The sequence below is a fragment of the Pseudaquidulcibacter saccharophilus genome, assembly GCF_019455445.1.
In the GTDB taxonomy this organism is placed as follows: domain Bacteria; phylum Pseudomonadota; class Alphaproteobacteria; order Caulobacterales; family Aquidulcibacteraceae; genus Pseudaquidulcibacter; species Pseudaquidulcibacter saccharophilus.
In genome coordinates, this window is sequence record NZ_JAHWUS010000001.1 from 690879 (window position 1) to 748549 (window position 57671).

The 57671-nt window shown below is 41.9% G+C and carries 45 protein-coding genes (2 of these 45 cut by a window edge); 15 read left to right on the forward strand and 30 right to left on the reverse strand.

Features of this window, described 5'->3' with window-relative positions:
• From KXV15_RS03270 to atpH, 7 genes are all read right to left on the reverse strand, one after another.
• Nucleotides 1–488 carry the 5' portion of an NAD(P)H-dependent flavin oxidoreductase gene (locus tag KXV15_RS03270; RefSeq protein ID WP_240006724.1) on the reverse strand. Its footprint begins 475 nt before the window's first position, so 488 of the gene's 963 nt are visible here — the first part of the coding sequence; it begins with the start codon at nt 486–488; its stop codon lies off the left edge, out of view.
• Between the two features lie 89 nt (nt 489–577).
• The gene (locus tag KXV15_RS03275; RefSeq protein WP_240006725.1) at nt 578–1039 is read right to left on the reverse strand and encodes a hypothetical protein; all 462 of its coding nucleotides are present in this window, start codon (nt 1037–1039) and stop codon (nt 578–580) included.
• 100 nt (nt 1040–1139) lie between these two features.
• The gene (locus tag KXV15_RS03280) at nt 1140–1574 is read right to left on the reverse strand and encodes a tetratricopeptide repeat protein (protein ID WP_240006726.1); all 435 of its coding nucleotides are present in this window, start codon (nt 1572–1574) and stop codon (nt 1140–1142) included.
• Nucleotides 1575–1783: 209 nt separating this feature from the next.
• On the reverse strand, nt 1784–3226 hold the full coding sequence (gene atpD / locus KXV15_RS03285; RefSeq protein WP_240006727.1) for a F0F1 ATP synthase subunit beta: 1443 nt from the start codon (nt 3224–3226) through the stop codon (nt 1784–1786).
• A gap of 48 nt (nt 3227–3274) precedes the next feature.
• Complete coding sequence (locus KXV15_RS03290; protein ID WP_240006728.1) at nt 3275–4162, reverse strand: F0F1 ATP synthase subunit gamma; 888 nt, start codon at nt 4160–4162, stop codon at nt 3275–3277.
• 11 nt (nt 4163–4173) lie between these two features.
• Nucleotides 4174–5715 carry a F0F1 ATP synthase subunit alpha gene (gene atpA, locus KXV15_RS03295; protein ID WP_240006729.1) on the reverse strand — a complete coding sequence of 514 codons (1542 nt, stop codon included), beginning with the start codon at nt 5713–5715 and terminating at the stop codon, nt 4174–4176.
• A 4-nt stretch (nt 5716–5719) separates the two neighbouring features.
• A complete protein-coding gene (gene atpH, locus KXV15_RS03300) occupies nt 5720–6256 on the reverse strand; it encodes an ATP synthase F1 subunit delta (protein WP_240006730.1) in 537 nt (178 codons plus the stop codon).
• Nucleotides 6257–6779: 523 nt separating this feature from the next.
• Between atpH and KXV15_RS03305 the strand changes: the two genes are divergently transcribed.
• Both KXV15_RS03305 and KXV15_RS03310 read left to right on the forward strand, forming a co-directional pair.
• Nucleotides 6780–6968 (forward strand): hypothetical protein, encoded by a 189-nt coding sequence (locus tag KXV15_RS03305; RefSeq protein WP_240006731.1) that lies wholly within the window; start codon nt 6780–6782, stop codon nt 6966–6968.
• Between the two features lie 137 nt (nt 6969–7105).
• A complete protein-coding gene (locus KXV15_RS03310) occupies nt 7106–9160 on the forward strand; it encodes a M13 family metallopeptidase (protein WP_240006732.1) in 2055 nt (684 codons plus the stop codon).
• A gap of 100 nt (nt 9161–9260) precedes the next feature.
• Here the strand turns inward: KXV15_RS03310 and KXV15_RS03315 are convergent, their stop codons facing one another.
• The 4 genes from KXV15_RS03315 to KXV15_RS03330 all read right to left on the reverse strand — a co-directional run bounded on the left by KXV15_RS03315 (nt 9261) and on the right by KXV15_RS03330 (nt 15044).
• A complete protein-coding gene (locus KXV15_RS03315; protein ID WP_240006733.1) occupies nt 9261–10448 on the reverse strand; it encodes a multidrug effflux MFS transporter in 1188 nt (395 codons plus the stop codon).
• Between the two features lie 11 nt (nt 10449–10459).
• Nucleotides 10460–11884: an AarF/UbiB family protein gene (locus tag KXV15_RS03320; protein ID WP_240006734.1), complete on the reverse strand. Its 1425-nt coding sequence runs from the start codon at nt 11882–11884 to the stop codon at nt 10460–10462.
• A gap of 12 nt (nt 11885–11896) precedes the next feature.
• On the reverse strand, nt 11897–12679 hold the full coding sequence (locus KXV15_RS03325; protein WP_240006735.1) for a class I SAM-dependent methyltransferase: 783 nt from the start codon (nt 12677–12679) through the stop codon (nt 11897–11899).
• 109 nt (nt 12680–12788) lie between these two features.
• On the reverse strand, nt 12789–15044 hold the full coding sequence (locus tag KXV15_RS03330) for a TonB-dependent receptor (RefSeq protein ID WP_240006736.1): 2256 nt from the start codon (nt 15042–15044) through the stop codon (nt 12789–12791).
• A gap of 336 nt (nt 15045–15380) precedes the next feature.
• Here KXV15_RS03330 and KXV15_RS03335 point away from each other — a divergent pair, with 336 nt between their 5' ends.
• On the forward strand, nt 15381–16109 hold the full coding sequence (locus KXV15_RS03335) for a GntR family transcriptional regulator (protein ID WP_240006737.1): 729 nt from the start codon (nt 15381–15383) through the stop codon (nt 16107–16109).
• Here KXV15_RS03335 and KXV15_RS03340 read toward each other — a convergent pair.
• The 18 genes from KXV15_RS03340 to KXV15_RS03425 form a co-directional block, all read right to left on the reverse strand.
• Entirely contained in the window at nt 16106–17617 is a 1512-nt protein-coding gene (locus tag KXV15_RS03340) for a carboxylesterase/lipase family protein (RefSeq protein ID WP_240006738.1), read from the reverse strand. The genes KXV15_RS03335 and KXV15_RS03340 overlap by 4 nt on opposite strands.
• 13 nt (nt 17618–17630) lie before the next feature.
• Nucleotides 17631–18914: a zinc-binding metallopeptidase family protein gene (locus KXV15_RS03345; RefSeq protein WP_240006739.1), complete on the reverse strand. Its 1284-nt coding sequence runs from the start codon at nt 18912–18914 to the stop codon at nt 17631–17633.
• 8 nt (nt 18915–18922) lie between these two features.
• Nucleotides 18923–20011: an acyl-CoA dehydrogenase family protein gene (locus KXV15_RS03350; protein ID WP_240006740.1), complete on the reverse strand. Its 1089-nt coding sequence runs from the start codon at nt 20009–20011 to the stop codon at nt 18923–18925.
• A gap of 2 nt (nt 20012–20013) precedes the next feature.
• The gene (locus KXV15_RS03355) at nt 20014–21207 is read right to left on the reverse strand and encodes an acyl-CoA dehydrogenase family protein (protein WP_240006741.1); all 1194 of its coding nucleotides are present in this window, start codon (nt 21205–21207) and stop codon (nt 20014–20016) included.
• 9 nt (nt 21208–21216) lie between these two features.
• The gene (locus KXV15_RS03360) at nt 21217–22887 is read right to left on the reverse strand and encodes an AMP-binding protein (protein ID WP_240006742.1); all 1671 of its coding nucleotides are present in this window, start codon (nt 22885–22887) and stop codon (nt 21217–21219) included.
• A gap of 41 nt (nt 22888–22928) precedes the next feature.
• Nucleotides 22929–24998, reverse strand: coding sequence for a 3-hydroxyacyl-CoA dehydrogenase NAD-binding domain-containing protein (locus KXV15_RS03365; RefSeq protein ID WP_240006743.1), 2070 nt, complete (start codon nt 24996–24998; stop codon nt 22929–22931).
• Between the two features lie 32 nt (nt 24999–25030).
• Nucleotides 25031–26206, reverse strand: coding sequence for an acetyl-CoA C-acyltransferase (locus KXV15_RS03370; protein WP_240006744.1), 1176 nt, complete (start codon nt 26204–26206; stop codon nt 25031–25033).
• Nucleotides 26207–26585: 379 nt separating this feature from the next.
• The gene (locus KXV15_RS03375; protein ID WP_240006745.1) at nt 26586–27932 is read right to left on the reverse strand and encodes a DUF1254 domain-containing protein; all 1347 of its coding nucleotides are present in this window, start codon (nt 27930–27932) and stop codon (nt 26586–26588) included.
• 207 nt (nt 27933–28139) lie between these two features.
• Nucleotides 28140–30188 (reverse strand): TonB-dependent receptor, encoded by a 2049-nt coding sequence (locus KXV15_RS03380; RefSeq protein ID WP_240006746.1) that lies wholly within the window; start codon nt 30186–30188, stop codon nt 28140–28142.
• Between the two features lie 20 nt (nt 30189–30208).
• Nucleotides 30209–30817 carry a peptidoglycan L,D-endopeptidase MepK gene (gene mepK / locus KXV15_RS03385; RefSeq protein WP_240006747.1) on the reverse strand — a complete coding sequence of 203 codons (609 nt, stop codon included), beginning with the start codon at nt 30815–30817 and terminating at the stop codon, nt 30209–30211.
• 67 nt (nt 30818–30884) lie between these two features.
• Nucleotides 30885–32486, reverse strand: a complete 1602-nt coding sequence (locus KXV15_RS03390; protein ID WP_240006748.1) for a L,D-transpeptidase family protein — start codon at nt 32484–32486, stop codon at nt 30885–30887.
• Between the two features lie 98 nt (nt 32487–32584).
• On the reverse strand, nt 32585–33688 hold the full coding sequence (locus KXV15_RS03395) for an ABC transporter ATP-binding protein (RefSeq protein ID WP_240006749.1): 1104 nt from the start codon (nt 33686–33688) through the stop codon (nt 32585–32587).
• Entirely contained in the window at nt 33688–36684 is a 2997-nt protein-coding gene (locus tag KXV15_RS03400; protein ID WP_240006750.1) for a carbohydrate binding domain-containing protein, read from the reverse strand. The genes KXV15_RS03395 and KXV15_RS03400 overlap by 1 nt, the downstream gene beginning before the upstream one ends.
• Nucleotides 36681–37499, reverse strand: coding sequence for a carbohydrate ABC transporter permease (locus tag KXV15_RS03405; protein ID WP_240006751.1), 819 nt, complete (start codon nt 37497–37499; stop codon nt 36681–36683). Before KXV15_RS03405 ends, KXV15_RS03400 begins: the two co-directional genes overlap by 4 nt.
• Nucleotides 37499–38392, reverse strand: coding sequence for a carbohydrate ABC transporter permease (locus KXV15_RS03410; protein WP_240006752.1), 894 nt, complete (start codon nt 38390–38392; stop codon nt 37499–37501). The genes KXV15_RS03405 and KXV15_RS03410 overlap by 1 nt, the downstream gene beginning before the upstream one ends.
• The gene (locus KXV15_RS03415) at nt 38385–39677 is read right to left on the reverse strand and encodes a sugar ABC transporter substrate-binding protein (protein WP_240006753.1); all 1293 of its coding nucleotides are present in this window, start codon (nt 39675–39677) and stop codon (nt 38385–38387) included. The genes KXV15_RS03410 and KXV15_RS03415 overlap by 8 nt, the downstream gene beginning before the upstream one ends.
• The gene (locus KXV15_RS03420; RefSeq protein ID WP_240006754.1) at nt 39674–41098 is read right to left on the reverse strand and encodes a glucoamylase family protein; all 1425 of its coding nucleotides are present in this window, start codon (nt 41096–41098) and stop codon (nt 39674–39676) included. The genes KXV15_RS03415 and KXV15_RS03420 overlap by 4 nt, the downstream gene beginning before the upstream one ends.
• Before the next feature lie 139 nt (nt 41099–41237).
• The gene (locus KXV15_RS03425; protein ID WP_240006755.1) at nt 41238–42242 is read right to left on the reverse strand and encodes a LacI family DNA-binding transcriptional regulator; all 1005 of its coding nucleotides are present in this window, start codon (nt 42240–42242) and stop codon (nt 41238–41240) included.
• A 232-nt stretch (nt 42243–42474) separates the two neighbouring features.
• Between KXV15_RS03425 and KXV15_RS03430 the strand changes: the two genes are divergently transcribed.
• The 12 genes from KXV15_RS03430 (at nt 42475) to pnp (ending at nt 56436) form a co-directional block, all read left to right on the forward strand.
• The gene (locus KXV15_RS03430) at nt 42475–43872 is read left to right on the forward strand and encodes a GH1 family beta-glucosidase (RefSeq protein WP_240006756.1); all 1398 of its coding nucleotides are present in this window, start codon (nt 42475–42477) and stop codon (nt 43870–43872) included.
• Between the two features lie 73 nt (nt 43873–43945).
• Nucleotides 43946–45616 (forward strand): hypothetical protein, encoded by a 1671-nt coding sequence (locus tag KXV15_RS03435; protein WP_240006757.1) that lies wholly within the window; start codon nt 43946–43948, stop codon nt 45614–45616.
• 73 nt (nt 45617–45689) lie between these two features.
• The gene (locus KXV15_RS03440) at nt 45690–46109 is read left to right on the forward strand and encodes a VOC family protein (protein ID WP_240006758.1); all 420 of its coding nucleotides are present in this window, start codon (nt 45690–45692) and stop codon (nt 46107–46109) included.
• Nucleotides 46110–46116: 7 nt separating this feature from the next.
• A complete protein-coding gene (locus KXV15_RS03445; protein ID WP_240006759.1) occupies nt 46117–46563 on the forward strand; it encodes a VOC family protein in 447 nt (148 codons plus the stop codon).
• Nucleotides 46564–46695: 132 nt separating this feature from the next.
• Nucleotides 46696–47280 (forward strand): ribosome maturation factor RimP, encoded by a 585-nt coding sequence (gene rimP, locus KXV15_RS03450; protein WP_240006760.1) that lies wholly within the window; start codon nt 46696–46698, stop codon nt 47278–47280.
• On the forward strand, nt 47276–48883 hold the full coding sequence (nusA, locus tag KXV15_RS03455) for a transcription termination factor NusA (RefSeq protein ID WP_240007200.1): 1608 nt from the start codon (nt 47276–47278) through the stop codon (nt 48881–48883). Before rimP ends, nusA begins: the two co-directional genes overlap by 5 nt.
• Entirely contained in the window at nt 48870–49532 is a 663-nt protein-coding gene (locus KXV15_RS03460; protein WP_240006761.1) for a DUF448 domain-containing protein, read from the forward strand. The genes nusA and KXV15_RS03460 overlap by 14 nt, the downstream gene beginning before the upstream one ends.
• Before the next feature lie 100 nt (nt 49533–49632).
• A complete protein-coding gene (gene infB / locus KXV15_RS03465; RefSeq protein WP_240006762.1) occupies nt 49633–52245 on the forward strand; it encodes a translation initiation factor IF-2 in 2613 nt (870 codons plus the stop codon).
• 138 nt (nt 52246–52383) lie between these two features.
• Nucleotides 52384–52818 (forward strand): 30S ribosome-binding factor RbfA, encoded by a 435-nt coding sequence (rbfA, locus tag KXV15_RS03470; protein WP_240006763.1) that lies wholly within the window; start codon nt 52384–52386, stop codon nt 52816–52818.
• A gap of 2 nt (nt 52819–52820) precedes the next feature.
• Complete coding sequence (gene truB, locus KXV15_RS03475; RefSeq protein ID WP_240006764.1) at nt 52821–53771, forward strand: tRNA pseudouridine(55) synthase TruB; 951 nt, start codon at nt 52821–52823, stop codon at nt 53769–53771.
• A 14-nt stretch (nt 53772–53785) separates the two neighbouring features.
• Nucleotides 53786–54055, forward strand: a complete 270-nt coding sequence (rpsO, locus tag KXV15_RS03480) for a 30S ribosomal protein S15 (RefSeq protein WP_240006765.1) — start codon at nt 53786–53788, stop codon at nt 54053–54055.
• Between the two features lie 218 nt (nt 54056–54273).
• Nucleotides 54274–56436 (forward strand): polyribonucleotide nucleotidyltransferase, encoded by a 2163-nt coding sequence (pnp, locus tag KXV15_RS03485; RefSeq protein WP_240006766.1) that lies wholly within the window; start codon nt 54274–54276, stop codon nt 56434–56436.
• Between the two features lie 129 nt (nt 56437–56565).
• On the opposite strand, the gene KXV15_RS03490 is transcribed toward pnp, so the two are convergent.
• Nucleotides 56566–57671: the 3' portion of a hypothetical protein gene (locus KXV15_RS03490; RefSeq protein WP_240006767.1), read on the reverse strand. 61 nt of this gene lie beyond the right edge of the window; the window shows 1106 of its 1167 coding nt (coding positions 62–1167); its start codon lies off the right edge, out of view; the stop codon is at nt 56566–56568.

The window sequence follows — 57671 nt, forward strand, 5'->3', positions numbered from 1 at the left end:
GCAAAGGGGGATAATGTTCCCGCATGGCCGCCCGCACCGGCAGCAACAGCAATCAGACCATCCGCACCTTTTGAGATTGCCGATTTGGCGTGGCGGTTGTTTATAATATCGTGCATAACCACGCCGCCGTATGAATGAATGGCATCATTAACCATTGGCACAGCACCAAGCGAAGTAATCACAAGCGGAACTTTGTATTTAACGCATGCCTCAACATCATGTTGCAAGCGGGCATTTGAATTATGGACGATTTGATTAACGCCAAATGGTGCGGCGGGTTTATCAGGATTTTGGGCATTATAATTACCCAATGTGTCGGTAATTTCATCCAGCCACTCATGAAGCTGTGCTTCGGGGCGTGCATTAAGCGCAGGGAAGGTGCCAATTATGCCCGATTTACATTGCTCAATCACCATTTTTGGATTGGAAATAATAAACATCGGTGAGCCAATGAGCGGCAAACGAAGATTTTTGAATAATTGGTGCATGTTTTCCATCCCTTATGCTTTTATAGGATAATAGAGGAGGGGGAGTGGAAATGTCAAACGATTGTTTGAATTTGGCGGCAATTTTAAAACTAAGATATAGAAGGAAAATAATTGCCCGCGATTAATTTGCTACGTAATGCTTGGCATAGACTATCAAATCGCGCGTTTGGAATATCTTGCATGAGATATTCATTATTTGACCATCGTTCGGAACGGTGGGTGAAAAATAGGGCAATCCATAATTCGATTGCCGAATAATCCCATGTTAATGAGTTGTCGTAATTTGCATAAATATCGCGTGTAATTTTGCCGGCAGCCTTTGTCCATTCGCCCGTATCTTGGGGTGGAATTGCCAACCCTAGTAAATATGGGGCGTCATAACCTTTTATAAAAAGTGCAAAATCTCGTGAAGTAAAGAAACGAAAATCACACGGTATTGCCGCCCAATCCGGATTTTCTATATCTTTGAAAACATATTTTGTGATGTCGTCATCAATTGTATTAATTTCAACAAAAAAATCTTGGATTTTGGGTTGTTTCAATTGTTGCAATAAATCTCTCCGAGAAGGGAATATAAAATAATATCCCATCTATTTGGGGCATAACTTGAAAACCAATTTTTTATATTAGTATAAATGGTTTTGAATTCTTTTACTTCCTGCCTATTGCGTCACAACCTTCATGGTCACCAAGGGTGCAGCCTTTGGTGTAAAGTTCTTTGGCCTTTGCAGGGTTCATATCCACGCCATATCCCTTGTCATACATATTGGCAAGATGGGTACAGCCAGGGCCATTATTCATGCCACAAGCCATTTTGAAAAACTTTATGGCGTTTTCATCTGATGGGTCCATGCCGCTTCCCATATAATACATATGCCCAAGTAAAAAGCAGGCATCGCCCTCATTGGCTTCACATGCCTTTTGAAATTTACCTTTTGCAGATGAATAGTCTTTTTCTTCTAGCGCGGCTTGTCCGGCTTTTACATTGGCGCTTTGCGCACAAGCATTTGTTGCAATGCCAATAGCAGCCATTACAGCGATTGAGGCATAAATCAATTTTAATGCACTTTTCAATGAGCGTTTCATCTTACCCTCCGAAAACCTGCACTGTGCCTTGGCTCTACATTTGTTTTTAAAACACAGTGCCTCAAGGTGGGGGTATAATAGGCCTAGATTCAGGCCCCCGCTATATGCGAATTGTCGCAACTAATTCTATTAATCTATAACTGAAAACAAACAAAAGCCCCGAAATTTTTCGGGGCTTTTCTGAATTTATATGTCGAAGATTTAAGCTATTACGCTTCTTTCGCCATTTTAGCGGCTTTTTCGATTGCTTCGTCGATGTTGCCAACCATGTAGAACGCTTGCTCTGGAAGATGGTCATAAGTACCTTCTACAAGACCTTTAAAGCCTTTGATGGTGTCTTCAAGAGCAACCAATTTACCAGGTGAACCAGTGAACACTTCCGCAACGTGGAACGGTTGAGACAAGAAACGTTCAACTTTACGCGCACGAGAAACCACCAATTTGTCATCTTCTGACAATTCGTCCATACCAAGGATCGCGATGATATCTTGAAGTGCTTTATATTGTTGCAAGATTTCTTGAACTTTACGAGCAGTTTCATAGTGATCTTTACCAACAACGCGTGGCTCAAGGATACGAGATGTTGAGTCAAGTGGGTCAACCGCAGGGTAAATACCTTTTTCCGCGATTGAACGGTTAAGAACTGTGGTTGCGTCCAAGTGGGCGAATGATGCCGCAGGAGCAGGGTCGGTCAAGTCATCCGCAGGAACGTAAATCGCCTGAACCGAAGTAATTGAACCTTTTGTAGTTGAAGTAATACGCTCTTGAAGGCCGCCCATGTCGGTTGCAAGTGTTGGCTGATAGCCCACCGCAGAAGGAATACGACCAAGAAGTGCAGACACTTCTGAACCCGCTTGAGTGAAACGGAAGATGTTATCAACGAAGAACAACACGTCTTTGCCTTCTTCATCGCGGAAATATTCGCAGATTGATAGACCTGTCAAAGCCACACGAGCACGTGCGCCAGGAGGTTCGTTCATCTGACCATAAACAAGTGTACAACGAGAGCCTTCAGTAGAACCATTGTTTTCTTTAGGGTCAACGTTCACTTTAGATTCAATCATCTCGTGATAAAGGTCGTTACCTTCACGGGTACGTTCACCAACACCTGCAAGCACAGAATAACCACCGTATGCTTTCGCGATGTTGTTGATAAGTTCTTGAATAAGAACTGTTTTACCAACGCCCGCACCGCCGAACAGACCAATTTTACCACCTTTTGCATATGGGCAAAGAAGGTCAACAACTTTGATACCTGTTACCAAGATTTCTGGGTTAGGTTTTTGGTCTTTAAAGTCAGGAGCTGGCTTATGGATTGAACGAACGCCTTCAGGTGCGTTGATTGGGCCAGCTTCGTCGATTGGCTCACCAACAACGTTCATGATACGACCCAAAGTGCCAGGACCAACTGGAATAGAAATCGGTGCACCAGTATCAGAAACCGCTTGACCGCGAACAAGACCTTCAGTTGCGTCCATAGCGATGGTACGAACAGAGTTTTCGCCCAAATGCTGTGCAACTTCAAGAACAAGGCGTTTACCTTGGTTCGTAGTTTCCAATGCGTTCAAAATATCCGGTAGTGCGCCTTCAAATACAACGTCCACAACCGCACCAATTACCTGTGAAACTTTGCCTTTCGCTTCGATAGACATATCTTTTCTCACTCTCTAAAAATCATTTCGCCCATTCGGGGCAACAAATTAAACGGCTTGCGCCCCTGCGATAATCTCTGTCAATTCGGTGGTAATCATTGCTTGACGTTTGCGGTTCATTTGCAGCGTCAGTTTCTTGATTAAATCACCGGCATTGCGCGTTGCGTTGTCCATAGCACCCATTTGCGCGCCATAGAAACCAGCGTTGTTTTCCAACAGACCACGAAGAATTTGGCTATTCAAATAACGTGGCAATAATGCCTCAAGAATAGTTTCTTCTGATGGTTCATATTCATAGACACCAGAATTGGCGTCATTCTTTGCCTCGGCTTCGGTAAGGTCAACCTTAACCGGAATAAGCTGCTGCACAGTTGGAATTTGCGAAATTACAGAGCGGAATTTTGAATAAACAAAATGCGCAACATCAATTTCACCTGCTTCAAAAACTGAAGTCATTTTGTCGGCAACTTCTTTTGATTGCGCCGCACCGATTGTACGAACGCTTGAGAAGTCGATGTGACCAATTGATAATTCGCCATAGAAACGTTTTAACTGGTCACGGCCTTTTTTACCGACAGTAAGGATTTTTACTTGTTTGCCTTGCGCCAAAAGATCCGCCACCAATTCACGAGATTTTTTCACGATATTGGTGTTGAAGCCGCCACAAAGACCGCGTTCAGATGTGGCAACCACCACCAAATGAACTTCGTCTTTGCCAGAGCCACGCAAAAGCTTTGGTGCAGATGCCGAACCCTGTACCGAAGCCGCAAGATTGGCAACCGTTCCTGCGATTTTTTCGGAATAAGGGCGCGCAGCCTCGGCGGCTTGTTGTGCGCGTCTTAATTTAGATGCCGCCACCATCTGCAATGCCTTGGTAATCTTTTGTGTAGATTTCACCGAGGCGATGCGGGTGCGAAAATCCTTTAAGGAAGCCATGTTTTAAATCCTTAAGCAGCAAAACCTTTGGTGAATTCATCAAGTGCAGCGATGATTTTATCTTCGATGCCATCTTTCTTGATGTCTTTTTTGTCTTTAACTTCTTGTGCCAATGCTTTGTATTTACCAGCCAAAGCCTGACGCAATTCTTGCTCATAACGCTTAACTTGAGAAGTTTCGATACCGTCCAAGTAACCTTTTGTACCAGCGTAAATCAAGATAACTTGCTCTTCAACCGGAACCGGCGCGAACTGATCTTGTTTAAGAAGTTCGGTCAAACGTGCACCACGGTTAAGAGTTTTTTGGGTTGCCGCATCAAGGTCAGAACCGAATTTCGCAAACGCCGCCAATTCGCGGTATTGCGCCAATTCACCTTTTACAGGACCCGCAACTTGTTTCATTGCTTTAACCTGTGCAGATGAACCCACACGAGAAACTGATAGACCAACGTTAACCGCAGGACGGATACCTTGATAGAATAAGTCAGTTTCCAAGAAGATTTGGCCGTCGGTGATTGAAATCACGTTGGTTGGAATGTACGCAGAAACGTCGTTTGCTTGGGTTTCGATAACTGGAAGTGCAGTCATAGAACCTGCGCCATTGTCATCGTTCAATTTCGCCGCACGTTCAAGAAGGCGAGAGTGAAGGTAGAATACGTCACCAGGATAAGCTTCACGACCAGGAGGACGGCGAAGAAGAAGTGACATCTGACGATAAGCAACCGCTTGTTTGGTCAAATCGTCATAAATGATTAGTGAGTGCATGCCGTTGTCACGGAAATATTCACCCATAGTAGCGCCAGTAAATGGTGCAATGTATTGAAGAGGTGCAGGGTCAGATGCAGTCGCCGCAACGATGATTGAATATTTCAATGCGCCGCGCTCTTCAAGAGTGTTTACAAGCTGTGCAACGGTTGAACGTTTTTGGCCGATAACCACGTAAACGCAATATAGTTTTTCTGATTCAGCAGCATCACGGTCATGTGCATCTTTTTGATAAATGATTGCGTCAATCGCGATTGCAGTTTTACCAGTTTGACGGTCACCGATGATCAACTCACGTTGGCCACGACCGATTGGGATAAGAGCGTCGATTGATTTGATGCCGGTTTGCATTGGCTCATGCACAGATTTACGTGGAATAATGCCAGGTGCTTTTACGTCAACTTTTTTACGGTCATCGATATCAACCAATGGGCCTTTGCCATCGATTGGTTCGCCCAACGCGTCAACAACGCGGCCAAGAAGACCTTTACCAACAGGAACAGACACGATTTCGCCAAGGCGTTTAACAGTGTCACCTTCTTTAATACCACGGTCATCACCGAAGATAACCACACCAACGTTGTCACGCTCTAGGTTAAGAGCCATGCCTTTAACGCCGGTTCCAAATTGAACCATCTCACCGGCTTGAACGCTGTCAAGGCCGTAAACACGGGCGATACCGTCACCAACGGAAAGAACGGTACCAACATCAGCAACAGTAGCATCTGCACCGTAATTTTTGATTTGATCTTTTAGAATTTTAGAAATTTCTGCGGCACGAATATCCATTGCCCTATGCACCTTTCAGACTGTTTTTTAGACCATCAAGCTTGGTTTTGATTGAATCATCAAATAATTGCGAACCAACTTTTACAACCAATCCGCCAATTAATTCTGGGTTTACTGAAGTCTCAACCTCTACTTCAGCTTTGAAAGCAGAAGAAAGATTAGACTTTAATTCTTCGAGTTGTTCCTTGGTCAATTCAGCAGCAGTAGTAATTTCTGCCTTTACTGCGCCGCGCGCTTCGGCAGCTTTATCAAGGAAACCTTTTAGTATCGCAGGTAGTTCCGCAGCGCGTGAATTATCAAGAACCACAGAAACGAAATTTTGAACCAAAGGCGATACTTTTAATTTTTTGCCAATCGCCGCCAATGCAGCAGCTTTTTCAGCCGCAGGGTAAAGCGGGCTTTTCATAGCGCCTGCCAATTCGTCTGATTCACTAAACGCCGCAAAAAGTGCGCCTGCTTCTTTTTCAACTGCCGCAACTTTTTTGTCCGCAGTCGCCAGCTCAAACAAAGTTGAAGCATAGCGTTCAATTACTTGTGACATATTTGCCCCATAAATTTATTATGCCCGTCTGTATGAATGGTCGTGGACCATATATACAGGAAACGCCAACCCTTTAATATGAAAAAATTATATTTCAAGCCCGCGTTTACCTTCCACGACCAAAGTTTTAGATTGACCGTGAATTTTCGGTGGCTGTTAACATGGCAATCTAATACTCGCAACATCATAAATGTATTTGTATGCAGAAACTTGCAATATTTTTCGCATGTTTTGTGATTTTTTTTCCGCTTTTCTATGCTTGTGGCGCAATAATTGGTTTTGACCCAAAGAATCACCAAGATGAAGATACATATTTGCAGATAATAGATTCGCTAATCCATATTGGTGTACTTGGATATTTGGTTAAAAAATCCGCTTATTGACGTTTTATGGGGCAATCTTTGGCGAGTTTAAAATAGATATATAAAATGTATTATTTTTAAGTCATAAAATATAGAAGTTTGTGATATCTTCTTTAATAGCAAAACCAAATTCAACAGTTACTTTAATAGAGGAGGTGGCAATGTTTAAATGGATTTTGTTGTTCCTTGCCCTTGCGGTATTTGTTGTTCTAACCTTTGCTGGTGCAATGCTTGATACTTATTTTATATTGTCTGCAAAAGTTGTGCTTTTGGGCATTGTTGTTGCATCCTTGCTTTATTATGCCAAAGAAGCGCACCAGGCCGCACACAGCGATACAGAAACACAATAGAAGCCAATTTTGCATATTAATTACAAGAATGTAATGTTACTCGCAAAATAATTGCATTTCATGCTGTAAAGTGGTTTGCATAAAACATTAAAAGCGTTATTGTCGCAATTTTTAACCGTATTGTAATCGGAGTTAAAATGGATAGACGTGCGTTTTTAATGGGAAGTGTTCAAGGTGCTGCCGCGAGTGTTGCCCTAAATCTCGGTGTTGGTTCTTTTGCTTTTGCGGCATCTAAGCCACAAATTGGCACTTTTGGTTTTGACATGAATGGCATGGATAAAGCCGTAAAACCAGGTGACGATTTCTTTCAATATGCCGGTGGCAATTGGATGAAAAACAATGCAATTCCAAATGACCGTGTTCGTTGGGGGGTTTTCGATGAGCTTCGTGCAAAATCTGAAAAAGACGTAAAAGCCATTATTGACGATTTATCATCCAAAAAAGCCGCTAAAGGCACAATTGAACAAAAAATTGGTGACTTTTGGCGCGCCTATATGAATACCGATTTGATTAATTCAAAAGGCGTTGCACCGCTTAGGCCAGAATTGGCAAGTATTGACGCCGCCCAAAGCCATGAAGATATTGCCAAACTTATTGCCCGCCCTGATTTACCGGTAGCTGGACCAATTGGTTGGGGTGTGAGTATCGATGATGGCAACCCTGACCGTTATATTGTTTCAATTGGTCATGGCGGTCTTGGCCTGCCAGAGCGTGATTATTATCTAAAAGATGATGACCGCATGAAAGATTTGCGCGCAAAATATCCGGTGTTTATTGCGAAAATGTTCACTTTGGCAAATATCTCTGATGCAGATGCCAAAGCTGCACAGATTGTTGCTTTTGAAACTGAAATTGCCAAACTTCATTGGCCAATTACTGACCGCCGTGATAGCACAAAAATGTATAATTTGCGCAAACGTTCAGAGCTTGAAACTATTGCACCTGATTATCCTTGGGCTGATGCGCTTACAGTTTCAGGCATGAATAATGTCGATGAACTTGTTATTGGCGAAGTTACGGCAATGGAACCTTTGGCAAAATTATTCAAAGCAACACCAGTTGATACTTTGAAAACCTATTTGACGTTCCATTTGCTTAAAAATACATCGTCATTACTTCCAAAAGAATTTGATGATGCGAATTTTGATTTTTATGGCAAAACCCTTAATGGTCAAAAAGAACAACGTGCCCGTTGGAAACGTGGTACACAGGCAATTGACGGTGCATTAGGTGAGGCTATTGGTCAAATCTATGTTAAACGCCACTTTACTGCCAGTGCCAAAGCACAAATGGAGGTTTTGGTTGAAAACCTTCGCAAGGCGTTCTTAATGCGCATTAACAACCTTGTATGGATGAGTGCCGATACAAAAGCTGCCGCAAAAAAGAAACTCGCGACTTTTAATCCAAAAATTGGCTATCCAAAAAAATGGCGCGATTACGCGGCACTTGAAATTTCTGCCGATGATGCTTTTGGTAATAACCGCCGTGCAATGATGTTTGACCACGCAATTGAGGTTAAGCGCCTTTCTGAAAAAACCGATCGTGACGAATGGTTTATGACCCCGCAAACTGTAAACGCTTATTATAATCCAACTTATAATGAGATTGTTTTCCCTGCCGCAATTTTGCAACCCCCATTCTTTGATGAATTTGCTGACCCTGCGATTAATTATGGCGCAATTGGTGGCGTTATCGGCCACGAGATGGGCCATGGTTTTGATGACCAAGGTGCAAAATACGATGAAAAAGGCGTTCTACATGATTGGTGGAAGCCATCTGATGTGGCTGCATTTGATAAACTTGGTCAAAGAATGGTTGCCCAATACGGTGCATTCGAGGCACTTCCAGGTGTGAAAGTTAATGGTCAACTTACCTTGGGCGAAAATATTGGCGACCATTGTGGCATCACCATGGGGCTTGTTGCCTATAAATTGTCTTTGAACGGTAAACCGGCACCGGTATTGGGTGGATTTACTGGTGAACAACGCTTCTTCCTTGGCTGGGCACAAGTATGGCGTTCACTATCTCGTGATGAAGCATTGCGTAACCAAGTGCAAACCGATCCGCATTCACCGGCGAAATTCCGCGTAAACGGTACCATCCAAAACTCTGATGCATGGTACGAGGCGTTTAACGTTCAGCCGGGCGAAAAATTGTATGAGGCACCTGCGGACCGCGTCCATATCTGGTAAAATTTAATTATTGTGGGCATTTTGCATTGGTTGTGCTTGGCTCACATTAATTAAAATTTGTGATAATAAGGGGGATTAGTTTACGGACTAATTCCCTTTTTTATTTTGGTGAAAGCTCTACTGTTTTAAGGCTTAAGAACCAAAGCACCACAGCAATTATATATGAACCAAGCATTGCAAGTGCCAGATTATGGGCGCTATTGAAAACTATTGGGGCAATTACCCCAGAGCCCATTGAAAACACCGCCATCCGCATAAAGTTTGATGCCGATGACGCAAGCCCTTTACGTTCCGGCATTAATTCAAGTGTCATAAGGTTTATGCAAGGGTTGGTCATTGTCATGCCAATTGCGAAAATAAATAGCGGTATGATTGCTAATAATAATTTTGGTGCAAAGAAGAAATTATAAACAAAGTTTATAATGGCCGCTGAAAGCCCAATTGCCATGCCAATAAACACCATTTTAGTTGCCGAAATTTTGTCGGCAAAATGCGCGCTAAGGCGTGAACCTATTATCATTCCACAAACCATAGGAATAAAGAGCCACCCGAAATCGGTTTCTTTTAAGCCTAAAATATGTACAATGAAACCAGATGCTGAGGCAATATAAATCCCTATGCCGCCAAATGAAAAGCCCATTGCCATTGCGCGCAATGTAAAGGTTGGGTTGGTGAAGCATCCCACATAACCACTTACCAAAGAGCCAAAGTTTAATTTATGGCGATGATTAATTGGCAAGGTTTCTTCAAGTTTTAAAATACACAAAAGTGCAATCAAAGCAGTGAATGCCGCCATAAAGTAAAAATTGGCGCGCCATGAGAAATGGGATTCTAAAAAACCACCCATTATAGGTGCAATTGCAGGGGCAATTGAAAATACCATCAAAATATTGGCAAGCATGCGCCGCGCATCCGCACCCTCGAACTTATCTTTGACGATTGATTGGCCAATAACTACGCCAACACTTCCGAAAATGCCTTGGAATGCCCGACAAAAGATTAAGAATTCAAGATTAGGTGAAAATGACGCGAGAACCGAAACCAGCGAAAACCCAATTAATGAAATAACTGCCACTGGTTTACGTCCAAACCTATCCGATAGTGTGCCAATAAATAGGGTCGAGATTGCAAATGATATCAAATAGACACTCAAAGTCTGTTGTACCGCAGCTTCAGGCACATGCAGGTTTTTTGCAATGCTTCCAAAAGATGGCAAATAGGAATCAATTGCAATCGGCCCAATCATCGAAAGGGACGCCAAAATTATGGTCAGTGTTATACGGTTCAAATCAGATTTCTTTAATTTTTCTGTTGCTGCTCAAGAAATTCTTCGAGCTTATCAATAAGTATCGGTAACTTCATTATTGATTGCGCCAGCGTTGTCAAATGTTCTTTTGAGGTTTCCATGATTCCCTCTAGCCCAATTTCACGCCTCATAAAGCGTTCAACGATTGGCTGCGCCGATTTCCAAATATCATGATTAGGGTCAATTGACCTTGCGACACCTTCAACTTGAACCATTGTTTTTTGCAACAATACTAATTCAGGGCGAAGCTTCATGCCAAATTGTTCTGTGACATCAAATAATTGTAAAAGAACGCGCCCCATTGAAACTTCACTTGCCGGCTTCCCCCATATTGGTTCACCCACTGCACGCAAGGCAATTCCAAACTCGCCAATGTCATAGGTGGAAGGGACGTATCCGGCATCAAAATGCACTTTTGCAGCACCACGATAATCACGTTTGATAAAGCAATAAAGGATTTCAGCAAGATAGCGTTGCTCCTTTTTGCCAAGACGGCCCATAATGCCAAAATCAACCGCGCAAATATTACCGTCATTGGTAACAATCAAATTGCCTTCGTGCATGTCGGCATGGAAATAGCCATATTCAAGCGCGGTAGTTAAAAATGCCTTTGTTATATTATCGGCAAGTTTGACGCTATCTTGACCAATAAGTGCGCGGTCATCGGTAAGTGAAATTCCGTCAACCCATTCGGTTGTAAGCACGTCTTTGGTTGATAATTCCCAATTAACTTTGGGTGCCTTGATGAAATTATCAATTGCCGCGATTTGTGCAAAGGCATCTGCGGCACCTGCTTCACGCCGTAAATCGGTTTCAAGCTCCATCGAGCGGGCAATGGTATCAACCAATGCAACGGGACGCAGGCGGCGTGATTTTGGCGAAATAAATTCAATTATTTTTGCGCCAAGTTTTAGGGCGCGAATATCGCGTGCTATTTCTTTCTCAACATTGGGGCGCAGAATTTTGACCGCAAATTCCCCCCCTTTGGGTGAAGTGATTTTGTAAACTTGTGCCACAGAGGCAGAGGCCACAACCGAACCTAATTCGCCGAATTTTTCAGTTAATTTGCTTTCGTCATTATCGGTAAATTCACGCGCCAGAATTTGTTTCGCCTCATTGTCGGCAAATGGCGCAACACGGTCTTTTAATTTGGTAAGGGCGCGGGCGTGATGAACCCCGACAATATCGGGGCGGGTTGCCAAAACTTGACCTAATTTAATCCAAACCACCCCAAGTTTTTCAAGCGCCTTTGAAAGACGTTCGCCAACGTTTTCTTCGATGTTTTCACCGCTTCTAAGTGTAGAGCCAAGAGCTTTTGCCCCCTTTGGCACAAGGGATTGGAACTCTTTTGGCAAAATCACATCATAACGCCCAAGCGTAAAAATCACTTCGATAAGGCGTAAAATCCGGCTTGGCATATTTTATAACCTCTATTTTATTACCCATGCGCCATGCATTGCAACAATGCCACCGGCGAAATTGGTTATGCCAACGCGTGAAAAGCCTGCATCCTCAATCATTTTCTTAAAGGTCAGTTGATCAGGAAATTTAGCGATTGATTCAACAAGATATTGATATGGTTGCTCATCGCCTGCAATCATGCCGCCAATTTTTGGAATAGCCTTGAATGACCAGACATCATACATTGATTGCAAAAAGTCATCAGTTGGTTTTGAAAATTCAAGGCAATAAAAACGACCCCCATTTTTCAAAACTCTAAACGCTTCGCGCAATGCTTTTGGAATATTGGTAACATTACGGATACCAAATGAAATTACATAGGCATCGGCACTATTGTCTTCAAATGGCAAAGTTTCGGCATCAACCACCATCCATTCAAGACCGCCTTCGCCACGTTGTGCGCGACCCGCCATAATCATTTCTTCGTTAATATCGCAAACGATAATACGCGCAGGGTCACCACCATTACGGTATTGGGCGCGGTCAGCAATTTTTTTGAAACGTCGTGCAAGGTCGCCCGTGCCGCCTGCCATATCAATGATGGTTTCGCCCGGACGCGGGTTTAGGCGTGCGGCAACCGCATCTTTCCATTGGCGATGCAGGCCAAAAGACATAATGTCATTCATAATGTCGTATTTAGATGCAACTTTGTCAAAAACATCGCGAACTTTGGATGCTTTTTCCGCTACGGGAACTTCTTGAAAGCCAAAGGAAGTAGTTTCATTTGCAGATTGGGAGGTCGTCTTTGTCATGTAGCAATCTTTAGCCTCATAACAAAAAATTTTCTAGTGCTATAAACATTTATTATAATAACTAAAGAAATAAAAAAGCCCGCCGATTTAGCGGGCTTTAAAAATGATATTACCAACGTTTTATAAGCTGAACACCAGAGGTGAATGGTTGGTTGTAACGTCTTGCGGTTGTTGACTGGTAAATGACTTCAACATTGTCAAAGACGTTATTGGCAAAATACGCAATCTCATAACCTTTGAACTTGGCACCAATGCGCGCATTCACAATCTGCAAATCTTTGATTGGGAATAGTGGCGGAACAAGTTCTTGTTGGCCGCCCCAGTGACCGTTATAGTCAATATGCATAAAGCCATCTACGACATCGGTTATGCGGTGCGTATAATGTAAATCAAGACCCGCAGTCCAATCAGGCGCTTGTGGAAGGCTTGAGCCCTTATATTGACCCTCAGTTACTTTTCCATCTTGTTTAGAGCCATTGGCATCAATTCGTAAATTACCGCCCAATAGTTTGAACATGGTTGATAATTCAAGCTCGATACCAGATGCCTCTGCTTTACCGGCATTAGTTAAGAATGAGGTTGCAGTAATTGGGCAAGTTGGATTAGTTGCACGGCAACCGTTATCGGTCTGCACAATAAGGTTATCAATCTCATTTTTATAATATGCGGTGGCAATGCTTACCCTGTCAAATAACCTTCCTCTGAAACCAACTTCGTATGCGGTGGTTTCTTCGTTTTGATAAGATGCAGGAATTGTAATTGGTTGGCGTGGGTCGCCTAGGTTTGTGTTAAAACCACCAGATCTATACGCAGTGCCAATTTTTGCATAAGCAGTTAGGCGTGGCAAAACTTTGTATGATGTTACAAAGTTATAAGAATAGTTGGTCGGTGACAGTTCTGAATCAATATTAAATGCACTTCCGCCAGCTTGTAAACCGGTTAGCAAGTCATAACGTTTTGCGTCAACTTGCTTTTTATCAGATGTATAGCGCCCTTCGTATGAGACTTCCCATTTCGGTGTAATTTTATACCCCAAGGAGCCAAAAAGCGCGCTTGAATCATAAATAACATTTGCAGGTGAACGCGCACCAGGCGATGGGTTTGCCTGGGTTGGTGTGCGGCCTGATGTTACCACGCTGTCGCTTTCAATTCTCAAAAGTTCAAAACCAGCAAGCCAGTTTAACTTTGAGTCAAGGAAGCTACCGTTAAACTGAAGGTTCTGCGATAATGTCTTGGTTTTATCAAGGTTCATCGAGCTAACACTTGGATCAAGCGCGCGCGTGAATGTTCCATTACTGCGACCAGTGTTGTAATCGGTTACGTTGATGCCATCACCATCAAACTGATAATAGGTTTCACGATCACGATACATAGTATTTGATATAATCATACCCCAAGGATAGGTTCCGCTTAGGGTTAATATGTCTGTGGTTTGCTTTTGATAAGCATATGGTTTGAAGTTCCAAGCATAGCTGAATTGTGGTTGATAATAACCCACTGGGAAGCCTGATGCTGCATTGGGGTCAATATAAACGCGATATGCAATTGCAGGAACGCGGTAGTCTTGCCCTTCATGCAAGAAGTTCATATCCCAATTAGCCATTTTATGACGTAATTGCGCGCGGTAGCCGCTGCCGTCATAAATATCAAAATAGGTGTTATTGTCAGGATTTTTGAAAAAACCTTTATCCTGTTTAATATAGTCATAACCTAGGCGAATTGCGGTATTTTCACCCAAGGCAATGTTTTGCACGATTTGTGCTTGGCTGCCTTCTATCTCGCTGGTGTATTTTAAATCAACAGAACCTTTATAAGATTCGTATTCAGGTAGAGCCGAAACGATATTAATGGCGCCGCCAACAGCGTTACGACCATATAATGCGCCTTGTGCGCCACGCATAACTTCAACGCGACCAACGTCAAATAAATCCATCTTAGCAAAGCTACGGCCACCAATTGCCCCGCCGCCAACATATGACGAGCTGCGATATAGTCCGACCGCAGGGTCAGAACTTGTAGCACGTGCAGTTGGTGAGCCACGCATTGAAATTTCTGAGTTGGTTGGCGATGTGGAATCGTAAAAGCGCACACCGGCTTGACCCTCGACAAGTGATTTAACGCTAGTTACGCCGCCGCGGTCATTAAGTGTTTGTGCCGAAACTACGCTTACTGATGCGGGAACATCAATGAGTCTTTCAGAGCGCCGTCTAGCGGTAACGATTACCTTGTCACCTTCTTGCGCTTGTTCAGCATTGTTTCCATTTTGTGGTTCTGATGTGGCTTGTGTTGCGGCAAATGACATGCCTGCGTCACATAATAAGGCAATAGCCGCCGTACCTGCAAGGAATGCAGTCCGTAAATTCATGGTTTATCCTCCCTATAATATTATTGATAATTCTTGTCATACTAAAATACAAAATTGTCAATATTTTTTAACGATTAAATGTAAAAAATAATTCTAAATTTATGTTCATGTGCGGTAATAAAAATTTTTTCGCAAAAATAATGCCTGAAATGCTTTGTTTTGTAGGCAATTGTTGTAAGTGATGGTTTTTGTATTGGTTTAAAAATGCGCAGTGTTTTTTGTTGCTAATTTTAGAATAAATCCATTATAAAGGATGGATAAAATAGAAATATTATTTATAATTGCATTTGTAAGCGTGAAAAATAATCAATAATTTTTGCATTTTGGGAGTTTATAATGAATAATAGGGCAGGTGAGGAGATGACAGAAAAAGACAAATCTTCGAAAACACTAGATCGCCAAATTGCAGATGCGGTGATGAAGAAGATTATTACTTGGGAGATCCCACCTGGCTCATGGATTAAAGAGCGGGAAATTGCCGAAAAGTTTAAAGTTTCGCATGGTCCAGTACGCGAGGCATTCCGCCATCTTAGCCAAGCCGGCTTTGTTGAGGTCGTGCCATGGCGTGGCGCACATGTTATTGAGCTTACTCCAGAAGCGGTTCACGAAATTTATACATTGCTTACAAGTCTTTTTGGTGCTGTTTGTCGGCTTGCCGCAGAAAGGTTTGATAAAACCAATATTGCCGAACTTGATAAAGCATTTGAAGTTTATAACCAAAAAGCCTTGGCGGCAAATAATGTCGATACCCATTTTAATCATTCAATGGAATTGGGGCGTTATATTGCGTCATTGTCAAAAAGCGATTTTTCAGAGCAATTGTTAAATAAGACTGCAATACTTGCACGCTGGGCACATCAAATTGCACTCCATGAAAGTGTAAGCCAGATGCAGCCTGAATTAAGCTCAAGTTCAATTGCACTATATCGTATTGTGATTGAAATGATTAAAGCAAAACTTCCTAATGAGGCAGAGCGTGCCTCACGCGAGTTAACAGACTTTACTTATCGCATGTTGGTACGCACCATGGAGCAACGCCGCGATTTATTTAGCAAAGTAAATTAGTTTTGCGTTTTAAGCGCTTTCTCAATGGCCTCGTATTTTGTGGCGTTTGCAATTGGTTTATTTTGATTATTATCGTCAAATGACATCATTGACGGCGCGTCTTTCTTTAGTTCTTTCCATTCAATTGAATTTGCAGATGGTGTTCCAGACTTTGCAAAATTAACCCACATTGTGTGAACAATGGCCTGCTGTTCATTGTCTCGTGGGGTTAAAAATGGCGCAATACGAGCGATAGAAGAAAAAGTTTCAAAGACATATGGGATTTCACCACCATGACCAACGCCATCGGCGCGACCGCGCATAATCTGTGCTAAGTATGAGAAATTATAGAAATATGTCTTATTATTTACCGAATGGTCGCGGGCAATTGTGTATGCAGGTGCGGCAAATACTGAATCTGTGAAAAATTTGCGCGCCTTTTGCGTATCGTCAAGATTTTGTCCATCGTAAAGCATATCAGCAAGTTTTTTACTTTGTGGATTTGCAAATATTGCGGTTGGCTTTAGGCCAAACCTATCCATTAAAGAGCTTTCATTAGAATTGCTACCGATAATTAATGGAACTTTGGTTGATTGCGAATTGGCAAAAGCGGTGGCAACATCGGTTTTAACAAGTTTGTTATCGATATACGGCCCAAAACCCATACCTGAATCAAACTGGCTTAACTTATCAGCGGGAATTGCTTTAAGATCTGCAATTGAAGAATTTGCTGCAATCCCCATAGTTTCCATTTTGCTGGTGATTTCTGTTGAAAATTCTTCACGAGTTTTGAATTTTTGCCATCCACCGCCAGATTCTACGATTGCTTTTTGGAAAAGACCTTGTGCTTGCGGCAATGTCATTAAGTTAAGAACTGCACCACCACCCGCAGATTCACCAAAAATAGTGACATTGCTTTTATCGCCGCCAAACGCTTCGATATTTTCATTTACCCATTTTAAAGCCGCAATTTGATCCAGAGTTCCAAAATTACCGTTATAATTTTTATCGGTTGCAAATGCCTTATGATCAAAATATCCAAATAAACCAAGTCGGTAATTAAAACTTACAAGAATTACGCCGTCGCGGGCAAATTTATCGCCATCATAAATCGGATTTGATGATGAACCAATGCGGTTTGCCCCACCATGAATCCAAACCATAACAGGAAGGTTTTTACCGCCATTTTTAGGAACAAAAACATTGGCAAACAAACAGTCTTCACTTTCTTTACCCATTGGCTCTTCGCGTGAAGTGGCTTTTAAGGTTGCACTAAGTGATTGAACGCATGATGCGCCATATTTATCCGCCTTTAATGTACCAGACCAGTTTTGTGGTGCTGTGGGCTCTGTCCAGCGTTTTTCACCAATTGGTGCAGATGCATAAGGAATACCAAGATATTTAATAGAATTATCTTGTTTATTGCCCTCAATTTTTCCGTATTTTATTGTCACATCTTGCGCGTTTGCGATTTGTGCACATGACATAATGGCAAAAAGGCTGATTACAAAACTATTCACGGGCTTCATATTATGCTCCCTGCTATAATTGTTTTAATGTTTGCAATAATGAATCATAAACTGCTTGGGTTGCATGAAGATTTACGCAATCCATATTGTCATGCGGGCTATGGTGAAAACGATGCGCCCCTGCAAAGGCAATTATATTGCCATAACCATTTTCAACAATTTTTCCGGCTTCACCTGCTGCCTTTGCGCTTGCTTCGCGCACGATTTCAAGGCCTGCCTGATTTTTGAAATTTTTGGTGCAAATATCTTTAAAATTTGGTGATGAATATAAAATTCTTTGCGCATCTACATTATTAAGCTTTGATAATTTTACCCCAAGTTCAAACCAATCATTTGCCGCAAAGCCAGCCCCAAGATGCAGCCATAATTGGGTCTTGTCCGATTTTGGTAAATCTGCTTGGGCAAGGATTTCCGTACCAAAATTCTCAAATTCATGACCAGAAGTGCTGATAAATGCGAGATTGTATTTAGCCTTACTTTTTGCCAAATGGCGTGCCAAAGCAAGCCAAACAGCAACACCAGGGCCACGTTCGCCGGCGCATGAAAACCAACCACTGCGCGGGCTAGAAACCACAAGCCATTTATCAAATCCTTTATCTAATTTGCCGATAAGATTGTAACTATCAAAATTAACAAGACTACCGCTTTGGGTAAATTTTATTGTTTGAGGTGCATAAGATATTAATTTCGATCTTCCGCTTTGTTCGATAATGGCAATTGGAATATTAATACCATCCAATTTAATAGGGGTATTAAGGGCAAGTGCATCACCACTTGGACCTGTTGTGGCAATAATAACCGCTGATGCACCGCCATTTGCCGCCGCGCTAAGTGGGTTTAATATATAAGGGTGCAAAATACTTGACCAACGGCTATAGGGTAAAATCAATAGAATAATTTTGCCGGTAACATTTGTTATTTTTTGTTCCGGTAAAAAATATGCAAATTCGGCATTAATGCCACTCTCTGGCGTCAAATTAAGTGGATATTGCGGTAATAGTTGAATTTTATTTCCACCATATTCAATAAAAGATATTAAATCTTTTCCCCCCATCACGCTAAGTTTTTGACGAGTTGTTTTAAAGCCAAGTTTAGCTAATTCGCTCTCTTGCCAAATGGCGGCATTAATATCGCCTGGGCGCCCTGTTTGCTTGTTGCCAAAGTCAAAATAGGTTTGAATATCTTTAAGGAATGAATTCTCGTTCATTTCTGCCGTTTCCGCAGAATGACCAGACGTAACAATACCAAGATTGGTCATTAAACCCATAAATATCCCGATATTTTCACGCCTATTCATTATCATTGTCAAATTTCCAATATATCTTTTTCAAGGTTTAAACGGTTTAAATGGAAATAATTGTCGCCCATCATGTTGCAGAACAACGTAAGTCGTTTGAAATAATGCGCGCCAATATATTCATCTGTCATACCAATGCCACCATGAAGTTGCACCGCTTGTTGTGATACAAATTTTGCGGCATTATTCACGCGTAACTTAGCATTGCTAACCGCGATTTTGCGTGCCTCAATATCATCATTATCAAGTAATAATGACGCATAAATGGCAATTGATAATGCCTGTTCTGTTTCAATCAGCATATCTACCGCACGATGTTGCAAAACTTGAAAGCTGCTTAAAGGTACACCAAACTGATTTCGGGTTTTTAGATATTCGCTAGTTAGGTTTGTAATCATGCGCATCATACCGATTGCTTCATAACAAAGTGCGATGATTGCAAAGTCTTTTGCATATTCAACAACATTGTCATCATTACAAATTTTTACTGCCCCGACATTTTCAAAATATAAATCACATTTTGCGGATGTGTCATGGGTCATAAATTTATTTATATTCAAACCCTTTGCGTCATTGGCAATTAGGAAAATACCAATTTTGCCACCTGTCATTTGGGCATTTACAAGGAAATAATCATTTTCAAAATTTGCGTTAGTTTTTACGCCATTGATTACACCATTATTCTCATTGGTTTTAACGATTGCACCATTGCTGCGGTTGTTAAATTCATCAAAGGCAATAGAAATAGTTTTTTCGCCAGAAATTATGCTTGCGATTAATTCGTCTTTCCCAGCGAAATCATCTGCTTTATCTAGAATGCGACAGGCGTATGCAGTTTCTGCAAGTGGAATATTGCATAATGATTTACCGACTTCTTCCATTGCGATCATGGTTTCAGTGGGCGATGAATATAGCCCACCGTTTTCTTCGGAAAATAGCATTGCCAAAATGCCCATCTCTGCTGCTGCATGGCTTAATTCACGAATATTTTTCGATGAATTTTTCAAAGCGCGTGAGTGACTTTTTGCACCATCGGCAAAAAAGCGGGCGAAACTATCTTGGATTTGAATTTGTTCAGAGTTTAGGTCAAAATTCATTTTTAAAAGCCCATTATTGCTTTGGAAAGAATGTTATGTTGGATTTCATTTGAGCCACCATAAATCGATAATTTGCGATTATTGAAATATGATGATGCAACCGCATCAAGCCATTCGAAATCTTGATTGCCTGATTTGTAAATTTCGCGAATTTGCGGGCTTTCACTGTCTTTGCCTGCAACCTCAAGCAATAGTTCGGTGGTTGCCTGTTGCAATTCCGAACCCTTTATTTTCAACATTGATGTCAATGGATCTGGTGCATCCGAATCATGACCTTGTTGTTTTGCAAGGATGCGCAATTGCGTAATCTCAAGCGCTTTTATATCCGCAGCAGTTTGCAAAAAGCGTGCGCGGAAAACTGCATCATCCCAAAGTTTTTCGCCATTGGCATCAGGGGTTTTGGCATATGATTTTATTCTTTGCATTCTTTGTTTGGCCACGCCAATTTTGGCAATACCAAAACGTTCGTTCGACAAAAGGAACTTTGCATAATCCCATCCGCGATTTTCTTCGCCCACTAAATTTTCGGCCGGAACACGCACATTATCAAAGAAGACCTCATTAACCTCATGATTGCCTTCAACGGTTATAATTGGGCGCACCTCGATACCGGGTGTTTTCATGTCAACCAAAATAAAGGAAATGCCTTTCTGCTTTTTGGCAGTTGGATCGGTGCGCACCAAACAGAATATCCAATCGGCAAAATGACCCAAAGTAGTCCATGTCTTTTGCCCATTGATGATGTATTCATTGCCGTCACGCACCGCAGTGGTTTTAAGTGACGCAAGATCAGAGCCTGCGCCAGGCTCAGAAAAACCTTGCCCCCACCAAATTTCAAGACTTGCGGTTGGTTGCAGGAATTTTTCTTTTTGTTCTTTTGAGCCAAAATGTGCGATTACCGGCCCCACCATATTAGCATTAAATTCGAGTGGCATAGGCAAGGATGCGCGTTGCATTTCTTCACCAAAAATGTGCCTTTGCACTGGCGTCCAATCGGCGCCACCATATTCTTTGGGCCAATGTGCCGTTGCCCAGCCTTTTTCATATAATTTGCGGTGAACTTTTATGAAATCTTCTTTTTCAAGCTCGCGGTCATGTGCCATTTTAAAGGCGACGTCTTTTGGCATTTCGGTTTCGATAAAATTACGCACTTCATCACGAAATGCGGTTTCATCTTTGGTGAATTCCAGTTCCATTTTATCCCTTTATGAGCTTGTTAATGATGCATTTTTTGCATTCTCTTCATCAATGAGGACGCGTGCCAAAAGTTTACCAGCAGCACTTTTTGGCAAATCATCCCTGAATTCAAGTGCGGTTGGAATTTCATGACGACCCAATTTGTCGCCAAGAAATTCCTTTAATTCATCTAATGTGAATTTTTCCGCATTGGGCTTTAGCTTGATAAAAGCTTTTGCCGATTGACCGCGATATTCATCTGGAATGCCAATTACTATGCATTCGGCAACCCCGTCCCTTTGATAAATCGCGTTTTCAATATTAACTGGATAGACGTTAAACCCGCCGGAGATAATCATATTTTTACGGCGATCGATAATTTCAAAAACACCGTTTTCATCACAAGAACCAATATCACCTGTTAGGAAATACCCATCTTTAAAAGATTCTTGATTGGCGGTTGGGTCATTATAATATCCTGAAAAAACATTACCGCCTTTGACGGCAATTTCTCCTGATTGCCCAATCTCAACCTCTTTGTAATCATTGTCAAAATCAAGAATTTTAATATCAACCTCAGGGATTGGTATGCCAATAATGCGTGGTCTTATTTTTTGTCCAACTGGAACGCGAGTACCCGATGCACAGGTTTCCGTCATGCCCCAGCCAACGCCCAGCATGGTTCCAATTAGCTTTTCAATATTATTGTGAACTTCAAACGGTAAAGGAGCACCACCGCTGACACAAAATTTAAGTGCCGAAAAATCAATTTCATTCGCACGTGGGTGGTGTAACAATGCAAACCACATTGTTGGCACACTTGCCAATGCACTAGCCTTGTTATGCTCTATATCATAGATAATTTCGTCCATATCAAAGCGTTCTTTGATAAGAATACGACTGCCATCAATGACGTGGCGCAGCAAAACCCCAACCAAGGCATAAATATGGAATAATGGCAAAACACAGATTGCGGTTTCGGTGCCTGATTTTACTTCATAAGGTTCGGTAAAATTGCGCGATTGGTTTACAGCAGTGGACAAATTACTATGTGTAAGAATTGCGGCTTTTGGATAGCCTGTTGTCCCACCAGTAAATTGCAGCAATGCCGTATCATCAATCAAAACATCTGGAAGTATAACATCCGACGCCTTGGCAATAATTTCGTCAAGCATTGTGACATGGTTTTTGCCATCATATTTTGATAAATTTAGTGGTGACTTACCCCAAAAATCATCATCGCATAAAATCAATTCATCAATTGTGTTATCATCAACAAAGGCAAATGTGTTTTTGCAAAAAACCTCTTGATTTATGCTTATGATTTTGCGGCAATCAACAATTTTCAATTTTTGACGTAGCTCATTAATCGCATCAAGAGGCGATAAATGGACCACTATTGCACCCGCTTTTAATATCGCAAAAAATGCCAAGGGGTGAAAAATCGTATTGGGCAAATAAAGCGCGATTTTATCGCCTTTTTTTACACCATGATTGACCAATCCTTGTGAAAGTTTGTGCACCATATTGCCAAAATCACCATAAGTAATTTTGGTATCGCGATATTCAAAAACGGTTTTGTCTTTGAATTTTTTTGCCGATTCATCCAATAATTCACAAAGGCTGGTTATATTGAGCTTTTCATTCCATTTTGCGCCTTGTGGAAAGTGTTTTTCCCATATCCTCTCAGGTTTATTCAATGTTTCCTCCCTGATGTTTTAATTTTATGGCGTTTTTGTCTTTAAAATTTGCTTTTTGACGCCCCTAATTTTTGTAAAAGTTCGCACGGCTTTAAATTTTCATTGCCGGTTTGCGCATGTTGTTTTTCAAGCGAGTGAACGATTTTATCCAAACCAATTTGCCCCGCCCAATACATTGGGCCGCCTTTATATGCCGGCCAACCGAAACCATTAATCCAGACCATATCAATGTCTGACGCCTTGAGCGCGATTTTTTCTTCAAGAATTTTTGCGCCCTCATTAATCATGGGATAGAATAAAATTTCAATTAGTTCTTCTTTGTTGAAGGTTTTGCGTTCTATTTTTAGCGCCTTGGATTGTTCGGCAATAAAATTTTCGACAAATTCATCACGCTCTGGAAGGCGTGAACCTTCGCTATACATATAGAAGCCTTTGCCGTTTTTCTGGCCCAAACGCCCCATTTTTGCAAGGCTTCCGGCAATGCCAGGGTCAAGGTTAAAGGCTTCGGTGATGCGCATGCCAATATCAAGTCCTGCGAGATCGCTCATGGCGAAATGCCCCATTGCAAAGCCGAATTCAGTGATTACTTCGTCAATTTCGTGCGGCAGCGCGCCTTGTAATAATGCTTCATTTGCGGCATCAATCCGCGCCATAAGCATGCGGTTGCCGATAAAACCAAAACATACGCCAGATACGACCGGAAGTTTTTTCAAGGTCTTTGCAAGTTTAACCGCGCTATTAAGTGTTACCGCGGAAGTTTTGTCGCAATTAACAATCTCCAACAAGCGCATAACGTTTGCCGGTGAGAAGAAGTGAAGGCCAATAACGTTTTCTGGTCGCGAGGTTTGCGCTGCCATTTCCTCAATATTTAGGAATGAGGTGTTTGACGCCAATATTGCATCAGGTTTGCAGATCTTATCAAGTTTTTGGAATAATTCCTTTTTGATGTTCATATCTTCGAAAATTGCTTCAATAACAATATCGACATCTTTACAATCTTCAAGATTGGTTGAACCGGTAATTAAAGACATTGCTTTTTCAAGCTTTTCTTGTTTTAGGCTGCCACGCTTTACCGAAATTTCATAGTTAGATTTTACGCGACCGATGCCATTATTAAGCGCTTCATCCGAAGTTTCGATAATCTTAACTTCAATGCCCGCATTGGCAAAACACATTGCAATGCCGCCACCCATTGTGCCGCCACCAATAACCGCCGCTTTTTTAATTTCTTTGGCAGGGGTTTCTTTAGTGATGCCAGGAAGATTATGCGTGGTTTCGCGCTCTGAAAAGAACACATATCTTAGGGCCTTTGATTGCGCACCTTTTAAAAGTTTGAGGAACAGCTCACCTTCAAGTTTTAGGCCGGCTTCAATTTCGGTGTCATAACATGCGGCAATTGCCTCAATGATTAATTCAGTTGTGGCAAGGGGTTTAAGCTTTTTACGATATCCGGCACATGCGGCATCAAAATCTGCACGGGTGCTTGGATCTGCGAAGGTTGGTTTTTGCCATTCTTCTTGCCCCTTTTCAGCAAGATCAAGCGCCATTTCAACCGCCTTGGCAATAATTTCTTCTGGTGCATAAACCGCGCTAGCAAGCCCGCTTTCAACAGAATCTTTTGCATTGATTATGCCGCCCTTAATAATCAAATCGAGCGCTAGTGCAGGATTGATGAGGCGCGGCATTCTTTGTGTGCCACCAGCGCCTGGAAGAATACCCAATTTTACTTCAGGCAAGCTAAAAGTGGCGTTTGGTGTCATAAGGCGGCGATGCGAACCCAAAGAGATTTCACAACCGCCACCAAATGCAGGGCCATTTACAGCAACAATAAACGGTTTGGGGAATGTGGCAATATTATCAATAATGAAGGGTAGGCTAGGGTCCAAATCACCACTATCAAATTCGGTAATATCTGCACCACCACTAAAGAAAGTAGTTGAGGAAGTTAACACCACGCCCTTTATATTATTGTCATTACGCGCTGCCTCGATGGCATCGACGATTTCTACCCGCAATTTTTTGCCAAATAAGTTCAATGGCGGTGCATTTAGTTTGATAATTTCTACACCATTAATATTTTCGGTAAGTAGTGTTTTATATTCTTTGCCCATTTTGTTTCCGTATCATCCCAAAAATTATAATTTTAATAGATTTCAAAAAGACCTGCTGCACCTTGGCCGCCACCAATACACATGGTTACAACACCATATTTTGCGCCGCGTCTTTTGCCTTCATAAAGAACGTGTCCTGCAAGGCGTGCACCCGTCATGCCATATGGGTGCCCGATTGAGATACCGCCGCCGTTTACATTCAAAAGCTCGTTCGGAATGCCAAGGTGATCGCGGCAATAAAGCACCTGAACCGCGAAGGCTTCATTTAGTTCCCAAATACCAATATCTTCAATGCCAAGTCCAAAGCGTTTTAATAGTTTCGGAATTGCAAACACGGGGCCAATGCCCATTTCATCGGGTTTTGTTCCCGCAACTGCCATGCCAAGATATGCACCCAATGGCTCAAGATTGGCTTTTTGCGCTGATGCTTCTTCCATCATGATTAATGCTGCTGCGCCATCGGATAATTGTGATGCGTTGCCCGCAGTAATAACGCCATTTTCACGCACTGGCTTTAAGGATGAAAGTGCTTCTAATGTGGTTTCTGGGCGATTACCTTCATCTTTGGTTATTGTTGTTTGTTTATATTCAACCGCACCAGTTTCTTTGTTCATTACCGCCATTGTTACATCACAGGCGATAATTTCCTTGTCAAAATACCCATTCGCTTGTGCGTTGGCGGTCCTTTGTTGCGATTGTAGTGAATATTCGTCTTGCTGTACGCGTGAGATATTATAGCGTTTTGAAACCACTTCGGCGGTATCAAGCATTGGCATATAATTATCATCCAAAATCGTCACCAAAGACTTATCGATTTCAACACGGAATTGTTGGTTTTGAACCAATGATATTGATTCAACCCCACCAGCCGCAACCACATCCATGCCTTCATTAACAATTTGGTTAGATGCAATCGAAATTGCCATAAGGCCTGATGCGCACTGTCTATCAATGCTTTGCCCTGGCACACTAATCGGAAGTCCTGCGCGCATTGCAACATTTCGGCTTATATTGCCGGCTTGATAACCTTGTTGTAGGGCGCAGCCAAAAACACAATCACCAATTTCGGCGGCATCAATACCCGCACGCTTTACCGCTTCTTTTAATGCAAATGCGCCAAGCGTTGGTGATGGTGTGGCGTTAAACGCCCCCTTATATGCCCGACCAATCGGCGTACGCGCCGCAGAGACTATAACTGATTTTCTCATTTCTTCCCCGAAATTGCTGTTTGGTGCCAAATTATTCTTTTTGTTGGGTGGTGGTTAAATTTCCGCCCGTTGCAAAATTATTGATAATTTTTATGCCATAAAGAAAGAGTCTGTCAAGAAAAATTATTGATAATTTTGCAGATATTTATTTGTATTATTATGATTGTAGTGCTTGATGTGGCTATTAGTAGTGCTTTTACAGCTTTTATTAGTGTTTGAGTGTAGGGATTTGGTTACCCTGGGGTCGATTTAGTGTGATTTGAATGACTTGCAATAATTATTGATAATTATAAAGAGATTCCCAAAAATCGGGCACCAATAAAGGGGGAGTGACGCACGACTTCTGGGAATCAAACTGGTTAAAAATCAAAAGGCTTTGTTATGCCTTGATAATTGGCGGGACTCGCCATTTACGCTCGATCAATTCGTTTTTCGGCAAATACGCCCTTAGTGCAAGCCTAATTGGGGCTTCTTTGGTTGATGGTAGCCAATTTGCCGCCATGTCACCGTCGGGTTTTTCGTTTTGGATTCTTATAATAATGCTTCCATCTTTTTCGCGAATAAGCCCTTGGGTGCGGTTGCCAATTGAATAACGATTGATAGGGTTTTTAATTAAATACCATCGACCGTCTGGTGTACCTTCATAAATCGTTAAAGACCAAAACGCATTAACGGGCACTCCTTCTGGTGGGATGCGCCAAATATAAGAATTTTGACCGGATAATCTTTCGCCTTTGTTGTCAAAATTGCAATGGAAATACATTGCCTCGTCTTCAGTAAGTGCCGCAAGGCCGCCCAGCGCAACGGTTGCGCGCAAATAATCGTCTTTGCCAAAATTCCCGACACCGCGTGGTTGATAGCTCCAGCCGTCAACAACTAGGTCATGAAATAAAAAGGCTTCCCTAAGTTGCTTTATGCCTTGTGGTATTAATGCATCCCATTGGGCAAGGATCTTTTTAGATGGTAGTTTTGCATTCGGACCAATTCCATATGCGGCAAAATTTTTCGCGCGTAATGTTTGCCCCGCAGCGACAGGAGATCGGCGCAACATTTCATTAACAACTGTTAGGAAGCTTGTGGCATCTTTAATATCGTCCGTGGCGGCATTTTGATAGCCACGTGCCGGCGGGTAATTTTCAGGAATTATGATTTGGATTTTTTGTTGAAATGCTTTTGCGGCATCAAGATCTTCTGGACTGTCAACAAGGATGCGCGCCAGCATCCAAACATCATTTGTGGTGGATTTGAATAGTGTGACGTCATCTGGAACTTTTCCTTTCCAAGATGGACCAGCAAGCCAGTAGCGGCCACCTTTGCCGTGGGTTGCACGTGTGCCAATATATGCAAAACAATCGGTGAATGCATCCATGAATACGATTGAAAAATACCTGTCGCCGCCATCTGGTGAAACAATTTCAACGGGGCCATTCACTAAATCAAAAAAGCAAGAAGAATATATCGTGTCATTATTTGGTGCAGTTACTTGGCGTGATGTGTCATTTGCAAGGTAGTTGCGCATTGTAACTTTGCCAATATTGCCGGGTGTTCCAAGGCATTTTGCAAGTTTTTGTTCGTTTCTTGCGAATTCGTAAAGGGTGTAGGCATAATAAAATGCGGCTTTTAATCCTGTTTCTTTACTTGTGTTGCTTGCAAATGCCTCTAGCGGAAGCCCCATTCCCAAAATTGGTAAAATAGCACTGGATTTGATGAAATCGCGTCTTAACATTTTTCCCTCCCTTAATTCCATGTTTTCATGGTTCTTTTGGTTTAGGTTACACTGGGAATGAAACTTGTCAATATATTATCAATAATTTTTATAAATAAAAATGTTGTTATTTTATATTCTAGTGCTTAATCAATTGTTTTAATGTAAATAATATCTAGTTTTTAAAATTTATTAAAATTTATTTATGTAAAATTTATCAATAATTTATTATTTGGAAAATTTATAAGACAATCCCAATTGAACGCTTTTTACAAAACTTTGATAGTTCAATCCATTGCTTATGTAGTAAAGATTATCTCTTTTCACCACTGTTTTTAGGCGATTTTGGTCGGTGAAATTTATAATCGATGCAACAAGGCTTATGTTCTTTGAAACATTATGCTGATAGGTGAAATCTGTGCGATAATAACCCGCCGAATATCCCTGTGAATCATAGATGCGACCGCGATAAATTACTTTTAACTGGTATAAATCGCCTTTTAAATCATTGGCACGATTGGGGCGTTGATATTCAAATAAGCTATTACCACTTAAGCCATAAAAATCTTTTACGCCGCCGCTATATTGTGGAACTTGGCGGTAATAAAGATTGAGATTGGTGGAATAATTAAATCCTTTAATGATTTTATCTAATGGGGTCTTAAGGTTAAACTCCAAACCGCCTGAAGCAAGCTGCCCATTATTTTCAGGGCGGGTAACGATTATACCGTCAGTATCAACGTATGAATAATCTGACTTATAATCATAAGTCTTGCGATAATAAACCGTGGTTTCATAGTTAAATTTATCCTTGGAATAATTATAATTAATTTCAAAGGAATCAGTATCAGACGGTTTAAGGTTGGGGTTGCCGGTTTGCCTTGTGGTTGCGGTTGCGCCAATAATCCCTGGGTCATATTCATATATTTCTGGGCGATCAACGCGGCGGGAATAGCTTAGCTTTAGTTTTGAATTTGCACCTAAATCATGACTTAGGTGCAAAGATGGATAAAGGCTTGTTTTATTATGGTCGGTCGATAATCCGCCGGAAGCCGCCTTTATTTCTTCATTTTCAATCCTTAACCCAGGAAGTATTGTCCATTTACCGATGTTTTGCTGATAGGTTGTATAGAAGCTAATTTGTGCTTGCTTACCATTAAATTCGTGGAAGTAGGTGCCGCCATATGGACCAGTTATACCGCCAATATCAAAATAACTGCTATCTTGGTTGCTTTTTACATTAAAATATTCAAACCCCATGCTTAGGTTATTATTATCTGAAAAATTACGTTCAAAGTCAGATTTTAAATCATTATAAACAATATGGCTTTTGGAACTTAAACCGTAATTGGAAATGTCACCGTCAGCATAATTATTTATTGTTTGTGAGTAATTGTGTGGGTCATAAACATCGTGCGTTGCGTCTATGCTAAAGCTAGTGCCGTTATTTTCATTGTTGAAATTGTAAATTCCTTCTATACTATGTCCTTGATAATCATCGCGTGAAGTTATTTTTCCATCATAATTTGTTATATCAGAAGTATAATTATTTTTATTGTTTGTTTTTCTGACTGAATTAAACCCAATTGCTTTTAGGGTAAGGCTATTATTATCATTAATTTTATAATCAGTGGTCATGTCAAAGCGACTGCTATCTATTTGACCATCTGATTTAAAAGAAGATTGTGCCACAAATGGGCTTATATAAATTTTACCACCATCGCTCGGCAGTGGTTCATGACTTGAGTTGATAATAGTTTTTATAGTTAGGCGGTCGTATTTAAAATTTAATTGTGCCGAACCATTTCGTTGCCCAAAGTCATTTCCGCGAATATTTATATTGCCGGAAAAGCCAAGTGGCAGATGCTTTTTTGTGATGATATTGATAATTCCTGATGTGCCATCAGGCGCATATTGTGCGGATGGGTTTGTCATTACCTCAACCCGTTCAATATCGTTGCCGGACATTGATTGTAATGCCTGCTGCCCATTGGTTGGTGCCTTGCCGTCAATTAAAATTGTAACCCAAGGGTCGCCACGTAGGCTTACCCTACCATTAGCATTAACCTGTACCGATGGAATTTTATCCAAAACATCAAGCGCCATTCCAGTTTTGGAGGCGGGGTCGTCTTTTATATTGTAAATGCGGCGGTCAATTTTATTGACAACATCTTTTCTTTGCCCAGTAATAATAACTTTATTATCGGCATTTTTATCATTTTCAGATTGTCTTGGGGTATTTTGTGCGTATGCGGATATCGGCGCAGCTATTGCCAAAATTGCAAGATATAATCTTTTTACCAATATCTAACGCGACCCGTATCAACATGCACAAAGTCGCTAGCGGCGTAATAGCCAACGCCACCAATTTTCAATTCTTTGGCAACATTGCGTAAGTGTGAAAGTTCAATACCAGGGACGCGGATATCAATTGCCTTGCCCTGCATATGCATGGAGTTTTTGGCAACGCCGCCCGAACGCTCCGCAAGCATGGCATTAGTTTTTGGTGAACGATAGCCAGATATAACGTTATAAGGGACGCTAACCTCAAGTTTGCGGGAAAGTGAATCCAGCAAATCCATTAATGCGACATCCATTTGGGTTACATCACCCGTGCGGAAATCGCGAAGAACATAATTAATTTCTGATAGAGCGTCAGAAACAACCTGTCCTTTTTCTTTATAAACAATATCTTTGGCTTGATCGCCGGTGTGAAGGTTATAAAGGCTAAGGCGGCGTACTTCCGGTTCTTTGCCGCCAAAGAAATCCGCCTTTAATTCATCTTCAAGATTGATTTGGCCAGGGAAATTTTCAACGCGCACGGGTTGGGCAAACGCATTTTCAACAAGACCGGCACTTATTAGACTGGCTGCCCCGATTTGCAAAAGTTGTCTTTTGTTAATCATCATAATCCTTTGATAAATTATTTGCCGAAAAATACCTAATTAAAAAAACGTCACAGACATTAATTTACTAAGGGGCCGCAGTATCAAACTTCTCAACCACTACTTGGTTTGTAATTGCATTTTGATTTTCCGCTTTAGGCGCAACATCATTTTTTGCAATCTTATCCGTTTTTGGTTTCTTATTTGTTACCACTTTCTCAGCAGCATTTTCATCAACACTAATTTTGCCCCCATTAAGCAATTCATCAAGTGCCTTATCCCATTTATAAGGGTCGGAAGTGAAATAAACAACCTTTTTGCCGTCAATTTCATCAACAAAGGCAGTTCTGTATAAAATTAGTACAGGGGTTTTTACATCAAGCCTAACCGCTTGTGTTTTTACCGTGCTTGTAATTTCATCAATTCTTTCGCGGGTAAAACCTTTATCTTTAAGCAAGATAGCCGCCAAATCTTTGGGATAATGAAGGCGAACGCAACCATGGCTAAAGGTTCGATTGCGTACGTCAAACAAGGCGTGGTTTGGCGTATCGTGCAAATAGATTGCGTGACCGTTTTCCATATCAAACTTCACACGCCCCAGTGAATTGCTGGGGCCGGGGGGTTGAACGCGCACGCTTCCCTTAATTGATTCAGGCTTATACCATGGTGGATTAAATACAACCGCACGAATATGATCGGCAAGGATTGGGGTTTTTGTGCTGTCTTTGCCAACAATTGCCGGCATTTCAATTCGCTTTATGCCATTATCCCACATGATAACGCGTTGGTCTGCGATGTTTGCCTCGATGCGCACGGCAGGGTTTTCACGTGGCAACCAACGCTCACGCTCAAGGTTTAAATCGATTTGTTTAAGGCGATCCATAGCACTTACATCAAGTGCTTTAAGGGTATTTTCATTTAGATCGCCAGTAATTTTAAGATTATGGCTCTTTTGAAAATTTTCGAGTTGTTTTTTAAGACCTTCATCGAAATATGTTGGTGTTGTGCTATTTAGCGCCGTGAAATCTTCTTGTGCAAGGCGATTGCGAAGGGTGCCGACTTTTTCATCGGTCATCCCAAGTTTTAATTCTGGGGCGTCGCCAATTTTTATAAACCCGCCATTTTTTACAATTGCAGCATATTTCGTGCGCATTTCAGTCAAAGACGTATATGCATTATGAGTTGGGGCAAGTGAATTTACAAATCCTTGCAGATTATTATTGGCAAATGCCGTGTCAAATTCGGCGCCAAAATCACGCGCCTTGGTGCGCATAAGCCAATAGCCAGAAACTTTTTTCCACGGCACGCGGCCACCATTCATGTTGTTACCGAATTTTACCAATTCATTTTTAAGGAGGTTCTTATCCTCTTCGGTAATTTTCTCGCCTTTGTTAATTTTGGCGGCAAGTGCACTTAAATCCGGCTTGTTAAGGCCATGCGTTTCTGCGCCTTCTAGGAAGTTTATAATCATTGTGGCATCGGCCTTTTTCACCGCGCCATTATCAAGGCTTAGAAGTTCACCAATTTTGTCGGCAGGATTGTTTTGCGAAGTCTTTGTCGATGCTGAGTTTCCAGTTGGAGTAAATTTTCCAAGTGAAATTAACCCCCTGTCTTGCAACTGGTTAAATACGACAAATCCTGCCCCAACAAGGGCAATAGTTCCAGTTAATATTTTCGCAAAATTCTTCATTAACTGCTTGTTATCCAAATATTGTAAAAAAGCAATTAAAGTTAATAAAGTTTAATGAAGACTATTTAAATAATACTTACGGTTTAGTACTTTGAATATTAAAATAGAGTGACGTTTTTACCATCTTTATTAAAAACATGAATATGACTTAAATCAAAGCTAAGGCTATGATTTTTACCGATTTTCGCATTAAATTCTGGTGCAAGCTGTAGGGTTATTTTGACTTCACTATCTTTATCATCTGCGGTTTCAAAATAAGCATATTTTGCATGCCCTAATTCCTCTACAAATTGCAGTTTTGCATCAAGCAACCCCTTGTTTTCAGATATAAATAAATGCTCAGGGCGTATGCCAACGGTTACATCGTCACCGATTCTTAAATCAGAATTGATTTTAATGGTAATTTCAGAGTGATTATTGATAAGAATTTGGGCTTCTTTTGCATTCGTATTAATAACTTTTGCTTTGATGGAATTCATTTTTGGTGAGCCAATAAAGCCCGCAACAAAAATATTTTCTGGGCGCTTATAAAGTTCAAGTGGCGCGCCATATTGTGAAATATAGCCATTATTTAAGACCACGATTTTATCCGCCAATGTCATTGCCTCAATCTGATCATGGGTAACGTAAATAATGGTTTTACCCAAGGTTTCGCCAAGGCGCGCAAATTCATAGCGCATTTTAACCCGTAAGGCGGCATCAAGGTTTGATAATGGCTCGTCAAATAAAAATACTTCTGGCTTGCGAACGATGGCGCGGCCAATTGCAACCCTTTGACGTTGACCGCCCGATAATTCTTTGGGTTTGCGGTTTAATAGGTGATCAATATTTAGGGTCTTGGCAGCAGCACGCACCGCAACGTCAATTTCTTCTTTTGGCCTGCTGGCAAGTTTTAGCGCAAAAGCCATATTATCATAAACATTCATATGCGGATAAAGCGCATATGATTGAAATACCATGGCAATTCCGCGTTCAAGTGGTGAATGATTGGTAACATCTTTACCGCCAATAAAAACTTGTCCTGCGGTTGGTGTTTCTAGCCCTGCAATCAAACGCAAAAGTGTTGATTTCCCACAACCTGATGGGCCAACAAAAACCACAAACTCCCCATCTTTGATGTCGAGGTCGATGTTTTTGATGACTTCAACTTGGTTTTTGTCCCCAAAGCTTTTTTTGATGTTTTTTAATTCTATGCCTGCCATTATTTCATCTCAACAATAGGTGCACCAAAATAGTAATCTTCTGCCTTGGTTGCTTGTAACTTGCCATTTATATAAAGTTTTTTACCCGCGAATAGTTTTTGCGGAATTATAAATCCGCCGATTGGAAATTCCTCGCCGGAAATTTTCAAATTAAGTTCAGTTTTTTTGTTGTCGCTTTTGGCTGCAATGGAAACTTTTCCTTGTGTGGTAACTAATCCGTCAATTCTTATGCCTTCGCCTGATAACCAATTGGGGTTTACGCCCGCCCCAACCACAATTGCCAATGTGTTTGCGTCTTCATAGACAATACGGTCGGTGGCAGCGCGTATGAAATCACTTGCGACCCAGCCATGCGGCAAATCACCAAGGAAACGTGGGGTACGAACCTCGCGCCCAACAACTTCGGCGAATGCATTCCACTCATGCGGGTGGCGGTCATTCATGAAGAAATTGCTTGCGCTTTCTGCGCGGTCAGATTGCCCAAGATGGCTAAACGCGCTTACGACCCGCCATTCATATGGGGTATAATCTTTCCATTCTTTATCAATGTCGCGACGTTTTATAAAATTATCCCAATATTTATCAAATGTCGCATAAAACCACTCGCGCGGAAAATACCTATCAACCCCAAGCAATAGTGCAATTGTGGTTGAGGTTGCATCAAAATCACCGCGATCTGCTGCACCGGCGATATATTTAAAACCATAGCGTTTTTGAGTTGCCATTATGGAGTTTTTTATATCATCGGCAAATTGCATTTTTTCGTAATAAATCGCATCGTTTTGTTCATATTCTTCTGCCGCAAAAGCTATTGTTTGGGCATCTTCATAGCCCCTTAAGCCCCAGAAATTATCCCAATGCGAATAGGCGGGTTTATCTGAATAGCCTTCATGCGAAATGCTTGGTGGCAAAAGCCCATATGTATCAGAGCCAATCTTGTCATCCGTACGCTCAGAAAGTCTTTGATTATTCATGTAGTCATAGGCTGCTTTGACATTTTTCCAATATTTTTTGGGAATTTCAGAATCTTTGGTATAATCATAAACCAGTTTGACAAGGTGGATATATTCACCTTGGGAATCGTTTTCGGGGACAGGGTCAGAACCACGAAAATCAACACAACAAGGTATCTTGCCATTCTCAAATTGATATTTTGAGAAATAATCAAGATAATCAATTGCTTCCTTGGTATAGCCATAACGCAATAATTCCTCGGCAATCATTACGCCGTCTCTTATCCACGAGCGGGCATAAGAACGCGCACCGGGGCGCAAAATAACCCCATCACGCATAATAAGAATATTGGCGATTGAGGTTTTGATGGTGTTCGCCAAGTCTTGGTCGTTGCCGCCCAATTTTATATCGACATTTGAAAGGCGTTTGCGCCAAAAATCTGCTGTCTGTTTTAATGCCGCATAATCATCTGTTTGGTTTATTGTTTGCCCATTAAGTGGCGCATTAAAACTAATACTTTTACTTTCACCTGGCTTAAGCGTGATTTCATAAACCATTAGCCCTTGGGCTAGCCCATTTTTATCTTGCGAATAGGCTGAGGTTGGTAATTCATTATTGTTGAGTTTTTCAATTAGATTGCCCTCATAAAAATCACTTGTAGCGATTTTTTTTGCGGCTTCTGAATAAATGACCTTGGTTTGGTTAATTAATGCGGAATTATTGTTTAAGGTAACTGAATTTATTGGCGCATAGCCGCCTTCGGTTGCCAAGAATTGCTTGGGCGAATTAACCTGTGTTGGGCGGGTATATAACGCAAGTTTAAGGGTTTTTGATTTATCGGAAGTGTTTTTTAATTCATATATTCCATGAACGAATGAACTTTCCTTCGTTCCAGAGACAAAGCCAGTGTTTTTTAATTCAAACCCATCACCAAACCATGTTGCGGTTGGGATTGGCAAATAATTATCCATTAAAGAATGGCTTACTTTAACGTCTTGATAGGTGAAAAGTTTGTTGCCATCCATGACAAAGGGGGCAATTGAAAAACCACCTCGACCAATTTCAATTGCGCCATCTTCGCTAATTAATGCGCCCTGATTTCCGCCACCATCAACGCCCATCAGTGTCCAATATTCTTGTTGGTTATAAAAAGCGCGCGGATATGCCCCACGAATGGAGTTGGCGGCAACATTATAAAGGAATGAATTGTAATTGGCCCCAAATTCAAGCGGCTCAATCTTGAAGTTTTTAACCGCAGCCGATTTGGATGTAATTCTTATAAATTTTGCTTCGGCTTCTGTGGTCTTGATTAAATCATTACCGCCATCAGAGTTTTGTATGCTTTGGACAGGGGTATATTTTTTTCCGTCAAGAGATGATGCAATATCATATGAAATATTACCAGTTTTGTCCCATTCAAGACTTATACCACCAAATTCGCGAACGCGCCCCAAATCAAAAATTTGGCTATCGCCCTGTTTTGAAATTTTAATTGGCGGTGGTGGGGTATTTTCGGCATCAAGTGGTTCAATTTTTAAATTATCAATTTCGACAAAGCCTTTGCCACCATTGCCCGCAGTTATTACAAATTCCAAGCCATCAGAATGGGTAAGGGGGGCATCTTTCACAGGGCCCCAGGCGAATGAAACTTGGCGTTTTTTGATACGAATTAATTGCCAGTCATTTGTTAATTCAAAATCACGTTTTTGATTCCACCAAACCGTATCGCCGCTTGAATTTGATAATTTGAATTCGAGATTATTTTTCAAACCTTGCCCGCGAATATAGAATGAGATCACATAATTCTCAGGGTATGAAATCGGTAATTTACGGCGTACAAAGGCATAACCACCATGATTATTAAAATCATAATCAAAACGTATGGCCTTGCCATCAACCCCTTTCACAGATGATTTAAGTGATGAAACTCCGTCTGATGCGGCGGCCTGCCATGCAACCAAATCCTCAAAATTATCGAGGTTTTGCGCATTGGAATATGCAGGTATCAAAAGTGCGGTGGTTAAAAATAAAAACTTTCTCATCCCTTCACACTCCCGGCCAAAAGCCCGCGCATATAATATCGTTGAAGTACCAAAAATAATAACAAAACTGGCAAAACCGTTATCACTGCACCCGCCATCATTAATTCGCTATCTTGGACGTGTTCACGTGATAAAACCGCAAGTGCGACAGGCAATGTATAAGACTGATTGTCGGTTAAAATAATCAATGGCCACATAAAATCATTCCAACTTCCAAGGAAAGTAAACAAACCCAATGTAACCAAAATTGGTGTTAAATTTGGGATGATTAATTTGGTGAAAATCTGAAACTCATTGGCACCGTCTACCCTTGCCGCTTCAATCATTTCATCAGGAATTGATTGCGAAAATTGGCGTACCATGAAAATCCCAAATACACTTGCAATCCATGGCACTAATGCGCCGGCATAGGTATTCACAAGACCAAAGGTTTTTAGCAAAAGGAATAGGGGCATCATGCCAACTTGCGCAGGTATAATTAGCGCGCTTAGGAGGCTATTAAACATTGCATCACGCCCCTTGAAACGTAATTTGGCAAAGGCATAACCCGCCATTACGTTAAAACTTAAGGAAAGAATGGTCGCGCAAACTGCAAGAATTACGCTATTGAAAAAATAAACCTCAATATGGTTGCCAGCAAATAATTCATGGTATGCGTTCAATGTCGGTGATTTGGGCAAAAGTGGCGGTGGGAATGATGCCGCTTCGCCCGAGTGCATGAACGATGTTGTCACCATCCATAAAAGCGGGAAGGCAACCAAAAACACCAAAAGCCAAACAATAAGATTAAAGAAAAGGGATTTTAATTTTTCCATTATTTAACCCCTTGTAATTTGGCAATTTGTCCTTGAATTAGGGTCATGACCAGCATCATGGCGAATAATACAAATGCCACAGCAGAGGCCGAACCCAAATTCCACCATTTAAAGCCTTGTTCATACATCATATAAAGCACGGTAACGGTTTGTTCTGCGGGGCCACCTTGGGTCATTACATATGGTTCGGCAAAAAGTTGGAAATAGCCGGTCATGGTCATGATTGAAACCAAAAGTATGGATGGACCAAGTGCAGGCAGGGTAACGTTTAAAAACCTTTGCCATGGGCTTGCACCATCGATTTTTGCCGCCTCATAAAGGTCATTGGGAATTGAACCAATGGCGGCAATAAAAATCACCATATTATATCCAAAATTTTTCCAAACCGCGAAAACGATGATGGCTGGCATTGCCCAATGCGGATCACCCAACCAATCAATCGGATTAATTCCAAGTTTGGAGAGACCGAAATTTATAAAGCCATATTTGGTGTGCAATAAATATTTGAATACAACGGCGGTGGCAACCAATGTGGTTACAACAGGCGCAAAGAAAATTGTACGAATAAATGCCTTTAGTTTAACCGAATTTTCCGTAAGCAATATTGCCGCCGATAACGATGCCGCCATTGACAATGGGCCGCCGACAAATACAAAAAACAAGGTATTTTTTAACGCCGTCCAAAAAAGTGGATTTGCCAATAATTCACTATAATTTTTTAAACCCACAAAACGAAGATTATTGATGTCTGCAAGGGCGTAAATATCAAAATCTGTAAAACTAAGGATAAAGGCCGCCAAAGCTGGGCCAAAGAAAAACACCACAATCGCAATCATTGCGGGTGCAACAAATAAATAGCCAGCCAATGCAGTATTAAAAGGCGACTTATTCATGAATAGCCCCCCGTTTCAAAATCCAACGACGTTTTTCAAGGATGCGGTCGGCGCGTTTGTTCATTTCCAACACCGCACCATTAACATCAAATTGCCCGCGCAACATTTGTTCGGTTACAATTCGCATTTCTTGGGCAATTCTTTCCCATTCAGGGGCGGGTGGGGCAGGTTTTACGTGCTGTAATTGTTCGTAAAAAGCATTGGAATATTTATCCGTGTCAAGTTTTCCCATTGCCCATGATGATTTTTGTGCGGGCAAATCCCCGGTTAAATCATAAAATTCTTTCTGAACTTCTGGGCGTGATAGAAACTCAATCAATTTCCAAACCGCAGGTTTTTTGTTTGAATTTTTCATAACCACAAGGCTTGAACCACCTGCTGATGAATAATTAATTCCGCAAGGGCCAATTGGCATTGGTGTGGTTGCCCAATCATCCTGCATAGCTTCTGGCAGGCGGCGTTTAAACTCACCAATATTCCATGGGCCTGTTATATAAAAACTGAAAAGCCCACGGGCAAATTCATCATAAATATTTGAAATTTGGCTGGCATCAGTTAATGGTGCAAGCCCTTCATCAAAGAGAGATTTATAATATGTAAGTGTCTCTTTATAGCCCTTGGAATCAAAATTACCCAATGTAGCATTATCTTTTAAAATTGGGTCATCTACGCTTAGGGCGAGATTGAACAAAGGCTCATATTCATTAAGCGGGAGGATTATTGCATATTTATCTTTGCCGACATTAGCCTTTATTTTGCGTAATGCATTTCTAAAACCGTCCCAATCTTTTGGAACTGTATCAAACCCGGCCGCGCGTAATGTATCTTTTCGGTAAAATAAAACCCTTGTATCAACATACCATGGAATGCCGTATAATTTGCCGTCAATGACATTGGTGTCCCAAATGCCTTCAAAATAATCATTCTTTTTGATGTTTGAATTAGTTAAAAACCCATCAAGACGGTCAACCGCACCAATCGCCACAAATTCTGGAAGCCAACTATTCCCGATTTGTGAAATATCTGGCAACGTATTGCCTGCAAAAGCGGTCAATAGTTTTTCATGCGCCGCAGTCCACGGTAATTGTTGTACCTTGACCTGAATATCAGGGTTATCGATAAGGAATTTTGGCAATAATTGACCAACAACTTCGCCTTCGCGCCCCATGCCCCAAAAGTTTATAACATTGCCAGAATGGGCATTGGAATTGCCAAAAACTTTTGAACATCCGGCAAAAAGCGGCGCGCCAATCATTGTCAAAATGGTGTTGCGGCGGTTTATCATTTTGCGTCCAAATATCCTCCTTTAAAGCCAGCTTTTACAAGCCCGCGCCGCAAAACTGCATTATTACGCATAATGTCCCAAATGAATTGGTTTTTGTAATTGGCGATGCCCAACAGAATAGGGCCTTGATCAATTGCCAAATAATCACCATCAACCCAGCCAAAACCTTTTATAACCTTGCCATGTTGCACCGGAATATCATACTGGAATGATTGGTTGAAGCTATCTAAAAAGCCGTATTGGGAATAAATATACTTGCCATGGGTTTTATACATGTAAACCATTGCTTCTTTTACAATGTCTGGCGCAAACGGTAATGACGCGATGGCGGCGGTTGGCGCAATTGTGCCGTCGTCAAATGTATTTCTGCCATCAGGATAAAGGCCTGCTCCACGTCCGGCATAGGTAATAAAGCGGCGCTTTTGCCCCATATAATCAAATTCTTTATCAATTGGGCCATCACATGCGGTTATACCCCAGTTTTGCGCCGAATATCCTTTCCATGAAAGTGGGTTTTTAATCCCATATTCACGCTGTGCGTAGGTGGCACGACGGGTGTTTTCAAAATAATCTATGCCTTTGGTGCGGTTATAGTCATCCTGAATATTTTTGAAATCAATGAAAATATGGCTATATTGATGCCCGAAATGCGGTGCAAAAATCAAATGCTCATAACCATCATAATTTCCCCACGAATTTGGGTAAGTCTCCGACCATCTGCCCCATGCTTCTGCGGATAAAAAGTGATTCTCTGCACCCATCGCCATTATATAAAGCAGCATTGCCTCATTATATCCGTGCCAGTCTGAAACGATAAAGCCATCTTCTGGGTGCCATCCCATTGAAAGGCGCCCGCTTTCATTTAACATGAATGACCATTCGACACGGTTAAATAAATCACGCGACAGTTTTCGTATTTCGGCCTCGGCATCATTATCGCCCGACCAATAATCGCCGGCAAAAAGCACGCCACCCATCAAGAGCGCGGTATCGATTGATGACAACTCACACTTGGCTAAACGCTCACCGGTTTTTGTATCAAGAAAGTGATAGAAATATCCCTTATAACCTGCATTGCCGCGTGGTTCAGGGCCTTGTTTTAAACCCAATAAAAAGCGAAGTGTTGTTAGGGTTCTTTCTTTCGCCTGATCTTGGGAAATATAGCCGCGCGTAGCCGCATATGGATATGATGCAAGCGCAAAACCAACACCCGCAACCGAGCTTGCCGAAGGGCTTGGGTATCTGTCAGGCGTTAAACCGGTTTCGGGGTTTGTCGTTTCCCAAAAGAAATTGAAGGTGCGGCGTTCAATATCGTCAAGGATTTTATCAAATTCATTATCTGAAAGATCTATTTTGTTTGCGCCCGTTGTGCAGGCAGACAAAAACACGGCTGAAGAAATTAAAAAATCCCTGCGTCTCATAACAAATCCCTGTAACTTACGCCGATATTTCGACAAATATTTTTAATTGGCAATCAGTCTTGCACAAATTTTTAATTTGCGCAAACGTTTACGCATAATAAGATGCAGATAATGTGGTTTTTGTTTTAATCCACTTATTTTATTCTGGCTTTATAGACGATTCACGCTCAAATAAATGTGGCGTGAAAACTACGAGCTTGTTTGTATCCGCGCTATTGGGCTTACCGTTCACCAATAAATTTAAAATTTCAACGGCCTTTTTGCCTAATTGCGACATATCAACACCAAGACTTGTAAGGCTTGGCGTTACGTATCGACCAATTGGTACGTTATCAAAACCAACAACACCAATATCGTCTGGCACTTTTAATTTTTTTTCTTTCAAGCCATTGATTAAACCAACTGCCATCATGTCATTCGCAACAAAAACCGCATCAATTATGCCAGCTTTAACATCGCTTGCTATTTGTTCGGCAATTTCAAAACCGCTTTCTTCGCGGAAATCACCCTCGTAAATTTTTTCAGGGCAAATATTTTTTATTGCGTCAAGGTAACCGTTTAAACGTTCCTTGGCCTCCATATTTACTTTTGGACCGGAAAGGTGGGCAATGTTTTTATAGCCTTGCTTTAAAAGGTGTTCGGTGGCGATTTTTGCACCTTGGAAGTTATCAATTGCGATAATTGGTGTTCCACCATGATTATTAAGGCTGGAAATCTGAACAATGGGTGCGCCAATCACATCGGAATAGGTTATTTCACCAAATTCATAGGGGGTCATAACAATTATGCCATCAACCCGCCCGCGCATCGCGGCAATTGCACTTTTGGTTTCTTTGGCATCATTATGGTATGATGATAATAATATCTGATAATTTGACGCCCGCGCTGCAGTATCAACACCGCGCACCAATTCGGAAAAGAATTCGCCGTATAGATCAGGAAGAAGCACACCAAAGATGTCTGTCTTTTTGCGAATAAGCGAACGCGCCCCAAAATGCGGAACATAATTTAATTCACGCGCGGCGCGTAAAATCTTATCTTTTGTAACGGGTGAAATTCTTCCAACGCCATTTAATGCACGAGAAGCAGAGGCAATAGAAACATTTGCCGCCTTTGCAACATCTTTAATTGTAGCTTTTTCCAAAATATTTCCCTTGATAAAGACGCGCAGATATATGCCCCTTGTTGCGCAACTCTAGTTATATTTCATAGTTTTTCAATCGCCTAAAGCATATGATTAATCGGCAATATTAGCACGTTTTAACATTTGTATAGGCAAAGTAGTTGAAAAAAGCTATTGCAAGCGATTGTAAAAATGCGTAAACGTTTACATAATTATCATCACCCAATCAAAGGGCAACAAACAAGGGGGATTTATGCCAGAAGGAATCAAGTCAAACAAGTTTCAGTTTCCTGAAGGGTTTCTATGGGGTTCTGCGACTGCTGCATATCAAATTGAAGGGTCGCCTTTGGCCGATGGTGCCGGACCTAGTATTTGGCAAAAATTTTCGCATACACCGGGCTTAATGCTAAATGGCGATACGGGTGATGTTGCAACGGATCATTATAATCGTTGGGAATCAGATGTTGAATTGATGGCGTCTTTGGGAATGAAGGCGTATCGTTTCTCAACTTCTTGGTCGCGGATTCTTCCAGAAGGCCGGGGACGGATTAATCAAAAGGGCATCGATTTTTATTCTCGACTTGTCGATAAATTGCTCGAAAAAGATATTGAACCTTTACTCACGCTTTATCATTGGGATTTACCAGAAGCGCTTGATAATATTGGCGGTTGGCTAAATCGTGACATTGCCGATTATTTCGCAGAATATGCGTCTGTTATGTATAAAAACCTTGATGGCAGGGTTAAAAAATGGGTCACTCTTAATGAGCCGTGGGTTGTAACCGATGGCGGTTATTTATTTGGCGCGCTTGCACCAGGTCATAAAAACCGTGCTGAATGCCCACTTGCGTCACATAATTTGATGCGGGCGCATGGTGCAGCGGTTAAGGCATATCGTGAAATCGGCAAGCATGAGATTGGTTTGGTTGTAAATATTGAACCAAAATATCCATCGACTGATTCGCCAGAAGACATTGCGGCGACTAAGCGTGCCGATGCCTATATGAACCGACAATATCTTGATGTTGCTTTCAAGGGTAAGTATCCAGAAGAAATGGCGGAAATTTTTGAGGATGCGTGGCTTCCAGAGCAACCTGCCGAAGATTATGAACTTATTAAACAAAAACTAGATTTTGTCGGCATCAATTATTACACGCGTTCTGTTACTGCTTATGAACCTAATAATTGGCATCTAAAGGCAAAGGGTGTGCGCGTGCCACACAAAACGTATACTGAAACCGGTTGGGAAGTTTTTGAACAGGGTCTCTATGACACTTTGAAATGGTTCAAAGAGCTTTATGGCGATACACCGCTTTATATCACTGAAAACGGTTCGGCATTCTTTGATCCGCCAAAAGCAATTAGGGGCAAGGTGCACGACCCTTTGCGTGTTGATTACATGCAGCGACATCTTCAGGCAATTCACAATGCGATTTCTGATGGCGTTGATATTCGCGGTTATATGTGTTGGTCATTGCTTGATAATCTTGAATGGTCTTTGGGTTATTCAAAGCGATTTGGTATTATCCATGTTGATTATGAAACATTGGAAAGAACGCCAAAGAATAGTGCGAAATATTACTCAGAAATCATTGCTACCAATGGGGCAATTTTATCAGAAGATCCATTTGAGGTTCTGAAAAAATACTAGCCATTAATATTTTGGTTACTTTGTCTTAATCAAATTACTTCAATTAGTTAAGTATTGAATTGTGTAATTAAAGATGAATAACCAGAATCAAGATCAAGAGTCATTAGCTGTTAAAGCCACAGATGTGCATGGCGCTCGCGTTGGTATGCGCACCTTTATGCTTTTTGCTGCGCTTTGTGGCGTTATTGGCTTTTTCACTGGCGGCATCATACTTCCATTTTTAAAATACAAGCCGAAAATTGAAGATACACAATATAAAGGCGATTCCAATAAAGACATTTTGATGATTTCAATTGGTCCGCAAAACGTGCTTGCGACACCTATTGAAGGCGCACAACCTGTTGCAACTGGCTTAACCGTAGAGCGAGTAATCTCAGAGTATGAAGTAAAATCATCACAAGCTGGCTATAATTCCAATATGGAAGTTGAAAAGGGTGACGGTAAAATCGAAATCCGTTTTAATTTTGAAGAGCCATCACAAAAGCAAAAAGAAAGCGCATTAATTGCCCCTGTCAAAGATTTTCCTAAATCTGTGGTTTTGACATTTGTTGCATCAGAAGAGCCAGGATCAATCGTTCTTTCGCAAATTCGCCATGATGGTAAGGCACTTTCACCAGGTGCGGCATTTGTCGAATTGGTGAAAATGGATGGCAATCCACCGGAATTGGCCCAAGGGCAGTATCTGACCCGTGATGGCATTTTTGAAATTAAATCAAATGAACATGGCCTTGCCGCCTTTATTGATAACAAACAAGTTTTTCCACAAACTGCGCAAAACGCGCTTAATTTGTCTTTTAATAATGATAAAAATGCCAAGTCAGCCACAAGTAATGAAAGCATTCGCATTGTTGGCATAGAGCCAAACAAAGGCATTTTCAAAGACCGTATTATATTGGTTTCAAGTGCAGTAAATGCGGCACCGTGCACCTCACAAGCAATTATTGTCGATGTTCCGCGCCATAAAACCGAGGTTTTGGGCAACATGCTTTATGAACCAAGGCTTTACCTTGCTAATGGAAAAAAATCCTTTGTAATAGGCGGTTTTTGCGACAAAGATGATAAGGGGGCAGCAATTGCGCCGCAAAACTATCGGGTTGAAGCAACATATAATCTGCAAACCGGAGAAATAATTTACAATAAAAAATCTGCTCAAGATGCAATACCGCAACTTGCCCCTACACTTGAAAATGTAGTTGAAAATAATGGCAATTGGCGCACAACTTCGCCAACACGTATTGCATCTCCATTGAATTCAGGGTCGCTTTTGGTGTCACTGGCTTGTAATCCAGCAGGTGGTGTAAGTATTTCAGTTTCAGGTTTGCCTTCACCATCTTCTGGTGAGGATACAAGGGTTTCGTTTGGCGGTGTTCATGCCTCTACATCTGCTGGCATGAAATATATTGCATCGGCAAATTCTTACGAAATGCTTGAGGTAAGTCGCCGGCTTGAGACTAAACAAGTGCTGAATGTTCTAAAAGGCGAAGGATCTATGAGTGTTTCGGCACTTGGTATCAAAGGTTCGGTTGCTGCACCTGGTGCGGATGCTGTCAACACGCTTGTATCGCGATGCGTGCCTTTGGCGGTTAAGCCGGCCGTAATTGATGGCGATGCGCCTAGTCCAACACCTGCTAAACCTGCACCACCAAAAACTATTGCAGCAAAACCTGCTCCAGCAAAAACTGTTGTGGCAAAGCCAAATTCGCAACATGCGCCATCGGCAAAACCTGTGACCAATAAAAACTAATTAAAGATTACATTCTTTTAAAATGTGATATGCTCTGCTGATTGCTAATGGCATGATAAAAAGGGAGCGCAAAATGATAACAGATATAATTAATTATCTTGGCTTTGACGGTAATTGCGAACAGGCTTTTAAATTTTACGAAAAGGCATTGGAGGGCAAGATTACCGGTTTTTTTCGTTATAAAGATGCGCCGGGTGATTATCAACATTCCCCAGAGGCGGCAGAACGTGTCATGCACGTAACTTTGCAAGTTGGCGATAAATTTATTCAGGGCGGTGATGCCCCAATGGGAATGCACAAGGGGCATTCAGGTTATTGTATTAATATTGTCACCGACAATAATGAAGATGCAGATAGGTTTTTCGCGGCATTGGCAGAAGGCGGCACAATCAATATGCCAATTTCAGAAACTTTTTGGGCACACCGTTTTGGAATGTTGATTGATAAATTTGGTGTTCCTTGGATGGTAAATCACCCAAAGCCAATGCAATAGGTGTGATATGAATAAAGTCACACCTTATTTATGGTTTAATAATAATGCCCATAAAGCGGCTGAATTTTACCTAAAGATATTCAAAGATGCTGCGTTAACTGAGGTTAAAAATGGTCCTGATGGAAATTTTTTTGCAGGCACATTGGAATTATCAGGGCAAAAATACATTTTGTTTAATGGCGGCGATTATTTCAAACTAAACCCATCATTTTCATTATATGTTGATTGTGAAACTCAAGAAGAAGTTGATTATTATTGGGACGAATTCATAAATGATGGTGCGGTGCCAAGCCGTTGCGGCTGGCTTGTCGATGCTTATGGCGTCTCTTGGCAAATAATTCCCAAGATGCTTCCACAATTGCTATTTTCCGAACATGGCGACAAGGCGCGTGACGCCATGTTGAAAATGTCCAAAATAATAATCAAAGATATTGAGGAAGCGGTAAAAAAATAAATTGTGCTTTAATGTCGTGACAAAGTCATAAAACCATATTATATAGCAACTAACAGTTTATTCCAGTCATTGAAAAATGACTTGGGCGGCTCGGGCTCGGGCCGCTTTTTTATTTTTGGTTTATTTGGTAAAATGCTTACTACAACACCTTTTGAACAAAGCCTTTATGATTTGCTTGCGCCCGCTGCGCACGATTTGGGCTATGAAATCGTTCGTATTCGCATGATGGGATCAAAGCGCCCAACATTGCAGATTATGGCAGAAACCTTTGATGGTTCTATGACGTCTGGCGATTGCGAAAAATTGTCACGTGGTCTTGGCCCAATTCTTGAAGCGCACGACCCAATAAGTGGTGAATATAATCTTGAGATTTCATCGCCCGGTATCGATCGCCCGCTTACACGTCTTAAAGACTTTGATCGTTGGGCTGGGTTTCGTGCCAAGCTTGAACTTAACCGCATGGTTGAGGGGCAAAAACGTTTTGCCGGCGTTTTGGTCGGAAGCGATAATGACAATGTTTCAATCGACCTTGATGGCGAAGAAGAAACCGCACTTATTCCATTTGCGTGGCTGCATAATGCCAAATTGGTGTTAACCGATGAATTAATTCGTGAATCTTTGTCGCGTCGTGCCAAGGATGACGAATTAGAACAAATTGAAACCGCCATTGATGATGGCAAAATTGAACTTGAAACCCCTGAAGATAGTGGAGATTAACATGGCGATCAGTGCCAACAGACTTGAACTTTTGCAAATTGCCCGTTCGGTTGCTGCTGAAAAAAATATTGATGAAAAGGTCGTTATTGACGCTATCGAAGGCGCAATTACCAAAGCGGCACTTTCACGTTATGGCGCAATCCACGACATCGTTGCCAAAATCGACACCAAAAGCGGTGAGTTGACAATTACCCGTCGTCAAACAGTTGTTCCAACTCATGACGAAGTTTTAAACGAAGCGCAACAAATCGCACTTGAAGATGCGGTTAAGTTGAAGCCAGATGTTGAAGTTGGCTATGTATTCACTGAGCAATTGCCATTGTTTGACTTTGGCCGCGTTATGTCATTGACCGGTAAACAAGTTATCACGCAAAAAGTTCGTGAAGCTGAACGTATGAAACAGTTTGACGAATTTAAAGACCGCGTTGGTGAGGTTGTTAACGGCACTGTGAAGCGTGCCGAATTTGGCAACATCTTCGTTGATTTGGGTCGCGGTGAAGGTGTTATCCGTCGTGACCAAACTTTGCCACGTGAAACCCTTAACATGGGCGATCGCGTTCGTGCATATATTTATGAAGTTAAGCACGAACTAAAAGGCCCACAAATTTTCCTTTCTCGTTCACACCCTGGCTTTATGGCGAAACTATTCACGCAAGAAGTTCCAGAAATCTATGATGGCGTTATCGAGATTAAATCAGTTGCCCGTGACCCTGCGTCGCGCGCAAAAATCGCCGTTTTCACATCTGATAATTCAATTGATCCTGTTGGTGCTTGCGTTGGTATGCGCGGTTCACGCGTTCAAGCCGTTGTTGGCGAATTGGGCGGCGAGAAGATTGATATTATTCCATGGTCTCCGGATCCTGCAACCTTTATCGTAAACGCTTTGCAACCTGCTGAGGTTTCAAAAGTGGTTCTTGATGAAGATGAAAACCGTGTTGAAGTTATCGTTCCAGAAGATCAATTATCACTTGCAATTGGTCGTCGTGGTCAAAACGTTCGCCTTGCATCACAACTTACTGGTTGGTCGATTGATATCTTGACAGAAGAGCAAGAGCGTGAGCGTCGTGAAAAAGAAACTGCAACCCTTGTTGATCTATTCATTAATGCGCTTGAAGTTGACGATATGATGGCGCGTCTATTGGTTTCTGAAGGTTTTGAAAGCATTGAAGACCTTGCCGGAACTGAAATTGATGATTTGATGGAAATCGAAGGCTTTGACCAAGAAGTTGCTGAAGAACTTCAAGCACGTGCGCGTGAGCATCTTGAGCTTAAAGCAAAAGAACTTGAAGAAAAAATTTCCAGCCTACAAATCGAACAAGCCTTGCTTGAACTTGATGGCGTTACCCCACAAATCGCAATTGCATTGGCTGAAGGTGGCGTAAAAACTGTTGAAGATCTTGCTGGCCTAGTATCTGATGATTTACGTGGCTGGTTCGAAGTTAAAAACGGTGAGCGTGTTCGTGAGGCCGGTATTTTGGATAGCTTTAACCTTTCATCTGAAGACGCTGATGCCATGATTATGGCGGCGCGTGTTGCTATGGGTTGGGTAGAGGCTGCAACCGAAGAAACTGAGGAGGCGGCTTCAACCGATGGACAAGCATGAGCGGGGTGAAGGTCATCGCCAAGAGCGGCGTTGCGCCCAAACCTATGAGATAAAAACAAATGACGAACTTATAAGGTTTGTCGCGGATGATGTCGGGGAAATTTTCCCCGATGTTGCCGCACGCGCGCCGGGGCGTGGTGTCTGGGTAAGTGCTGATGCCGAAATTCTCGCCAAGGCGGTCTCTGGGAATGCATTTGCAAAATCATTAAAGCGAAAAGTGCTACCGAATGCAGATTTGGTGGCGCGAACAACTATTGCATTATCAAATCACTGCCTTGATTTATTGGGTTTTGCCAAACGTTCAAATCAGCTTATAATTGGCGCCGACAAGGCATTAGACTTTCTAAAAGACAATGATGCTGCCTTTTTGATTGAGGCAAGTGACGGCTCTAATGATGGGCGGTCAAAACTGCTTTCGCGTCTTGGCAACAAGGCTGAGCAAAAGCTTATCGGCTGTTTCACTATGGATCAGCTTTCGGCAAAATTAGGAGTGGCAAATTGCGCACATGTCGTTATGCGACACGGTACATTTGCCAAGAATTACAAGGCACAAATATTGCGTCTTGGCGGTTTTATGCCGCTTTATGATGAAAATTGGATACGAGGACTAAATCAAAATACAAACCCTCATGAAATGCGGGAGATTTAGTTTTCAAATAAATATTGGTAAAATTGAATAACAAGACTTGATTTATTGGCGATTTTGATGGAAAAGCCCTGCAACGCCTAATGCAGGCAGATGGAACATAATGACTGATAATAACGAAAACGATCGCGGCGCGAATGCGCGTAAACCTCTTAGCCTTAACCGTGGTGGGGCTGCTGGCTCTACTGTGCGCCAAAATTTCTCTCATGGACGTTCAAAGACGGTTGTAGTTGAGGTGAAGAAAAAACGTGGCGCAGATGCACCGGTTGCAACTGGTTCTGCAAAAGCACCAACCCCAGGGTTTGTGCCAAAAGCCGCATTAAAGCCAAGAACAATTACCCCAACTCAGGCTGAGCCAGCGCATAATAATGCTGCCGGAAGTCTTTCTGCATCGGAAATGAAAGCACGCCAAGAGGCATTGGAACGTGCACGCGAACTTGAACTTGAGCGTCAAGAACGCGAACAACGCGAGGCAGAGGCACGCGCAAAACGGGAAGAACTTGACCGTATTCGCCGCGAAGAAGAAGAGCGTCTTGCACGCCTTGAAGCCGAGAAGAATAAGGCAGCCGCTGCTGCTGCGGTTGTTGAAGAGGAAATAGAAGAAACGCCTGCACCACAGGCTGCAAAACCTGCTGGTGAGCAGACTCAAAGCCGTCAAGAAGAGGCTCGTCCTGCGCCTGAAGCGGCATATGAGCCAGAAGAGGAAGAGACTGGAAATTCACCTGATATTCTATCTTCACTCGGTGGTCGTGTTAAAAAACAAAAACAAGCACCTTTAAAAGTTGTTCCTGCGTCACGTGATAAAAACGCGGCGCCACGTCGTGCTGGTAAACTTACCATCACTTCTGCGCTTGATGGTGACGGTGAGCGTCAACGTTCACTGGCATCTGTTCGCCGTGCACGTGAAAAAGAACGTGAGCGTCGTATGGGACGCACCCACCAAGAACCAACAAAACAATCGCGCGAAGTTGTAATTCCAGAAGCGATTTCATTGGTTGATCTTGCAAACCGTATGGCTGAGCGTCTTACAGACGTAATCAAATATATGATGAAGCAAGGACAAATGATGAAGGGTGCGGACATGCTTGATGCTGACACCGCCGAATTAATCGTGGTTGATTTTGGTCATACTCCAAAACGTGTTGCTGAATCAGACGTTGAAATTGGTCTTGAAGGCATTGAAGACACTGATGAAAACCAATTGCCACGTCCACCAGTCGTTACAATCATGGGTCACGTTGACCATGGTAAAACATCATTGCTTGACGCAATTCGCCAAGCCGATGTGGTTTCTGGTGAAGCCGGCGGTATTACGCAACATATTGGTGCGTATCAGGTTCGCTTGCCATCTGGTGATAAGGTTACATTCCTTGATACTCCGGGCCACGCGGCATTCTCTGCAATGCGTTCACGCGGTGCAGAAGTTACGGATATTGTTATTCTTGTGGTTGCTGCGGATGATGGCGTTATGCCACAAACTATTGAGGCGATTAACCACGCCAAAGCGGCGGGTGTTCCAATTATCGTGGCTGTGAACAAGGTTGATAAGCCTGATGCAAACCCAGAAAAAGTTCTTTCTGAACTATTGCAATATGACGTCGTCACCGAGAATTTTGGTGGTGATACACAGGCAGTAGAAGTTTCGGCAAAGCAAAAGAAAAACCTTGATAAACTTCTTGAGGCAATCATGCTTCAGGCAGAAATCATGGAGCTTAAGGCGAACCCGAACCGTACTGCCGAAGGTATCGTTATTGAGGCGAAACTTGATAAAGGTCGCGGTCCTGTGGCAACTGTTCTTGTTCACCGTGGTACTTTGAAACGTGGTGACATCGTTGTTGCGGGTACTCAATGGGGTCGTATTCGTGCAATGACCGATGAACGTAACCAAGTGCTTGATGCCGCATTACCTGCGCAGCCAGTTGAGATTTTGGGTCTTGATGGTGCGCCGGAACCTGGCGACCAATTGGTTGTTGTTGAAAACGAGGCACGTGCACGCGAAGTTACCGATTATCGTATTCGCTTGAAACGTGATCGCTCACAGATCAAAACCTCTTCACGTTCTGGCCTTGAAACAATGTTGGCGAAAATCAAAGAGCAAAAGCTTAAAGAATTCCCATTCATTGTTAAAGCTGACGTTCAAGGTTCTGCCGAGGCGATTTCAGCATCACTTGCAAAATTGAACAATGATGAAGTTGCGGCGCGTGTTATTCACCAAGGCGTTGGCGGTATCACTGAATCTGATGTGCTTTTGGCGAAATCTTCTGGCGCGGTTATTCTTGCCTTTAACGCTCGTGCGGCGAAACATGTGCGCGACCAAGCAGAGAATGAAGGTGTTGAAATTCGTTATTATTCAATCATCTATAATTTGCTTGATGACGTGAAAGATATCCTTTCAGGGATGCTTGAGCCAGAACGCAAAGAAACTTTCATTGGTTATGCCGAAATTCTTCAGGTATTCTCAATTTCCAAAGTTGGTAAAATTGCGGGCTGTCGCGTTACAGAGGGAACAATCAAACGCGGTTGTGGCGTTCGCTTGCTTCGTGATGACTTGGTTATCCATGAGGGTAAACTTTCAACCCTTAAACGCTTCAAAGACGAAGTTTCCGAAGTTTCGGGCGGTCAAGAATGCGGTATGGGCTTTGAAGATTATCAAGATATCCGTGAAGGCGATCAAATCGAATGTTTTGAAGTTGAGATTATTAAACGTAGCCTTTAGGCGTTTCTCCTCCCCTATAAGTAAAACGAATGGGGGAGGTGTCCCAAAAGGGACGGAGGGGGCTTGGGAATGTTCCCCCTCGGTCACGGCAGGCCCGTGACAGCTCCCCCATTAACAGGGGGGCAAAAAGGTTAAAACATGAAAAAAAGAAATTCAAAATCAAAAGAAACTTTGGGCCCAACCAACCGTCAACTTAGGGCGGGGGAAAACATTCGTCACGTATTGGTGAATATTATTGCGCGCGGTGAAATCCATGACCCGGCCTTGCAAGGTATTTCAATTACGATTGGTGAGGTGCGTATGTCACCGGACCTTAAGCATGCCAATATTTTTGTGTCGGCATTGGGTGATGATAATCCAGAAATTGTTGCCAAGTCTTTGAACCATGCGGCGGCGTTTTTGCGTGGGCAAGTGGCACATGAAATTGATGCCAAATTTACCCCCAAACTTAGATTTATTGCCGATAATTCCTATGATGTCGCGCTTAAAATTGATGGTCTTTTGGCGCAACCGCATGTGCAACAAGATTTAGATCGCAAAAATTTCACCCTTGATGAGGATGAGGAATTTTAATCTTGTCCAAGCGCAGAAAAAAGGGAAATGACATTCACGGTTGGTTGGTGCTTGATAAGGCATTGGAACTAACATCTACTGATGCAGTCAATAAGGTTAAACGGCTTTTAAACGCCAATAAATGCGGCCATGCGGGTACGCTTGATCCTCTTGCAACCGGTGTTTTACCAATTGCACTTGGTGAGGCGACACGAACTGTTGCTTGGCTTATGGAAGCGCAAAAGACCTATGAATTTACAATAAAATGGGGTTTAAGCACCACCACCCAAGATGCAGAAGGTGAAGTGGTGGCAACCTCGGAAGTGCGCCCAACAACGCAGGAAATTGAAAATATTATCCCATTATTCTTGGGAGAAATTGATCAAATCCCCCCTAAATATTCTGCTATTAAAGTTGATGGTGAGCGTGCCTATGATTTGGCACGTGACGGCGAAGAGTTTGAACTTGCGGCACGTAAAGTCCAAACCTATGAATTAAAATTGATAGCAAATGATAGCATTTCAGCGTCTTTTTTTGTTCGTTCAGGAAAAGGGTTTTATGTGCGCTCATTGGCGCGTGATTTATCCCACAAATTGGGGGCAGAAGGGCATATTATTCACCTTCGGCGTACGTCTGTTGGGCCATTTAAACAAGAAACAGCGATAACACTGGAAAATCTTGAAAAAATGTGTATAGACGCCCCTGCGTTGCAATTACTTTTGCCTTTTGAGACGGCACTGGGCGACATCCCGGTGCTTGCCATTAAAGAAGCAGAGGTTTTTGACCTGCGGCAGGGGCGCAAAATTTTGGTTCTTCCACCACAAATGGATGAATTAAAAGCCAAGCGCAGACCACGTAATATTTCGGGGCAGGATATGTCCCGTGCGGTATTAGCGGTTTGTGATGGTGTTGCGATTGCCTTGGGCGACGTGCGGGCGGGCTATTTTCAGCCGTTCCGCGTTTTTCAAACTTAAAGAAAGTATATTAGATGTCGATTACTAAAGAAGCTAAAGAAGCGGTTATCAAAGCGAATGCTTTGTTTGAAGGCGATACTGGTTCTCCTGAAGTGCAAATCGCGGTTCTTACCGTTCGCATTCAAAACCTTACAGAACACTTCAAAACCCATAAAAAAGACAACCACTCACGTCGTGGTTTGTTGACTATGGTGGCTTTGCGTCGCCGTTTGCTTGATTATGTTAAATCGCGTGATGTAAAACGCTACCAAGGCATAATCGAAAAACACGGCCTACGTCGTTAGAAATTTCAGACCCCATCAGCAATGATGGGGTCTTTTCAACTAAAATATGGATTTCGTCGTTTTTTTACGGCGCTTATTGATTTCGTAAAGAAATCAATTCAATGTTTGCTCTTCTACATGGGGTAGGAAAGCAATTGGCAAAATGCCAAATCGGGGAAAGGGTTCCCCAATATGTCGGATAATATCAGAGGGCTGGTATTATCTTGTAAGGAAGTTAAATGTTTAATATCGAAAAAGCATCTATCGAATGGGGTGGACGCACACTAACATTGGAAACTGGGCGTATTGCCCGCCAAGCCGATGGGGCAGTCCTTGCCACTTATGGCGATACACAAGTTCTGGCAACTGCGGTTGGCGCAAAAAGCGTTAAGCCAGGTACTGATTTCTTTCCGCTAACTGTGAATTATCAAGAAAAATATTACGCTTCAGGTCGTATTCCTGGTGGATATTTTAAGCGCGAAGCGCGCCCAACCGAATTCGAAACTTTGGTTTCTCGTTTAATCGACCGCCCTATTCGTCCGCTTTTTGTTAAAGGTTTTAAAAACGAAGTTCAGGTTGTTGTTACAACTCTTTCTCATGATGGTGAAAACAGCCCAGATATTTTGGCGATGGTTGCGGCATCTGCGGCACTTGCGCTTTCTGGTATGCCTTTCATGGGGCCTATCGGTGCGGCACGTGTTGGCTATTTGAATGGCGAATATGTATTGAACCCAACATTACAACAAACCGAAGAATCCGACATGGATTTGGTGGTTGCCGGTACAACTGATGCCGTGATGATGGTTGAATCAGAAATTTATGAACTTTCTGAAGAAGTTGTTTTGGGCGGCGTAAGCTTTGCGCACAAATCAATGCAGCCGGTAATTGATGCAATTATCGACCTTGCAGAGCGTGCAGCAAAAGATATGTGGGACTTTGAACCAGAAGATCACACTTCTGAATTTGATGCCGTAAAAGCACTTATCGGTGAAAAAATTGATGCGGCATACCGTATCGCAGATAAACAAGAACGTCATAACCTTATTGATGCTGCAAAAACCGAAGCTAAAGAGGCATTGGTAGCAACAGAAGAAAAACCAGAAGGCATGAGCGAAGTTCTTTTCAAAGACGTTTGTAAAGAATTAGAAGCTGATATCGTTCGTACTGCTGTGGTTAAAGAAGGTCGTCGTATTGATGGTCGCCCTGTTGATGTGGTTCGTAAAATCGTTCCAGAAGTTGGTGTATTAACTCGCGCACACGGTTCGGCTCTTTTCACTCGTGGTGAAACCCAGGCACTTGTTGTTGCTACTCTTGGCACCAATGAAGACGAGCAGATGGTTGATGGCCTTATGGGGCTTCAAAAAGAAAACTTCATGCTTCATTATAACTTCCCTCCATATTCTGTGGGTGAAGTTGGTCGTATGGGTGCAACAGGACGTCGTGAAATCGGTCACGGCAAACTTGCATGGCGTGCTATGCAGGCGGTTCTTCCTTCTAAAGAGCAATTCCCATATACTTTGCGTGTGGTTTCTGAAATCACTGAATCAAATGGTTCTTCCTCAATGGCGACTGTTTGTGGTTCATCACTTGCATTAATGGATGCAGGCGTTCCGCTTAAAGCTCCGGTTGCTGGTGTTGCAATGGGTCTTATATTGCAAAAAGACGGCTCATTCGAAGTCTTAACCGACATTTTGGGCGATGAAGACCACCTTGGCGATATGGACTTTAAAGTAGCTGGTACCGAAGCCGGTATCACATCACTTCAGATGGATATTAAAGTTGCCGGCATCACCGAAGAAATCATGAAAGTGGCGTTGGAACGCGCGCACAAGGCACGTTTCCATATCCTTGGTGAAATGGCAAATGCTTTGACCGAAAATCGTGGTCAAGTTAACACCTATGCGCCAAAAATTGAAAGCTTTAAAATCCCAACCGATAAAATCCGTGAAGTTATCGGAACCGGTGGTAAAGTTATTCGTGAAATCGTTGAAAAAACTGGTGCAAAAGTATCAATCGAAGATGATGGTACTGTTTCTGTTGCCTCTAATGAACAAGAGAAAATTGATGCTGCGGTTAAATGGATACGCGGCATCACAGATGAAGCCAAAGTTGGCGAAATCTATGAAGGCAAAGTTGTTAAAGTCATGGACTTTGGCGCATTTGTAAACTTCTTTGGTAACAAAGACGGTCTTGTTCATATTTCACAACTTGCACCGAAAAAAGTGGCTGCGGTTTCTGATGTGGTTAAAGAAGGTGACACTGTAAAAGTGAAACTTATGGGCTTTGATGATCGCGGTAAAGTTCGCCTATCTATGAAGGTTGTTGATCAGGAAACTGGTGAAGACCTAGAGAAAAAGGCAGCCGAAGAAGCCAAAGCAGAAAAAGAAGACGGCGCAGAATAATTTCCGCCAACTAATTAAAGCATGAATATAAAAGCCCCCGAATATCGGGGGCTTTTTTAATTTCTGTATAACTAGAATTTGTATAACAAAAAAATTCTTTATTGGCCGTTTTGTAAATATTATCATACATTAGCGTGTAACAAATTGAACGCCCAATAAGTAATCTTTTAAGCATTCTTTTGGTGTTCCTGGTTTTAATTTGTTAATTTTTGTGCCCTTGATTCCTGCCACAACATTATCTCCAAAGCCATCATTTGGGAAAGAGCTTAGGATGCGAACATTACGAATTATACTTTGGTCATCAATATCAAAAACCGCTCTTACATAGCCGAAACTATTGTGCGCCACCATGAATGAGTCGTAGCTAATTCTTCTACCAATGTCATCATCGTATATTTTATCACATTCTTCTTTTCTCACGTTTGAAAAAAAACCATCTTCACTTAACCCAACAGATTTATTTATATTTTTTATAGTGTCATTTGTTTTATTGGATGGTTGGTAGGTTATAGCATATGTTTTTATCATCCCATACCAACCGTCCAAACCAGCAGCACTTGCATCATCAATGCTTTTTGGCTTGCCGTAATATTTTTCAGCAAGTGCAATATCGGTTAGCGCATCTTCCCAGTCTGAATGTTTCTTTCCAGTAATATGTGTTCCAGTGGTAACATGAATGCCACCTCTAATCTCACGAACGAATTTAACTTGACCACGATTTAAATAGGCAAGAACTCTATAATTATCTAGTTTTTCATCTTGCGTTTTTTCTAGTGCATCAATTTGCCTTTGTGCGCCGCGTGCCAGATTATTCCAGTCATATGCTTTTAAATAATGATAATTCAACATCATATTAGATTTAAAGAATAGATAGTCTATTCGTTCTTTATTCTTAATTTTTTCAGTGGCTTTATTCAAAATTTGTACGGATTTTTTATCACTATTAGATTTGTCATCAGCAATAAATTTTATAAGTGCATACAAGAAATTGTATTCGTCTATGTCTGAACCATTTTGTAATTCTGGTTTTAATTTAAATGCATTGTCAACAATTTTTATTGCCGAGTATGCGGTGTTATAGTCTTCAAAGACAGCGTAGTAATAAGCATTCTCGTATGCAATCATCGCAAGTTTGGCATTATCAGGCGGCAATGACTTTGCGTTTTCTAAAGCTACTTTTAGTAATTTCAATGCTTGGTCATTATCACCTTTATCAAGTGCTGCATTGTATGCTG

What these genes read in the sequence shown, in the direction of transcription:
- KXV15_RS03350 (WP_240006740.1), bottom strand. Translation starts at nt 20,011, where the DNA reads ATGAATTTTGACCTAAACTCTGAACAAATTCAAATCCAAGATAGTTTC.
- mepK (WP_240006747.1), bottom strand. Translation starts at nt 30,817, where the DNA reads ATGATTAACAAAAGACAACTTTTGCAAATCGGGGCAGCCAGTCTAATA.
- KXV15_RS03400 (WP_240006750.1), bottom strand. Translation starts at nt 36,684, where the DNA reads ATGAGAAAGTTTTTATTTTTAACCACCGCACTTTTGATACCTGCATAT.
- KXV15_RS03370 (WP_240006744.1), bottom strand. Translation starts at nt 26,206, where the DNA reads ATGAGAAAATCAGTTATAGTCTCTGCGGCGCGTACGCCGATTGGTCGG.
- atpA (WP_240006729.1), bottom strand. Translation starts at nt 5,715, where the DNA reads ATGGATATTCGTGCCGCAGAAATTTCTAAAATTCTAAAAGATCAAATC.
- KXV15_RS03355 (WP_240006741.1), bottom strand. Translation starts at nt 21,207, where the DNA reads ATGGAACTGGAATTCACCAAAGATGAAACCGCATTTCGTGATGAAGTG.
- KXV15_RS03390 (WP_240006748.1), bottom strand. Translation starts at nt 32,486, where the DNA reads ATGAAGAATTTTGCGAAAATATTAACTGGAACTATTGCCCTTGTTGGG.
- KXV15_RS03310 (WP_240006732.1), top strand. Translation starts at nt 7,106, where the DNA reads ATGGATAGACGTGCGTTTTTAATGGGAAGTGTTCAAGGTGCTGCCGCG.
- pnp (WP_240006766.1), top strand. Translation starts at nt 54,274, where the DNA reads ATGTTTAATATCGAAAAAGCATCTATCGAATGGGGTGGACGCACACTA.
- KXV15_RS03305 (WP_240006731.1), top strand. Translation starts at nt 6,780, where the DNA reads ATGTTTAAATGGATTTTGTTGTTCCTTGCCCTTGCGGTATTTGTTGTT.
- KXV15_RS03365 (WP_240006743.1), bottom strand. Translation starts at nt 24,998, where the DNA reads ATGGGCAAAGAATATAAAACACTACTTACCGAAAATATTAATGGTGTA.
- KXV15_RS03435 (WP_240006757.1), top strand. Translation starts at nt 43,946, where the DNA reads ATGAATAACCAGAATCAAGATCAAGAGTCATTAGCTGTTAAAGCCACA.
- KXV15_RS03420 (WP_240006754.1), bottom strand. Translation starts at nt 41,098, where the DNA reads ATGAGACGCAGGGATTTTTTAATTTCTTCAGCCGTGTTTTTGTCTGCC.
- KXV15_RS03405 (WP_240006751.1), bottom strand. Translation starts at nt 37,499, where the DNA reads ATGGAAAAATTAAAATCCCTTTTCTTTAATCTTATTGTTTGGCTTTTG.
- KXV15_RS03460 (WP_240006761.1), top strand. Translation starts at nt 48,870, where the DNA reads ATGGACAAGCATGAGCGGGGTGAAGGTCATCGCCAAGAGCGGCGTTGC.
- KXV15_RS03375 (WP_240006745.1), bottom strand. Translation starts at nt 27,932, where the DNA reads ATGTTAAGACGCGATTTCATCAAATCCAGTGCTATTTTACCAATTTTG.
- KXV15_RS03325 (WP_240006735.1), bottom strand. Translation starts at nt 12,679, where the DNA reads ATGACAAAGACGACCTCCCAATCTGCAAATGAAACTACTTCCTTTGGC.
- rbfA (WP_240006763.1), top strand. Translation starts at nt 52,384, where the DNA reads ATGAAAAAAAGAAATTCAAAATCAAAAGAAACTTTGGGCCCAACCAAC.
- KXV15_RS03340 (WP_240006738.1), bottom strand. Translation starts at nt 17,617, where the DNA reads ATGAAGCCCGTGAATAGTTTTGTAATCAGCCTTTTTGCCATTATGTCA.
- KXV15_RS03445 (WP_240006759.1), top strand. Translation starts at nt 46,117, where the DNA reads ATGAATAAAGTCACACCTTATTTATGGTTTAATAATAATGCCCATAAA.
- KXV15_RS03280 (WP_240006726.1), bottom strand. Translation starts at nt 1,574, where the DNA reads ATGAAACGCTCATTGAAAAGTGCATTAAAATTGATTTATGCCTCAATC.
- atpD (WP_240006727.1), bottom strand. Translation starts at nt 3,226, where the DNA reads ATGTCTATCGAAGCGAAAGGCAAAGTTTCACAGGTAATTGGTGCGGTT.
- rpsO (WP_240006765.1), top strand. Translation starts at nt 53,786, where the DNA reads ATGTCGATTACTAAAGAAGCTAAAGAAGCGGTTATCAAAGCGAATGCT.
- KXV15_RS03410 (WP_240006752.1), bottom strand. Translation starts at nt 38,392, where the DNA reads ATGAATAAGTCGCCTTTTAATACTGCATTGGCTGGCTATTTATTTGTT.
- KXV15_RS03290 (WP_240006728.1), bottom strand. Translation starts at nt 4,162, where the DNA reads ATGGCTTCCTTAAAGGATTTTCGCACCCGCATCGCCTCGGTGAAATCT.
- KXV15_RS03415 (WP_240006753.1), bottom strand. Translation starts at nt 39,677, where the DNA reads ATGATAAACCGCCGCAACACCATTTTGACAATGATTGGCGCGCCGCTT.
- KXV15_RS03320 (WP_240006734.1), bottom strand. Translation starts at nt 11,884, where the DNA reads ATGCCAAGCCGGATTTTACGCCTTATCGAAGTGATTTTTACGCTTGGG.
- KXV15_RS03395 (WP_240006749.1), bottom strand. Translation starts at nt 33,688, where the DNA reads ATGGCAGGCATAGAATTAAAAAACATCAAAAAAAGCTTTGGGGACAAA.
- atpH (WP_240006730.1), bottom strand. Translation starts at nt 6,256, where the DNA reads ATGTCACAAGTAATTGAACGCTATGCTTCAACTTTGTTTGAGCTGGCG.
- KXV15_RS03430 (WP_240006756.1), top strand. Translation starts at nt 42,475, where the DNA reads ATGCCAGAAGGAATCAAGTCAAACAAGTTTCAGTTTCCTGAAGGGTTT.
- KXV15_RS03335 (WP_240006737.1), top strand. Translation starts at nt 15,381, where the DNA reads ATGAATAATAGGGCAGGTGAGGAGATGACAGAAAAAGACAAATCTTCG.
- rimP (WP_240006760.1), top strand. Translation starts at nt 46,696, where the DNA reads ATGCTTACTACAACACCTTTTGAACAAAGCCTTTATGATTTGCTTGCG.
- KXV15_RS03440 (WP_240006758.1), top strand. Translation starts at nt 45,690, where the DNA reads ATGATAACAGATATAATTAATTATCTTGGCTTTGACGGTAATTGCGAA.
- infB (WP_240006762.1), top strand. Translation starts at nt 49,633, where the DNA reads ATGACTGATAATAACGAAAACGATCGCGGCGCGAATGCGCGTAAACCT.
- KXV15_RS03330 (WP_240006736.1), bottom strand. Translation starts at nt 15,044, where the DNA reads ATGAATTTACGGACTGCATTCCTTGCAGGTACGGCGGCTATTGCCTTA.
- KXV15_RS03345 (WP_240006739.1), bottom strand. Translation starts at nt 18,914, where the DNA reads ATGAATAGGCGTGAAAATATCGGGATATTTATGGGTTTAATGACCAAT.